41 protein-coding genes (2 of these 41 running past the window's edge) are annotated in these 57,671 nt (G+C 42.3%); 14 read left to right on the top strand and 27 right to left on the bottom strand.

The window, feature by feature from the left end; translation table 11 throughout:
- Window positions 1–222 carry the 3' portion of a KUP/HAK/KT family potassium transporter gene (locus tag LC454_RS00745; protein ID WP_223578101.1) on the top strand. The gene continues 1,731 nt to the left of window position 1, outside the view, so the window shows 222 of its 1,953 coding nt (coding positions 1,732–1,953); its start codon lies off the left edge, out of view; its stop codon occupies window positions 220–222.
- Window positions 223–355: 133 nt separating this feature from the next.
- Here LC454_RS00745 and LC454_RS00740 read toward each other — a convergent pair whose 3' ends face one another.
- From LC454_RS00740 to LC454_RS00725, 4 genes are all read right to left on the bottom strand, one after another.
- A complete protein-coding gene (locus LC454_RS00740; RefSeq protein ID WP_223578099.1) occupies window positions 356–1,279 on the bottom strand; it encodes a pentapeptide repeat-containing protein in 924 nt (307 codons plus the stop codon).
- A gap of 190 nt (window positions 1,280–1,469) precedes the next feature.
- The gene (locus LC454_RS00735; protein WP_223578097.1) at window positions 1,470–2,357 is read right to left on the bottom strand and encodes a CorA family divalent cation transporter; all 888 of its coding nucleotides are present in this window, start codon (window positions 2,355–2,357) and stop codon (window positions 1,470–1,472) included.
- Window positions 2,358–2,675: 318 nt separating this feature from the next.
- Entirely contained in the window at window positions 2,676–3,275 is a 600-nt protein-coding gene (locus tag LC454_RS00730; protein WP_223578095.1) for a GNAT family N-acetyltransferase, read from the bottom strand.
- Between the two features lie 38 nt (window positions 3,276–3,313).
- Complete coding sequence (locus LC454_RS00725; protein ID WP_223578093.1) at window positions 3,314–3,532, bottom strand: hypothetical protein; 219 nt, start codon at window positions 3,530–3,532, stop codon at window positions 3,314–3,316.
- Between the two features lie 420 nt (window positions 3,533–3,952).
- On the opposite strand from LC454_RS00725, the gene LC454_RS00720 reads away from it, so the two are divergent.
- From LC454_RS00720 to LC454_RS00700, 5 genes are all read left to right on the top strand, one after another.
- Entirely contained in the window at window positions 3,953–4,255 is a 303-nt protein-coding gene (locus LC454_RS00720; protein WP_223578091.1) for a hypothetical protein, read from the top strand.
- 115 nt (window positions 4,256–4,370) lie between these two features.
- On the top strand, window positions 4,371–5,144 hold the full coding sequence (locus LC454_RS00715) for a GLPGLI family protein (protein WP_223578089.1): 774 nt from the start codon (window positions 4,371–4,373) through the stop codon (window positions 5,142–5,144).
- On the top strand, window positions 5,128–7,818 hold the full coding sequence (locus tag LC454_RS00710; protein WP_223578087.1) for a carboxypeptidase-like regulatory domain-containing protein: 2,691 nt from the start codon (window positions 5,128–5,130) through the stop codon (window positions 7,816–7,818). The genes LC454_RS00715 and LC454_RS00710 overlap by 17 nt, the downstream gene beginning before the upstream one ends.
- Window positions 7,819–8,242: 424 nt before the next feature.
- Complete coding sequence (locus LC454_RS00705) at window positions 8,243–8,557, top strand: hypothetical protein (RefSeq protein ID WP_223578085.1); 315 nt, start codon at window positions 8,243–8,245, stop codon at window positions 8,555–8,557.
- A 433-nt stretch (window positions 8,558–8,990) separates the two neighbouring features.
- The gene (locus tag LC454_RS00700; RefSeq protein ID WP_223578083.1) at window positions 8,991–9,224 is read left to right on the top strand and encodes a hypothetical protein; all 234 of its coding nucleotides are present in this window, start codon (window positions 8,991–8,993) and stop codon (window positions 9,222–9,224) included.
- 193 nt (window positions 9,225–9,417) lie between these two features.
- Here the strand turns inward: LC454_RS00700 and LC454_RS00695 are convergent, their stop codons facing one another.
- The 5 genes from LC454_RS00695 to LC454_RS00675 form a co-directional block, all read right to left on the bottom strand.
- On the bottom strand, window positions 9,418–10,902 hold the full coding sequence (locus tag LC454_RS00695; protein ID WP_223578081.1) for a tetratricopeptide repeat protein: 1,485 nt from the start codon (window positions 10,900–10,902) through the stop codon (window positions 9,418–9,420).
- 332 nt (window positions 10,903–11,234) lie between these two features.
- Window positions 11,235–11,606: a response regulator gene (locus tag LC454_RS00690; protein ID WP_223578079.1), complete on the bottom strand. Its 372-nt coding sequence runs from the start codon at window positions 11,604–11,606 to the stop codon at window positions 11,235–11,237.
- A gap of 77 nt (window positions 11,607–11,683) precedes the next feature.
- The gene (locus LC454_RS00685; protein WP_223578077.1) at window positions 11,684–12,034 is read right to left on the bottom strand and encodes a helix-turn-helix transcriptional regulator; all 351 of its coding nucleotides are present in this window, start codon (window positions 12,032–12,034) and stop codon (window positions 11,684–11,686) included.
- 646 nt (window positions 12,035–12,680) lie between these two features.
- Window positions 12,681–12,845, bottom strand: a complete 165-nt coding sequence (locus LC454_RS00680; RefSeq protein ID WP_223578075.1) for a hypothetical protein — start codon at window positions 12,843–12,845, stop codon at window positions 12,681–12,683.
- Between the two features lie 50 nt (window positions 12,846–12,895).
- Window positions 12,896–14,458 carry a fimbrillin family protein gene (locus LC454_RS00675; RefSeq protein ID WP_223578073.1) on the bottom strand — a complete coding sequence of 521 codons (1,563 nt, stop codon included), beginning with the start codon at window positions 14,456–14,458 and terminating at the stop codon, window positions 12,896–12,898.
- A gap of 616 nt (window positions 14,459–15,074) precedes the next feature.
- On the opposite strand from LC454_RS00675, the gene LC454_RS00670 reads away from it, so the two are divergent.
- Complete coding sequence (locus LC454_RS00670) at window positions 15,075–15,269, top strand: hypothetical protein (RefSeq protein WP_223578064.1); 195 nt, start codon at window positions 15,075–15,077, stop codon at window positions 15,267–15,269.
- Window positions 15,270–15,297: 28 nt separating this feature from the next.
- Complete coding sequence (locus LC454_RS00665; RefSeq protein ID WP_223578062.1) at window positions 15,298–17,046, top strand: fimbrillin family protein; 1,749 nt, start codon at window positions 15,298–15,300, stop codon at window positions 17,044–17,046.
- Window positions 17,047–17,409: 363 nt separating this feature from the next.
- Here LC454_RS00665 and LC454_RS00660 read toward each other — a convergent pair whose 3' ends face one another.
- The 16 genes from LC454_RS00660 to LC454_RS00585 all read right to left on the bottom strand — a co-directional run bounded on the left by LC454_RS00660 (window position 17,410) and on the right by LC454_RS00585 (window position 44,726).
- Entirely contained in the window at window positions 17,410–18,618 is a 1,209-nt protein-coding gene (locus LC454_RS00660; protein WP_223578060.1) for an AhpC/TSA family protein, read from the bottom strand.
- Window positions 18,619–18,642: 24 nt separating this feature from the next.
- Window positions 18,643–20,130, bottom strand: coding sequence for a RagB/SusD family nutrient uptake outer membrane protein (locus LC454_RS00655; protein ID WP_223578058.1), 1,488 nt, complete (start codon window positions 20,128–20,130; stop codon window positions 18,643–18,645).
- Between the two features lie 10 nt (window positions 20,131–20,140).
- Complete coding sequence (locus tag LC454_RS00650) at window positions 20,141–23,575, bottom strand: SusC/RagA family TonB-linked outer membrane protein (RefSeq protein WP_223578056.1); 3,435 nt, start codon at window positions 23,573–23,575, stop codon at window positions 20,141–20,143.
- 254 nt (window positions 23,576–23,829) lie between these two features.
- Window positions 23,830–25,011 (bottom strand): FecR family protein, encoded by a 1,182-nt coding sequence (locus LC454_RS00645; protein ID WP_223578046.1) that lies wholly within the window; start codon window positions 25,009–25,011, stop codon window positions 23,830–23,832.
- Between the two features lie 128 nt (window positions 25,012–25,139).
- The gene (locus LC454_RS00640; protein WP_223578044.1) at window positions 25,140–25,766 is read right to left on the bottom strand and encodes an RNA polymerase sigma factor; all 627 of its coding nucleotides are present in this window, start codon (window positions 25,764–25,766) and stop codon (window positions 25,140–25,142) included.
- 553 nt (window positions 25,767–26,319) lie between these two features.
- Window positions 26,320–27,267 carry an ornithine cyclodeaminase family protein gene (locus LC454_RS00635; RefSeq protein WP_223578042.1) on the bottom strand — a complete coding sequence of 316 codons (948 nt, stop codon included), beginning with the start codon at window positions 27,265–27,267 and terminating at the stop codon, window positions 26,320–26,322.
- 257 nt (window positions 27,268–27,524) lie between these two features.
- A complete protein-coding gene (locus LC454_RS00630) occupies window positions 27,525–30,926 on the bottom strand; it encodes a family 43 glycosylhydrolase (protein WP_223578040.1) in 3,402 nt (1,133 codons plus the stop codon).
- Between the two features lie 71 nt (window positions 30,927–30,997).
- Window positions 30,998–34,057, bottom strand: a complete 3,060-nt coding sequence (locus LC454_RS00625; protein WP_223578038.1) for a beta-L-arabinofuranosidase domain-containing protein — start codon at window positions 34,055–34,057, stop codon at window positions 30,998–31,000.
- A gap of 40 nt (window positions 34,058–34,097) precedes the next feature.
- Window positions 34,098–36,341 (bottom strand): S9 family peptidase, encoded by a 2,244-nt coding sequence (locus LC454_RS00620; RefSeq protein WP_223578036.1) that lies wholly within the window; start codon window positions 36,339–36,341, stop codon window positions 34,098–34,100.
- Window positions 36,342–36,414: 73 nt separating this feature from the next.
- A complete protein-coding gene (locus LC454_RS00615; protein WP_223578033.1) occupies window positions 36,415–37,836 on the bottom strand; it encodes an APC family permease in 1,422 nt (473 codons plus the stop codon).
- A 20-nt stretch (window positions 37,837–37,856) separates the two neighbouring features.
- Window positions 37,857–39,632, bottom strand: a complete 1,776-nt coding sequence (locus LC454_RS00610) for a DUF885 family protein (protein WP_223578031.1) — start codon at window positions 39,630–39,632, stop codon at window positions 37,857–37,859.
- A gap of 24 nt (window positions 39,633–39,656) precedes the next feature.
- Window positions 39,657–40,916 (bottom strand): NAD(P)/FAD-dependent oxidoreductase, encoded by a 1,260-nt coding sequence (locus LC454_RS00605; protein WP_223578029.1) that lies wholly within the window; start codon window positions 40,914–40,916, stop codon window positions 39,657–39,659.
- A 23-nt stretch (window positions 40,917–40,939) separates the two neighbouring features.
- The gene (locus LC454_RS00600) at window positions 40,940–41,938 is read right to left on the bottom strand and encodes a 4-hydroxyproline epimerase (protein ID WP_223578027.1); all 999 of its coding nucleotides are present in this window, start codon (window positions 41,936–41,938) and stop codon (window positions 40,940–40,942) included.
- A gap of 20 nt (window positions 41,939–41,958) precedes the next feature.
- A complete protein-coding gene (locus LC454_RS00595) occupies window positions 41,959–43,446 on the bottom strand; it encodes an aldehyde dehydrogenase (NADP(+)) (protein ID WP_223578025.1) in 1,488 nt (495 codons plus the stop codon).
- Between the two features lie 95 nt (window positions 43,447–43,541).
- Window positions 43,542–44,444, bottom strand: a complete 903-nt coding sequence (locus tag LC454_RS00590) for a dihydrodipicolinate synthase family protein (RefSeq protein WP_223578023.1) — start codon at window positions 44,442–44,444, stop codon at window positions 43,542–43,544.
- A 132-nt stretch (window positions 44,445–44,576) separates the two neighbouring features.
- Window positions 44,577–44,726, bottom strand: a complete 150-nt coding sequence (locus LC454_RS00585; RefSeq protein WP_223578021.1) for a hypothetical protein — start codon at window positions 44,724–44,726, stop codon at window positions 44,577–44,579.
- Window positions 44,727–44,945: 219 nt separating this feature from the next.
- On the opposite strand from LC454_RS00585, the gene LC454_RS00580 reads away from it, so the two are divergent.
- The 6 genes from LC454_RS00580 (at window position 44,946) to LC454_RS00555 (ending at window position 56,049) form a co-directional block, all read left to right on the top strand.
- Window positions 44,946–47,675 (top strand): DUF5695 domain-containing protein, encoded by a 2,730-nt coding sequence (locus tag LC454_RS00580; protein ID WP_223578019.1) that lies wholly within the window; start codon window positions 44,946–44,948, stop codon window positions 47,673–47,675.
- A 180-nt stretch (window positions 47,676–47,855) separates the two neighbouring features.
- Complete coding sequence (locus tag LC454_RS00575; RefSeq protein WP_223578017.1) at window positions 47,856–48,419, top strand: RNA polymerase sigma factor; 564 nt, start codon at window positions 47,856–47,858, stop codon at window positions 48,417–48,419.
- Window positions 48,420–48,507: 88 nt separating this feature from the next.
- Window positions 48,508–49,614, top strand: coding sequence for a FecR family protein (locus tag LC454_RS00570; protein WP_223578015.1), 1,107 nt, complete (start codon window positions 48,508–48,510; stop codon window positions 49,612–49,614).
- A 31-nt stretch (window positions 49,615–49,645) separates the two neighbouring features.
- A complete protein-coding gene (locus LC454_RS00565; protein ID WP_223578013.1) occupies window positions 49,646–53,146 on the top strand; it encodes a SusC/RagA family TonB-linked outer membrane protein in 3,501 nt (1,166 codons plus the stop codon).
- Between the two features lie 12 nt (window positions 53,147–53,158).
- The gene (locus LC454_RS00560; protein WP_223578003.1) at window positions 53,159–54,562 is read left to right on the top strand and encodes a RagB/SusD family nutrient uptake outer membrane protein; all 1,404 of its coding nucleotides are present in this window, start codon (window positions 53,159–53,161) and stop codon (window positions 54,560–54,562) included.
- Between the two features lie 11 nt (window positions 54,563–54,573).
- Window positions 54,574–56,049 carry a TlpA disulfide reductase family protein gene (locus tag LC454_RS00555; RefSeq protein ID WP_223577993.1) on the top strand — a complete coding sequence of 492 codons (1,476 nt, stop codon included), beginning with the start codon at window positions 54,574–54,576 and terminating at the stop codon, window positions 56,047–56,049.
- A 99-nt stretch (window positions 56,050–56,148) separates the two neighbouring features.
- Here LC454_RS00555 and LC454_RS00550 read toward each other — a convergent pair whose 3' ends face one another.
- Together LC454_RS00550 and LC454_RS00545 are read right to left on the bottom strand one after the other, a co-directional pair.
- Complete coding sequence (locus tag LC454_RS00550; protein ID WP_223577991.1) at window positions 56,149–57,357, bottom strand: TlpA disulfide reductase family protein; 1,209 nt, start codon at window positions 57,355–57,357, stop codon at window positions 56,149–56,151.
- 45 nt (window positions 57,358–57,402) lie between these two features.
- On the bottom strand, window positions 57,403–57,671 hold the end of the coding sequence (locus tag LC454_RS00545; RefSeq protein WP_223577989.1) for a RagB/SusD family nutrient uptake outer membrane protein. It continues 1,219 nt past the right edge of the window; the window shows 269 of its 1,488 coding nt (coding positions 1,220–1,488); its start codon lies off the right edge, out of view; its stop codon occupies window positions 57,403–57,405.

The raw sequence follows: 57,671 nt of genomic DNA, 5'->3' as shown, positions 1-57,671 counted from the left end.
AAAATTGGGGATTTTAAATTTATGATTATGGACAGTTTTCTTTCCTATGATAACCGAATGCCGTTCTGGAAAAATTTTGTTATGAAGGGATATTACAACTTGCGCTATTTCTCCGTAAAAGACTATATCAATTTTGGACTGGACAGGAGCAATATTGAAACAGAGAAATATCCGTTAGTAATCGTACCATTTGCCGAAAATAAATTAGAGCGAAAGGCCTAACCATCAACAGCAGTTTTAGCGGAAACTACGATACCACTGCTGTAAGGATCTCTGTTATTTTTAAATAAACAGGGTTGTCCAAAATGACAATGCCCCCAAAAAGTTAAACACTTTTAGGGGGCATCTTTTCAGATCAGTACGCTGATTCCTCTAGAAGGGTTATCCCCGTTAAGTTTGCTTCATTATTCTTCAGGAAAGCATAAGTCAGTCTGTCAACCTTGCAATCTGAGAACTCTACTTTTTTAAATTTGCTATTATATTTAAAAAAGGTATTCAAGATGGTAGCTCCCTGAAATTTGACTTTATAAAACCCACAGCCCTCAAAATGACAGTCTTCGATCATACCTTCAAAAATAACATCACTGATCCCCGTATTTTTAAATGAAGTGTGTTTCAATACAGCATTGGTCATTTCATTGCTCTCAAAACAGCCAGTATCAAATCTGGCACCGGTAAAATCTGCATCAGAGAAATTACACTTTCCGATATTGCTTCTCGAAAAATCAGCATCAATAAAGGAGCAACGGTTAAACTGATTCTTTAACAGATTAGAAGACTGTATTTTACTGTTTGTCAGGTCTGAAGATGAGAAGTCACATAATTCAATATTGTTCTTGCCAAGTATTAACCCCGATAGATCTGCGTTTATAAACTTGCAATTTTTTATATTGGAAGAGCTGAACTGTTCTTTCAGATTCTTTAAACCCGAGAAATCAGCATTTTCCCAGTTGCCTTTCGACATATCCCAGCTTCGGCCAACCTGATTTTCAGATTTCGATACCGAATCAGTTGGATAGGCCTGTCGGTCGGTGGATTCCTGATCCGTATGGTCAATCTGATTCCTATGAAAACTTTCGGAAAAGTAATTGAGGTCTACAGCAAGTATCTCCGCTAGCCTGTTCAATGTCATGATATCTGGCATCGATTCACCCCGCTCCCATTTACCTACCGCTTGTGGACTGATCGAAACCTGCTGAGCAAGTTCGGCCTGTGAAAGATTTGTTTTCTTTCTTGCTTCGGCTATTTTATTGCCGATTGATTTAGAATTTAGCATCATGTCTTTATATTTTTTTGATACTACAAAGTTATTTTGCAGGCCAGTATCACGGCGAATAAACAGCGCTACCCTTAGTTGTATTTACACTACTTATTGTTGCTTTTAACAATTATTGGTTGTATTTCCTTCTTTTAGTAAAATATAAGCGTTATTTTTCTGATCGTACTACGGGTAGCATAGCATTGGAAATTTAGATAATCCGTCTGCGTTTGAACCATAAATAGATGATTATCGAAATAATTGCCATTACCCCGAGCGTGATAAAATAGCCAAAGCGCCACTTCAATTCGGGCATATTTTCAAAGTTCATCCCATAAATTCCTGCTAAAAACGTCAATGGTAAAAAGAATGCCGAAAAAATAGTCAGCAATTTCATGACATCATTGCTTTTTTGGGCATTGACAGAATGGTAGGTGGTCAATAAATTGTTGGCATTTTCGATGACTTCATCATAACTGAGTATCAGATTCAATAGTTTGTCTTTTATATCCTGCAAAGCAGTCTTGTTATTCTCCGCCACCTCAATTTGGTGGGTTACGTTCTGAAAAATCTGTAAAAGTTTCTTTGTAATCCGGGTCTGTGCTTTCAAGAAATATAGATCTTTTAAAGACACCCTTGCATAATCTTTAAGAAATATTGTTTGTTCTATTTCGATGATCTTTTCGTCCAGTGTATCCAATGGTATTTGGTAAGTTTCGACCATTTTATAAATCAAATAGACCAGTAGTTCTTCCGAGGTTTCATATTTTTGCTTTACGGTGTCTAAGAAAGCAAATTGGCTACGGTGTATCGTGATAAGCTTGTGTCCATTGTAGAAAAAGGCTATTTTATTTGACAATTCATTGATTGTCGTTGCCCCCTTTTCAATGGTGGATGTAAATGCCCTCAATATCAAAAAATTATAATTGGGTTGACTTTCAAACTTGGGCAAATGCCCCGGTTCCAGGCTATCCTTTATTTGAAAATAGTCTAATTGATATTCTTCAGCAATTTTGTTCAGGCTTTCTTTGTCCGGTTGACAGATATCTATCCAAACGAAGTTATCAAATTGAGTTCTATGTTGGTCAATAGTTTTCATCGAATTTTTATTTTCTTCTACTTTAAAAGCTGATTTTACATGCGCATCTATCCTTCCAGCTAAATGGCTGTTTATCCTTACATGCCCCTTCGAAATTAATAATATTTCAATGGATTAGTTTGCTCAGCCCAAGAAAATTTTTGAGACGATGAAACATCCTGTTCATCAACCACGTCTTCCCTTACCTAGGCTTATATGCCGGCTCATTTATATAAGAACCTTCTTCCTTTGGCCTGTAAAAGGAAAGAGGTTCTTATGGTATACGTGAGTTGAAAAATGTGGGATTTTATAAATCCGCTCTATCAGAATCAGGTCTGATCAATGGATGGTCGGACTACTATAAGACCTTCGGGGTTTTTCTATAGCTAAATTTTGTAATGCACTGGGGTCAAAAAGCATGGCTGTGCAGTAACAGTTCTTGAATTCCTTTTTCTCTAGATCCGGGTAGTTGATGCAGTTTTGGCATTTGTTCCAAAAGGAAGGATCGCGGGTAATCTCCGAGAAGCTGACCGGAAATAAACCCAGTTTTGAATTGATCTTCATGGTAGCCAGCGAAGTCGTGATGCCAAAGATCTTTGCTTTAGGATATTTTAATTTCGAAAGTTCGAAGATCTGTCTTTTCATAAGTGTTGCGACACCCCTACGTCGCCAGGATGGCGAAACGATAAGGCCGCAATGCGAAATAAATTCCTCCTCGGCATAGGCTTCCAGATAAATGTAGCCAACCCATTCTCCCGTTTGTGTCAATGCGATGACCGCATTACCATCGAGGATCTTGTTGCAGATCGACTGCGGGGTTCGTGTGCCTATTCCCGTGCCTCGCGCTTTTGCTGATGAAGCCATTTCCGCTGAAATCTCCATCGCATATTTTAAGTCTGCTGCTGTCGCTGTTCGTACGATTATACGATCTGTTTCCATAACATTTTGCTTATTTGTCAAAACTTGTCTCCCATGCATCAGGAAGTCATTCTAATAGTTGTATATACCCGGCCAATCCATTTTTTATCTCCGCTAAATTTAAACTCATTGGCAGTATACGATCTGGCGGAGCCTCCTGGGCCAAGTTTTAGGGAGGGCACAGTTAGCCAACCCCGATCTGAACATGTCCGAGAGACATAACTTTGCCAACCAAGATCCTTGCCTGTAAGAATATGTGGATGCTGTATTAAATTCATACTATTTCTATTTTACGCTGATGCCAAAAGTGTTCCACAATACACAACGCAGACCACATAACATTGAATGCAAGCAACATACAACAACCTACACAATAACTTTAACAAAAAATGTCTTTCATTTTGATAGTAAAAAATTCCATTATGAGAAGGAAATAAATGCTTCAAACCTCCAATCAACATGCATCGGGCTATTTCTGCATAGCAGCGTCTACCTGTCTATCCCTTAGTTCAAGGTTGATCGGGCCATAGCGAATAATAAACTAACAGCCACGGATAATGCATCACCTTACACGGATAACAAATCACCCTATAACGAATTAAAACTGTCTATTATTTTTACCGGAGTACAATAAAGGCATGCCTCAAAAACATGCAATGGTTTAACACAATTAAATAACAAAAACAATGAAAAAATTAATGATGAGTCTGGTAGCCCTAGCAGTACTTTCAACTGCTGCCTCGGCTAAAACAACTGAAAATGCTTCCCACAAAAATGCAACGGCTAAAACATCTACTTATCGCCTTCCAAAAACAAATACCATGGTGAAGGTTACTGAAGAAGTAACAGAAATGCAAAACGGACTTACGCGTTGTGTTTTTGTCTTGACTTTTTTAAGTTCTGATGATCTACATGTGGTAGGTACACACACATCCGAGACCTATACCAATGGTGGCTGTGGAGATTTCTTCAGAGCTTGCAGACAATGGTGGGGAGTATAATCCCAATAAGCCAGTGTTCATACCTACTCTGTGAGTCTTTTTTAAGGTTTAATCAGTGTTATAAAAATACGACTTGAAGCGGGGGTTAGCCCCCGCTTTTACCAAACTAAATAACATGCATAAATATTATATATTCTTTCTGTTTCTGTTCGTTTCGGGATCTTCTTTTGCACAGCGGCTTCATGCGGTCTATGAATATATGCCCTCGCCTATGGCGACTTTTCAGGAACAGGTCTATTATGACGGAACGGTGAAGATAGCCGTTCGTGATTCGGTACCCAAACGCAACCAAGATATCAACAAGGATATCGACGGTGAGGTCGCGCCGACATTTTCGATGACCATCGGCTCAGGCAAGCTCTACAACAAGATCGTGATACAGCAAAACAATGCTTCACAACAATTGGAGACCCGTTCTATCGAGGGCGTTAATTACCTGGTGACCGACCAATTCCCGTCTCTGGTCTGGAATACCAACTATACTGATGTTGATACCTTGGGTAAATACGTGTGTCACAAAGCAACAGCACCTTATCGTGGCACTACGCTGGTTGCTTATTATACCCATGATATTCCCGTACCCGTAGGACCATCAAAATTTGGTGGACTACCAGGGCTTATCGTGATGCTTTACAACGAAAGTGCAAATCCCAACTACTGGTATTTGAAGGAGGTAAATTATCCTTATGCAGGCAATACCCCCATCAATGATACATACATTCAGTCTTTGCCAAAACTAACGCTTGAAGAATTTGTCAAGAAAAATGACCGTATTACTGAAGAGCAAATGCGCATTTTGTATAGTAAAATACCTGTAGTTGAAGGTGTGAACGTAGAAGGAAAAAAAGTCCGTGGTAGTGTGGAGCAAGTATATGAATGGGAACATTAATAAGCTAGTGCTGACCCTGATCGGGTTTTGTCTAGTAGGTATAGCTGCTCAGGCGCAAGTTACAATCCAGGGAAGAGTCAACTCCAATGGAAAGGCATTGGGCGGTGTGCGGATTGAATTACAACGTGAGGTTGATGCCAAAATGCTGGCCTATACGTTTAGCGATGGCGAAGGGAAATACCATTTGCAGACAGTGCAAAGCGGAAAGTTCACCTTGTTGTATAAAGCACTCAGCTTCGCGCCAGTTTCCGTGCCCCTAACAGCAACACAGACTGATACCCTGATTGATGTGCAGTTGGTTGCTGGGGGTGTGGAGCGATTACAGGAAGTGATTGTCCATTCCAAGCAGCCCTACCGTCGTGGTAGAGACACCATCGAATTGACGGTGAAATCCTTTTTGCAGGGTGATGAACGCACAGTGGAAGATCTGCTCCGAAAGATTCCCGGTATCAATGTAGGTACGGATGGCAGCATCAAAATAGGCGATAAGGAAGTGGAGAAAGTGATGGTAGAAGGAGACGATTTTTTTGAAAAGGGCTACCGTCTGCTGACGCAGAATATGTCGGTACAGCCCCTGGAAAAAATTCAGGTGCTGCAGCGCTTTTCCAACAACAAACAATTGAAAGGCATCGAAAACTCAAACAAGGTTGCCCTAAACTTACAATTGAAGGAAGATAGCAAGGCACAGTGGCTAGGTTCGGTGGATGCACAGGGCGTTCCTATAGGTCCAAAATATTATCAGGCAAATGCCAACCTCATGAATTTTGGAAAGAAAAACAAATACTATTTATTGGGCAGCGCCAATAACAACGGGGTCGATGCCGTTAGCAGCATCAACCACCTGATCCAGTCTGGTTCGGCCGATGAGCCCGGACAAATAGGTGTAGGAATATCCACCCCGAACTTGATCGACAATACCCCGAGCTTACCCGGTTTTGACTATAAAAGAACAAACTTCAACAACGACAAATTACTGTCTCTCAACACTATTCTAAACCCAGCTCCAAAGTTTAAAATCAAATGGCTGGGATTCGCAAATCCGACCAAAAAATCATTCTACCGTAATACAGTACAGAACTACCATTTAGAGGATATTCAATTTACCAATACCGAAGATTATCAGTTCACTCGCAAGATTGATAATTATTTCACCAAATTAGAATTGCAGTTCGAACCCAATGCACACACGACACTGAGCTATAGTGGTACACTCGGCTCTCTAGGGAAAAATGATGTGGGTGCTCTCCTCTTTAATGGCGACCAAAGCCAAGAGCTGACCAAAAGCAAAGGCTACCTGACCAACCACAACCTCAGCTATAGCCACAAGTTTTCAGACCGGGAAGCCTTGGTCAGTTCCATCCGTTGGATAAAGCAGCAATCGCCTATAAACTACAGTATCGATCGATACTATTACAAAGATCTTTTTGGGAAAGGGGATATAACTGGGGTAAAACAACATATCGAAAATAACCTGGACTATCTTGGCGCCACCACGCACTATTTAAACCGAAAGAAAAACGGTGATTTTTTTGAGCTCGCCCTGACAACTGCCTATCAACAGCAACAACTGAATAGCCAATTCATACTGCAGGATGATCAAAGAAAGGCTGGGGAAAGCGACATCTATCCTGAGGGATTTTCCAATCAGATGGATTTTGCAGTGTTCCAGACCAATCTTATTTCCAAATATACCTTTAAACGAAGCAAATGGGAATGGACTCCCCGTCTGCAAGTTGGTATTGTTCAAAATAGACTAACAGATTTTGGAAAACGTAGCCACAAAAATAGCCTACAGCTTGCTCCCAGTCTGTTGGGTAAATGGGCCGTGCATTACAAAGGGAGGCTGGAAACTGAGCTCTATTTTCAGCAGCAGAATGCCTCACTCACTGAACTCGTCCCTAACTATTACAGCACAGGAGTTCGAAATTTTATAAAGGGAATGGCTGATATGGCTACTTTAAGCAGTTCGGGGGCTACCCTAACATACACCTATGGTAGTATGACGGATCGTTTTTTTGCCAACCTCAATATTGGGCATCAGATTTTATTTGATTATGTTGGTATGGAGAGTAGTTTGGATCCCAATTTCAATCTCGCGCAACAGCTATTGCTCAAAAACAAAAAAAGCACCTTTTATAAAACAGACCTGAATTACTATCTGAAAGTCCTCAGCGGAAATTTTCGGCTGGATCTAGGCGCAAATAGCGCAGATTACGAAACGGTCGTGACCGGATTGGGCAACCGACAAATCCATACAGACACTTACGATTATGGATTATCGTTCAGAAGTGCATGGAAATCTCGATTAAATATCCATACCGGATATACAATACAGTCTATCACCTATCGCTCAGAAAGTAAGAATACCTTAAAAAATAGCCGTGGATTCCTGAATATATTTTTGAATATGGGTAAAAATATACAGTGCAATCTAAAGAATGAGTCCTATCGCTTTGGCAGTTTCCTTGCTCAAGATTCCAAGACCTATTATTTTTCGGATTTCTCCCTATCTTATGAGCTTCGACAACACCGGACAAGATTTAGCATGACTGCAAAAAATATCTTCAATACCCGCTTTTTCAGAAATACTGAACTGACCGACCTTTACAACAGCAGTACTGAATATAAACTGTTGCCCGGTTATATTAGCTTTGGGATAGATTATAGCTTCTAAAATTTTATTAAGAAGCTATGATCATTTGCATCTTATTTTCGCACTAAATTATATTGTTCTCCTGAAGCTGTTTCTACCATTTCACCACGAATCTGATACTTGTTTTTAAAATAAGTTTTTAAGCCTTTCATCGGAGTTTCTCAGGTTCTATTTTGTACATTTTTCTTTCGGCTATCACTTCCAATTCGTTTACAAAGCTGGCTTTTGTTGGAAAAATTTAGACAGTTTATTCTCCATTTGAATACATTTTTACACTGGCACATGTAGCGTACTACAACGAATAATAGGCTAATAACTACGAATACTGAATAACCAGCTACAAATAATAAATAATGATATAGCTAAATAAAGTTACCCCTATTTTTACTTCCATAAAGAGCATGCCTCAGATGCATGTAATCGTATAACAAAAAAAATAAAAACAATGAAAAAATTAATGATGAGTCTGGTAGCGCTAGCTGTGCTATCATCTGCGGCCTCCGCTAAAACGATGGAAAATGCATCCAACAAAAATGCAACTGTTAAAACATCTACTTACCGTCTTCCCAAAACCAACACTACAGTGAAGGTTACCGAAGAGGTAACGGAAATGCAGAACGGACTTACGCGCTGTGTTTTTGTCTTGAGCTTTTATGATTATGATACTGCACAGTTGGTAGGTACGCACACTTCGGAGACCTATACAAATGGCGGTTGCGGGTCGTTCTTCAGAGCCTGTAGGGCCTTTTGGGGTGTTTAATACCGATAAATCTATACTATCCCTACCTATTGAATAGGTTTTTAAGATTTAATCAGTGTTATAAAAGCATGAATTGAAGCGGAGTTTTAGCCTCCGCTTTTTTTAAAAACTGCGTACATATAAATAGATACTGTATCTCAGGCAAGAAAATCGTTATCCTCCAATTCAAACAGTTCTTCTATTGATTATTCGAATACACCGACCAAATGCACCACCTTCCCATAGCTTAATTATTTAACCAAGATTCGCAAAGAAAATTAAAAAAAATCATAACTTTAACTAAAACGGTTATACCAAAATCCTATTAAATAGTGAAATTATAATAGTAAAGAGTAAGATAATTAGATTATATGTTTTCAACAATAAAATACTAATGAAAAAGTAATTACGCAAAAGATATCTAACAATTTATAAATCAATTATTAACAACAACATGAAGAAAAATTATTATTTAGGTGCTATATTGGCTCTAATTGTTTTAGGACATTCTTGTAAGAAAGACGACTCTCTCGATTCGGAATCAAAAATAAATAAAACTACTACAGTCAAAGCTGGAACGCCTGTGGAACCAGGGGATGTAAAATTCCAGAAAGGTCTCATGAAAAGTGCAACGAAAGAAGCTAAAGTGCAACCGGGCGACTGTAAATTTCAGTTGTCGTTACAATAATAGAAGTCAAAGTCACGGTCTAGATTCTATTTTAGAAATTGTTAATTGTTAAACTTTCATAATCTGAAGAGGCAACTACTAATAAATTCTTGATGAACAAGAAGAAGGTATTTTCTTCTTCTTGTTTGTTATATTCAACATAGATATACGGTTGATCTGATTCATATCCTTAGTAACTTAAAAATCTACGTATTTAAAAACCTCTGGACAAAAGATCATCCCCAAGTCCACGCATCCAATTATTGAAATCCGCATCCGAAGGAATCTCTAATTTCTTACGCAATCTATTTTTACGTACCTGCACGGCCCTAATGGTCACATAGGTGTACTCTGAAATATTTTTTGTTGAAAAGTTAAGAAAAGCCATGGCACAAAACTCCAATTCTGTACTTCTCATCTTCGGATCAAAAGTTTTCAACGTCTGAATAAACTGCGGATACAATTCAGTAAATAAAGTCAGGAACTCCGGATTATTACTTTTAGCCAGCTCGATCAGATTATTGAATTTGTTTTCCCCGATCTGTTCGGTTAGTTCCTTATTGATGCTTTCGGTTTCCTGCAGCGCGTCTTCTTTTTGCACCAAAATCTTACGGTTACGTCTAGATCGCCATATAAAAAACGTGCTAGCGACAACAAGCAATACCAAGGCAATAAGTGCAGCAGTAATTGATTTTGAAATTTTCTTTGCAGATTCCTTTTCTTTCGATTTCACGAGCTGACTCATTACAGCATCCATGACTTCTTTATTTTTATTATCAAGTGAATCTTTGCCCCAGGTATAAGCCATATCATATTCGTCCGCTGTCCACTTTCCCCTCAACTTGTAATATCGACAATAATAGGCTAAAAATTTACATTTTCTGGCAACCGCATCCCAGAGCCCGACTTTTTCCATATTTGCCAGGCCCACTTCAAAAAGGGTTAACGCTTTTTTATAATTCCCTTTCTCCTGCTCTAAATTACCTAAGAAGGTATAGGTATTATAAAATACCGGTGCTTTATATTTTTCAATTAATGCCAGCGACTTTTTGAGATTTAACTCTGCTTTCGTAAAATCCCCTTTTTTTGTATAAAAATCCCCTAGATCATCGTATACCCCTATATAAAGTAATACATTTTCCTTTTCATCAAGCCCCGCCAAGCCAGCTAATCGAAGTTGAATATATTTAAACACGGAATCAGGTTTGTTTAGTCGATCAAAAACCGTAGTTAAATTTCCAAAAGCCTTGAGATAGGATTTTTTTTGGGAATCACCCTTTAGCGCCCTAGCATCTGATAACTGTAAATGAAACTCCTGGATTGCTTGCCGAAATAACTTAAGTTTTAGATATCCCTTACCTTTCAGCCGATGAGTTTCAGCTTGCATTTCAATCTCGTCCATAAAATAGTCGGTTGTCTGTACACCCTCAAGATGCTTAAATGCCTCTTTGTATAGGCCAATATTCAACATTGCATCAGCAACCCAAAAATGTGCTTTCGCTATCCCTTCATCATATTTATCCTCATTTGCCAGATTCAGGGCTTTAATGGCAGATTCAAACTGCAATGATGTTTTAGCCGCGGCATTAAGTTCTTTGGCTTTATCCAAGAGTAAATCAACCTCATGCTTACTGCCATCGCCAGCAATTCCTCTTAGGGTAAATAATAATAAAATTGAAAGTAAAAGGTACTTTTTCATATTTGGTAGATTATCGCCACAATTTAAGGCTACTTTCAGCGCTTAACATGCGGTGCAAATCTAGGAATTTTAAATCATTAAACAGATATAAAATTATTCCAGAATACGTTTTTCATCCCGATTCGATTATTTTGACATTGGCATACCACGGCCATGCTTAGAGGTGAAAATTACAACCAGTTTTTACACTACTGTAAAACATCAGGGACGTCAACATCGAGTATTGTTAGCTTAGTAGATACACAGCTATTTGTTGCTGAGGCAGGCAAAGTGCCCAAAGAAGAAAGCACTGCGAGGATCCTTTTAGAGTTCAAGTATATACCCTATCGGCATCAGCTAGCTCCAACAGCCAACACACGATTCACAATAGCTAATAGTTCATTTATCTCAAAAGGTTTGGGAAGGAAGTCGTCGGCTCCTGCATTGATGGCGATATCCCTACCATTATAGGAAGCTGACATACACAGTATAAATAGGTCATCGCATTCTTTATGGGTCCGGATCTGCTTAATAAGATCTTCTCCACTTAGCTCTGGCATCTGTAAATCACAGATAAAAATATCAGGTTTGTCCTTTAGAATGTAATCTAAGGCTTGGGAGCTTATGCGTTCACTTACAACGATAGCATCGATGATACTTAATACCAGTACCACAGCCTCCAAAATTATTGGGTTGTCATCACATATAAAGATCTTTTTATTCATTAGCTAAAATCTATTTCAACAATCTATCAGACATTTTTATTTCTTTCCGAGTCTAGCCTAGTCGATAAACCTTTATCCTAGGTAGTCTCGCCAACGCTTTCCTCCTGTTCAATCAGTGGACTGCGTTGAATCTGCTCACGCATCCAATTATTAAAGTCTATGTCAGAAGCAATATTCAGCTTTTTGCGCAATCTATTTTTGCGCACCTGTACCGCACGTACTGTTACAAAAGTATATTGAGCAATATTTTTAGTCGAAAAATTCAGAAAGGTCATGGCACAGAATTCCAATTCGCTACTACGGATTTTGGGGTTTATCTTTTTCAATGAGGCAACAAAGTCGGGATAGATTTCACTGAACAAAGCCAAAAATTCGGCATTATTGTTCTTCGCTAAAGCAATTAAATTATTAAAGTTATTCCTTTCCATTTTACATCGTTTTTCAGTAAGTCTTTATTCTAATATTTCATTTCTTGAGATAAATCCCTCTGCACAAAATCTGACGGTTATTTTCATTTTCCAGAAGAAATAGGCATATGCGAGTAATTAAACTCGACAGGGCTCCATCTGCCCTATCGAGTAAATCCAAATATATTATCACGGACCTTCACGCAAATTAGGTCCGAGGGATAATTCGTTACGACCAGCATCCAAATGTTCTTAACACTATCTTTTTGCTGAGCTTTTATCCAGCAGCTTCTCAACTGGAATGTCCTGCCTTATTCTGCTTGACAAATATTTGCATTAAAAGAAAGAAACAAAAAAAACCGCCTTTCACATAGATATCACACTTTGTAAAAAACTGAAAAACAAGACATTATCATTACAAAAAAGAACATGTAATCTAAATCCAAAAATCCGGCGAGTGTAATTCTACTCCAAAATTAAAGGCCTCCTCATCAAAGTAGGCCTTTAATTTTTCCATTTTCTATCGCTACCCAACCGCTATTTGAACTGAATCTGTTTTGGTCCCTAACACCATAAGATCGTTATCTCCATAAAAAAGCTCGACAGGTATTCATTTAAAACCTGTCGAGCAAATTGGGATGAATTAAACAATGTTGATCCGGAAGGATTACCAGTTGATCAAGCGGTTGTCATCATCCGCTTGATCCCAAGATTCTTGGGGATTGTTAGTAGTTGTTGCTGCAGAACCCGCTGCAATTCCTTGTTCCAATTCGATATTTATCGCCTCGATTTTTGGGCTTATATATATATTTTTTGACTGATTTGTTTTCATATCTTATTCTTATTATACACTATTTTTATGCATTTGAAATTTGATGCTGATTATTGCGTACAAGCTATTTTCTTTCTACCACTTCCTGAGCCAACCATTTTAGTCGCTCCCTGAACGATTTGGGTAATTTTAACATTATTAGCAGTAGAGTTCCATGGCACGTTATTGAAAGAGCCTTGGGTCAACAGTAAAGGGAATAATTCGCCACCATTGCTTTTGCTACCATACATAGATACCTCACCAGAACGGCTAATGACCACACGAATAACTGGATTTGTCGAAGTACCAGTCAAGTTGTATACCTGAGGGACAGTACCACCTTCTGAATTTGTTCCACCGTAGAGACTTCCATCTGCAAATTGAACGTTTCGCGGAGCGATAGCGATTCCACTTTCAAATTGAATTTCCTGTGTTGCCAATTTTGTTCCATTTACCTCCATATTAAAGGAGTTGTCCAATTGAAGGATATCAAATACAAATCCATAGTCTGCTCCCGGAGCAGTAAGATCTTTAGTTACGACATATCCTGCTGGTTGAGCTGTTCCATCAACCACAGCACCTGATCCTGAAGCCGGATAATTCCAGTTGAGGTCAGCTCCACCTGTCACAGGTTGTGTACAAGTTTTGAAATTCAAGTTTAGGTTATAGCGCTGTCCTGGCAAAATGTTCAAGCCTGAAACAGAAACATTCGATTTGGTTTCCCCATCAATGGTAATTGATCCAAAGCTGAACTGGCCGTTGGTCTCGCCTGGATGAATCAATAGTGTTGGAGTACTTGATACTGCACGTAAACCTGCTCCCAAAGCTGGGAATTGTACAGCGGTAGTTGAAGTAGTACCATTATAGGTTATTGTGCCATCTGCTAATTTTAAACTTGCGCTTGGATGCGTAGGATTTATCGTCGGCGAAACCAAATTTGTTATCGCTCCAGTCATTTCTGTCGCCATGCTTAAGTTGGTGGTTACTTCACTATACTGATGTTTCAATACCACGTCCAGATTATTATCGCCGGAATGAACCGTTAGATCTTTCTTAAAATACATCAGATCTGCACTGATGTTATCCAGGCTGGCATTTGCGATATCAGTTTGTGCCGTCACTGCCGGAACTGTTGCAGTGCTATTAACTGAATAAGCGACAAAAGTGTAGGTCTTTTCAGCTTCTAAAGAGATTTCAGCACTGTTGTCGACTGAATTGGTATAGGTTTTTTCAGTCACATAATCACCGTCAGCGTTATACACCACGACTTTATACTTGACATTATTTGCCAAAGGCGTTCTTTCCTCGGTTACCGCCGCACGCTTACCGGACGAGGCCCGTAACTGGTTGCCATTTGTTACGGACGACTCGCTGGTTAATGTTGCCTCAAAAGAACTTGAGTTTGTCAATGGGATCACTACCGTTTGGCCTGCCCCTGCAGTGTTACCTGCCTTACTTGCTTTCTTAGTTGTTACAACTGGGTTTTCAACGCCAAGTAACTGGATATTGACGCTGGCTTTGCCGCTTGCCGCTACACTGTCTTTGCTTTCCTTACAGGAATACAACGATCCACACACCAAAGCTGATAGAACTAGTGCTCTCCAACTTATCTTTGTCTGTGTTTGTAAAATCATTTTTTTTAATTGTTTTTGATGATTAATAAACATTTTAATTAATTCGTTGCAAATATTGAAAAATTTTCTCGTAAAGAAACTATACATACGTATCACAGATATATCACATATTAAATCTCATCTCAAGAGGCGACACATAAAAAGAAAGAAATATATTATCATTTAAAAAAAATAATGTCATAACATATAATATTATATAAATATAAAGACAGCTTACTTTACTTGTAAATCTGATTGTAAAGCAAAAAAGTCCAAATAAAATACTGTACATCAAATAATTCCATAAAATGTAATACATGTGTGATATTATAGTGATATCTATGTAGTATTCATATCGTCTCTTTCTCGATTATCTTTGAAGTAATAATTACGACTTGTGTTTAAAGGGTCAAGCTATATAACCTAGTAATGAGAAATCATTGTGTGGCTAATTATTTAAATGAAGAGAAATTAATAGAAAACACTAATATATTAAATCGACAAAAACAGTACTAGCAATTGAAAACCCGAACTAATAATAGGCATTTATCTGCTGTATGCAGCTGTTTTAATCCATGATTAAACACTGTACCATGTATAATTAGATGTTAAGCATAAACCAAATAATAATATACACATGAAAAAGAGAACTGAAAAAAAGACTTACGTGAAACCCGTAATCGAGCAGTTACAGGTGGTAATGGAAGAAGGGGTAGCTGCGGGATCTGTTGGATCAGGCCAACCTGGAGGTGGGTCAGGTGTTAACGAAACTGACTGGAACAATGGCGGAACGGAAACCCAAGATCCGAGTAGCGGTGAATGGTGGAACTAATACCAATTAAAAATTATTTATAACAATTATGAAAACAATGTATCAGATCATAAAGATAAAACTAGCCTTTATTATTCTTCTGACGGTTGCCGTATCCTGTAGTAAGGAGAAAGGTGAAAATGCTGTTGAAGCGAATCAAGGTGGTATAAAACTGGCTTTAACAGAAGCCCAATTCGGTGGAGATAATATATCTGTGGCGAAAGCTTCAGCAAAGGCTAACACAAGCGAACCCTTAACGATCACTCAGGAAGTGCAGTCAGGACCGTTTACCATTACCGCAGAACTTACAGAAAATACTCCAAGTAACACCGGGCTTAAAGCATCCACTGGCAAAAAGGCCGCAACATCGTTACTATCTTTAAGAGGTGCTGTAACGTATAGGGTAGTAGCCTATGAAACGGATGGTACTTATATTGACCAAGCGATTGGCGATGCCTCAAATGCAAGCCAGGTATTTTTCGGAAATACTTTGATCGCAGGCAATAAATATACGTTTGTAATCTATTCATTGGGTTCTACGACCACTCCTCCCCCTGCTGCTCCAACAACAAACCTATATACTGCAGGTACGGTTAATTTCGATTTTACCGGATTTCAAGAGAATGGAAGTGACCTAATGTACGCCATCGAAAAAGATGTCACCATTCTTGGTAACAATACCCCTACACCATTGACGGCGCCATTACAGCATATGTTTACCCGTGTTACCGTTCTTGTCGACAATAGCGATGCTACGGGTACTTTTGGTACCGCAAACTATCTAAAAGGAGGTTATCTTTCAGAAGTTCCGGTTCAAGCTGAATGGCTTTCACCTTTCGCTGACGCCACTGTCGACCTGAGTACTGGCGATGTTGTATCGACAGTTAATGAGACTAATGTACCTCCAATTGCAAATCTTAATGCAACAGCCCGCACTTTTATCGTCAACCAGAATCGGTCAAACACCTTTTCAATTGGATTGTCGATACCAAGCGGCCAAGTCAAAATAGGTTATGATGTCAACGCACAGGCGGTAAACTTTAACTTTTCAAATGCGGGCCTAGGTTTAAAACCTGGTTATTCATACACCATGAAATTGCGTTTTAACAGCGACCGTTATGTCAATGCGCTTAATGTAACTAGAAGCGCCACTGCTGCTGATGCGCGTTATGCCGTGATCGGTGGCCACCGCTGGGATCGTTATAACCTTGGTGTAGCCGATGTCAACCCAGCAACAAATAATCCAGATGTCAACCCTTCGGTACAGGCCTTATATGGCAACTACTACCAATGGGGTCGCCAATTACCAGTAGCAAACGCTTACAGTGGCGATGGCGCGATTGCAGGATGGAATACTACACCTGCTCCTGATGGTTCCTGGAATAATGGTACCCCAGCAGTTCCGGTGAAAGCTGCATTGGATCCATGCGCTACAGGCGATCGAGTACCTAGTCTTGCTGAATATACCCGCTTAGGAACTTATACCCGCCATACCTCTATTGGAAACTGGACGACTTTTAGTGGTAATACGACAGTTGGACTGTCCGACTTTACAGCAGCACATATTATGACCAGTAGAAAGAGCAGCGATATTAAATTAAGTTTTCCTGCTGCTGGTCATAGAGATCAGGTCGCTGGAGCACAACGTGTCCGCCAAGGCGCCGCTATTTATTGGTTAAATACTTCGGTGGGCGGCAATAATAGTGCGTTACAGGGGCGTGGATTCCAATCTTCATGGGATACATCAAATTATGTTAAAAATGCTGGCTATCCTGTCCGTTGTATCCAAGATAAATAATAGATAAATCATAATTTTCATTGAGTAGTCATTATATAATCCCTATTTGACTAGAAATCTCCCATTGAAAATGGGAATTTAAAAGCCCGGCATAGTTGATCTATGTCCGGGCTTTTTCTTCTACTTGCTATTTCCTGCAGTCTCGCTAGATCAGGAACAATAACCATTATTTAGCTAAAGGCTAAAGAAAGCAATTTTAAAGAAACCATACAACGTTTCCAACTTGTCAAAGTTCTTAAAAAATAGACCGGGGAGACTCCTGGAAGTTTTAGGGCGAAAATAAAAAAGACTAATCTCACGACTAGTCTTTTTTATTTTTTAGAGAGTCCCTTCGAACCCGTTTATAGAAAACGTTAATACTTACTATTGCGCTCCAAATACCTCAGCCAGCTTTTTGTCCAGTTCAGTATCCGTTTCGGCTCCGCTAGCATAGCGGCCAACAATCATGCCGTCCGGATCGATCAAAATCTTGGTCGGTAATGTGCTGATCCCAAAGTGGTCAGAAATGGATTTCGAACGGTCAAATTCACCGTTTTCAAATTTAAGCCCGCTAAGGACATGTCTCCAGATACCGATTTTATCTTGATCGACAGCTTTATGCCAGGCAGCCTGGCTCCGATCGTCGCTTGCAACACCGATAATTTCAAAGCCTTTGCTTTTATATTTTGTATACAGGGCTATTAAATGCGGATTACCTTTCCGGCAGGGAACACACCAGCTCGCCCAAAAATCCAGCAGCACATATTTACCCTTGAATGCGGCAAGCTTCAGTTCCTTTTCGTTGATATCGGTCGCCTCAAATTCAAATGCTTTGCTCCCCGGCGAACCGTTTTTGATGCCCTGGATCTTTTCTGCGATTTCCCGACCGTTACTGCTGTTCTTGATCTGATCGGACAAACCATTATATAACCCTTCAATTTTAGCAACATCGGCACCTGTTGTCATAAATTGCATGAGGTAAGAACTCACATAAGAATCTGGGTTTTTCTTAATAAACTCCACATCCAATTTGGCCATCCGCTCATTAAAGGGCGTAAAATTTTCCCGGTAGTCATAGGCCTCCTCCTTCAGTTTCTTTACTTTAGCTTCCAGTAGCTTCAGCTCGGCATCCGCATCCATGTATCGTTTATTCAACCGGCCATATTCCTCCAGCACAGGTTCCATTTCCTTGCGGACGACCTGTTTTTCTACATTCAACTTTGCCCATTCGTCCTGCGACTTTGAACCTTTGATCAGACCTTCTTTGAATTTATCTTTTTCAAGTCGGATGCTCATCTTTTTTGGCTCCAAATAAAAACTCACCGCATTCGGATCATCCCCACTCCTGCCGCTACGGTCCAGGTAGAGATAAGCCATAACTGGTTCCTCGATTTTACCCTTAAAAACAAAGGCATTATTTTCAATTTTTACACTGTCCAAGGTACGCTTGCTTCCGTCTCCGCTACGATAGCCCAGGTAGACATAGGGTGACGAAACGTTAACGGTTTCGCCCTTCAATACAAAAGGCTGCTGCCCGAGGGCAACCAACGATAAATTGGTCAACAACACGAGGCTTACGATGTATTTTTTCATTTGTTTCTAAATTTATTTATTAACTCAATTCTGAACCAGGTTAGGATTGGCGATGATCTCTTCCTCCGGTATCTGCATGATTATTTTTTTGTCGGTCGGGCTGATATTCAGTTCAGCAGAACCGCCCGATTTATAATTCCGGACCATGGGTAGGCCATTCCTGAATTCATCGTAGCTGGCATGTCCTTCAAAGGCCAGTTCAAGCTTGCGCTGCTTCAGGATCTCATTGAGCAATGCTTTACCTTCCAGCCCCGATAAAGCAGCCAGTCCTGCCCGCCGCCTGATTGTATTGACATCGCTCAATGCACCAGCCCCATTGTTTAGCTTTGCATAAGCCTCCGCCCGATTGAGGTACATTTCGGCCAGACGTAGGTAACGAAAAGGTGAAAAAGTATAAAGTGATTCATACCGGATCATATATTTTGACACCGCTCGTGTATCCTCGGGATATCCCGGTGTTACATTGTTGATGTAAAAGCTATTTCGCTTGTCGTCGGCCTCCAGCAAGGACAACAAATACGGAGAAGGGCGATATAAGCCGCCGGTATAACCTATCCGAGAGGGCATTGCAAAATAATTGCTGATCAACCCCTGTGAATAGTCTATATTCACCGCAAAGATGTCCTCTTTGTTGTTTATGTTATTGGTTTTATAATAGTCAAGATAAGCTTGGTCCTGCAAAAGCTGATAACCGCCTTCTTTGATCACTTTGTCGGCATATTCTGCAGCTTTCTGGTTGGCACCTGCGACCGGATTATCGACAGTTCCACCCATATACAGGTATACTCTGGACAGCAGCGCATAGGCAGCATATTTGCTACCATAGCTATTTGATTTCTTTTGTGCGAATAGCGGAGCTGCTGTTTCCAGATCACTCACAATCTGTGCATACACCTGCTGTACGGAGGCTCTTTTCGGAGCAAATTCAGGGCCGATTTTGTCATCTAGAATAAGCATCACTCCGAGAGATTCGCCAGGCGATTGATGGTAAGGTTTACCATAGAGACGTATCAGGTTAAAGTAGACATAAGCCCGTAAAAATAAAGCATCGGCCTTTGCCTGTAAGATTTCAGCGTTTGTTTCACCCGCCTTCACATGGCCCAATATTTTGTTGAGGTGCAGCAGTAGTGTGTAACTTCCGCGCCAAAACTCGTAGGTATGCGAGCGGTCTTTTGTACTGGAGTTGGCATAGTCAAACACATCCGTATTCTTGTTCACCTCCGCATCCAGCGCCCTGATCGTGTTGCCTTTTGCTTCTGAGAGAAAGATAAGCATATCATTATAGTTAAAGGAAGATGCTACCGCACCACCGGCCACCAGGTTGTAAGCTCCCACCACAGCCTTGCTATAGCCTTCGGGACGCTCAAACTGGATATCCTCAAAAATAACGTTATGCGGACGAAGCTCATCCAGCTGCTTATTACAGCCGCTTGTCAATCCAGCGACAAGCATGCTGACTAGAAAATAAAGACTTCTATTTCTATGATATCGGTATATAGATCTGATTTTCATCTGTAAATAATTAAAACGTAACTTGAACCCCCAATAAAAAACGTCGTGGATTTGCAAATCCAGCGCCTACGCCGCCAAAAGAAGTTCCACCGAGTGCAGCCCCTTCGGGATCCGCACCCACAAAATCTTTGTCCTTAATGACCAGCAGATTGTCACCGCTGACATAGACGGTTGCATTTGTCATTTTTATACTTTTTAGGATATGCTGTGGCAAGCTATAAGCCAACCGCACATTACGCAAACGGGCATGACTGCCATTTCCCCATATTCTGGACGAGCGGTAAGTCAACGCCGTCCAGGCATTGGGATCCGTGCTGAATATATCCGGATAGTTGGCCTCGGTATCGCCCGACCCTTTCCATATATGCTGGTTTTCGCCGAATGCGATATTATTGCGGCCCTGTCTTGGCAATGTCGGACTCTGGAAATTATTGACAATATTCATCATCAAATAATTGCCATACTGAAACCACCATTCGGCGCTCAGGGTAAATGCTTTATATTGAAAAGTATTGGTAAAACCGCCAAAAAACTTTGGTGTAGCCGAACCTATCGGCTGCCAGTTGCGCAGATCACTTGTGGCTCCGAGTCCCTCCACGATTGTTTTTTCACCATTGACATAGTTGTAATGCTGCATATTGCCATTATCCGGATTGATACCGGCATACTCTACAGCCTTGATCACGTTAATATCCTCACCGATCTTCCGGTAGTAAGCGAGCGAATAGCCATCCAGTAGCGAGTCTTGATAGAGTTTTGTAGTTTTATTTTTGTTGAGGCTAAAATTAAGGCTACTATGCCAGTTAAAATCGGTTGATTTGATCAGGTGTGCGTTGAGCATCAATTCCAGACCTTTATTGACAATTTGCCCAACATTTTGATATTGAGCCAATGAACCTTGGGCTGAAGGCAATAATACATTCTGAAGCAGTCCATCGCTTCGCTTATGATACATATCGAAAGTGATGCCCAAACGGCCAAATAATAGGGCATCCACTCCTACATTGGTATTGTATAGCGTTTCCCAAGAGATGAGGGGGTTTGCCAGCTGCGAAATGCGGACACCGGTATTAGCCTCCTGCTCATAACGAAAGAGGGTGCTGCCATTTCCAGTCGCATAGAAGGTCGTATTCAGATAGCCGTCCCCCAGATCGCGCCCCGAAGTCCCGTACGAAGCACGCAATTTGAGTGAATTTATCGCTTTGACATCTTTTAGAAAATCTTCCGAAGAAAGCATCCATCCTGCACTCAGGGAATAGAAAGTACCATACCTTTTGTCCCGTCCGAAATTGGTTGTTGCATCTGTCCGCACCGACGCTGAGGCCAGATATTTTTGTCTATAGCTATAATCGGCCTGTCCGAATACCGAAAATGTCGCTCTTTCGCGATAAGCTCCGACCGGTGAATAAGGCCGCGAATAGGCTAGGTCTACTGCACTACCAAACCTTTTTGCCGCCCCCATATTTCTTTCACCAGCAAGCAGATCGTTCATATTGACCGTAGATAACTCCGTCGTGCGTTTGCCCCACTCCTGCCCGATCAGCACAGATAGGTTGTGTTGTCCAAAATTCTTCCGGTAATTCAATGTATTGGATGTCAGATAGTCGACCATCTTTGTATCGTCCAGATCCAAGCTTCCATTTGGCACGGTCATGCCCGGCCGGAATAAATAGGGAAAGCCACCATACCGCCCCGAAAATGATCTTGGATCAAAATAAGAGTTGATATTTGTGCCCATATAATTGATTGAATTGGTACTCTGGATGCTCAGTTCCGGCAAGATATCATAGCGCAAGCGTAAACTGCCGAGGTGATTTTGCACATTCGTTAAGCGCGTGTTGTCATAGTCCGTTTCGGCAAGGAAATTTTGCATCCAGCTTGTCGTGACCGGCCCATAGTTGCTCGACTGCCTAAGCTGTAGACTATCCAGCAAATTGCCTTGTTCATCGTAGGGCGACATAAAAGGCTGGATCATATACAGTTCAGGGACGCCATTGCGTCTTGAGGTGCGGTCCACGATGGTACTGAGGTTAAGGCTTGTGTGAAATTTGCGCGATACAGCATGATCAATATTGACCCGCAGGCTTTTACGGTCAAAAGAATTGTCATATAAAGCCCCATTCTCTTTAAACCAGCCAATACCGGCATAGAATTTTGTCTTTTCTGTCCCGCTCCGGACGCTCACTTCGGTATTGCGCAGATTGCCGTTGCTATAAATAGCGTCTTCCCAGTTAAAATTGCGGGAACGATCTGCATCGGTATATACACGGCGTTCGCGGATAAAATCATTTACGTCAGGAAAAGTCTTGCGGATAGATTCTGTCTGCTCCCAATAGCGGCGCATCTGCTGATCCATAAAACCGATGAGCTCCGTTGTGTTCATAAAGCGGAGGTCGCGTTTTGGCTGGATAATACCATATTGAATATGCGCGTCGACTGTACTCTTGCCCGACAAGCCCCGTTTGGTCGTGATGACAATCACGCCCTGGGCAGCCCGCGAACCATATATGGCTGTCGAAGAAGCATCTTTCAGTATCGAAATATTTTCTACATCCGCAGGGTTAACAGCATCCTGCACAGCCTGGTAATTGGTGATTATCCCATCGACCACAATCAGTGGCCCCAGATAGCTGTTGGTAGGCGTCGTCATGGAGGACTGCCCCCGCTCGACCACCTGGCCTTTTGCACCGGACTCGCCCGATGTCTCCGTGATATACAAGCCCGTGGTTTTGCCCTTTAACATGGATAGCACATTGGATGAGGTGACACTGCTGCGCAGGACATCCCCGCTGACCTGCTGCACTGCGCCTGTCACTTCAGAGGCTTTCTTATTCATATATCCCACCACGACCAGTTCTTCCAGGTACTGGCTCTGCTGCCGCAAGCGTACCGTTCCAAAATTTTCATTTGCTTTTATCCGCTGCGGCAGGTAGCCCAGCAATGAAAACTCCAGATAACTTTGTTTGGGCACATGTTCGATATAAATATCTCCGTTGCCGTTGCTACTGGCGTATTTCACTATTTTCAGATCCGCCGAAAGTACTTTAACAGTCACCCCCAAAAGACCGTTATTGAGTGAATCGGTCACCCGTCCCCGAACGCTCATATCATCCTGCACCACGGTTGGCTTTCTTTCGGCCGTAGCTTGCTGTTCCTTGATAATGATCAGCTTGCCCTCAAGCTCATAGGTTAGCGGCAAGCCCTGTAAAATGGACTGGATAGCCTCCTGGAGTGGTTGATTTTTAATATCGACGGTTATGTTTTTGTTGCTCTCTACTTTCTGTGCGGACCAGATATAGTGGTAGCCAGTCTGTTTGTTGACCTCCCGAAAGGCCTCCTTGAGCGTAATTTTTGTGTGCCTGAGCGTCACCATCTGCGCGGCCGTCTTGGCGCTGATATGGACCAAAAACAAGCTGCAAATTATAGCGGTAATTGCTGTTTTCATAATACACGTTTTGGTTCGGTTAGGTAACCAATGTACATCTTTCCTGTTTATTTTATACATTTGTGTTGGTTAGTTAGGTATTAAAATGTGTTGTTCAAGATAGTTTTGATCACGACTGACAGTATCGATCGGGGGCGCCGCAAACGCCCCTGATTATTGCCCGGTTCGCCATCTTATCATTTTCTTCCATCGTTTTATTTCATAGGCAATCTGGTTTTTAGGTTTCTTATTATTGTTTGTCTTTTTATGATAGTTTATTTTTTCTTGACATGCAGTCGCCTACTTTTGAGTTCAAATCTGACATCTCCGGTCTTTTCCAGAATTTTCAGCAATGTTTCCATATTTTTATACCGCGGTACGATGCCCTCAAATTTCAATTTCTTTAAGCTGGCATCCTCGTAGTCAACATCAATATCATACCAGCGCGCCACCTGGTTTAGGATGATCTCCAGCGATTCATCCGAAAAATTGAATGTACCCTCTTTCCAGGAGACATAACCCAAACTTTCGACATCTGCAATTGTGATTGTCCCTCCGCGGATAGTGGCTTGCTGATTTGGTTTAAGGTATTGTTTGTTGGATCCATCCGGCAGCGATAGCTCCACCTTGCCCTCAACCAAGGTCGTCCGATCTGGCTCACCGCTATAAGCCGTGACGTTAAATGAGGTACCCAACACCTTGATGGTCTGACCCGGGGTATGCACGACAAAAGGTTGTAGTATTTTTTCCTTACCTTTTGTCAGATAGCGGTGTGCAACTTCAAAATAAGCTTCCCCTTCCAGTTCCAGCGTCCGGGTTTCGGCAGTCGGATCAGCGATATACCGCAGACGTGAATCCGCATTGAGCCAGACTTTTGATCCATCGGGAAGCGCAATTTTGTACATCCCCCCTTTCGGGACATCAATGACCATATTTTGTCCGCTCACATTCTCGGCTGCTAGCCCCTGGACCAATGATCCATCTGCATAAGCCAGTTTCTGGCCCAGTACAATTTCAGACTGACTTTCGCTCAGGTTCACTTGCGTACCATCGTCCAGTCTGATGGTTGCTTTATTTCCGCCCGGTAAAACAGTGGCCTGTTTCGGTGCGCTCGCATCGTTATTGATCAGATAGTGTATAGTAAGCCCCAGTCCCGCCAACAGGACAATTGCTCCTACAAGCCGGATCCACTTGCTATGAAAGCTTATTATTTTCGTTGGCTTCGGCTTTTGAATCGTCTGCAAGACCTTTTGTTCCAGCCCCTGCAACCAATTATCTTCGCCATTAAGTTGCTCTCCGGCGGTAGGCACAGTTTTAAATTCCTGTCCAATCAGCTGGCGCAGCTGCGCATCGTTTTGTTCGTCCACGATCAATTGCTCCAGCTCCAACATTTCCTTTGGAGTCAATGTATTCGCTAGATAGCCTTCAAACAATTCGGAAAAACGGGAAGTTTGCATAGCTCTTTTTATTTAGTAATACGAACGAAATGAACAAACCAATGAAACGATATGAAAAAAAGTAAAAAAAATTATGGCACAGCCCTGAGGTATGTCGCGCTGTCCGAACGAGTCGTTTAAAACGAAATTTAAAATAGGGGTGTTTTGATCGTATCCGGGGCGATATTCGCAAATAAAAATACCAGCAATACCATCGACGCTAATTCTGGATGCTGTTTGAAATAAGCCTTAATCGAGGCATTCGCATTGGTGATATGGGAATTTACTGTGGCGACCGAAATGGATAAAAGCTGGCTTACCTCTTCATAGCTCTTGCCCTCTATTTTGCAGAGTTCAAAAACCCTTCGGCGCTGTTCGGGCAATTGCTGGATACCGCGTTGCAGCACCGCTAGCAGCTCTTTGTCAAAGATCCCCTCTTCAATATGGGAATACGCTTCTATAATATGAGCGAAATAATCAACAGACAGCCGTTTTTCACGTGCAGCTTTGCGCAATCGGTCGTAGACCAAATTTTGGGCTATCTTGTACAGATAACCCAGGTAACGCTCAGGGTCCAGATTTTCCCTATTTTTCCAGACTCGCAAAAATAGTTCCTGCAAGAGCTCTTCGATATCCTCCCGGGACTTGATCAAACGCGACATGGACAAAGCCAGCGGACCTTTGTATCGGCTCATCAGCTCCTCCAATGCCAGCTGATCACCTGCTTTCAGGCGAAGCAGCATCTCCGATTCCGTTGTATAAGCTATGTTTTTCAAGTAAAACGATCAAGTTGAGGTTACCTGCCCTAAAGTTAGTAATAACAAGTTAAAGCGCAAAGCCGTCGTCGATATCTAAATCTTTGGTGATATGCTGCGAGCTGAAACCATAAAAAAGTTCTTTTAAAAAGTAAGTGGTATCTGAAATGCTCCATGATGCTTTAAGATGACTGTAGTTTTGTCATGCGGTTCAATTTGGCACAAAATGTGTATTACTTTAGACTCATAATTTAGGTTTATAATTGGTTAGTTTAAAACGCTTGCATCTCCCCGGTTCAAGCGTTTTTTATGCTTTAATACCTTTAAAACAAAAAAGGCCGGATCAATTGCTGTTCCGACCTTATAAAACTATCCTTTAATCCTACGTATACCTTATTATTCTTTATACATATCCGTTTAGTGAACACAATCAGGATGAAAATAGTTTGATCTTTTTAAAATAAATATTCTGTCATAATATATATTATGATTTGATCCTTTAGATTACACTCGCCGACGTAGGTAACGTAATGAAATATAGTGATGAGCTGGACATATTGGTGAGCCAGCTGGTCTAGCCTATACGATCGGCGGAGTGATAGACAAGCAAAGCCGCCGCCAAATCTTCTATCGCTAATCCCGCCGACTTAAATAAAGTGATTTCGTTCAAAGATGATCGTCCCGTAATCTCGCCACAACAAAGCTCTTTGATATCGCCTTTAATACTGTTGGGATCAAGAATTCCTGATGCAATCGGAATCGCCAGCTCACCCGTCTCCTGTAACGCACCAGCTCTTGAATCTACATATATGCTACTCTTTAATATAGCCATGTCATCTACTTCGCGTGTTTTAGGCGTATGGGATCCTATCAGATCCAGATGTGTACCTGCCTTTATCCACTCTCCTTTTACCAAAGGTTCATGACTTAGGGTTGCACAAGAGATCACATCTGCCCTACGCACAGCTTCTTCCAAATTATCGGCATATAGCACCTTACTAAACCCGATCTGCTGTAAGCTGGATACCACATCTGCACCTTTCGATGCATTTCTTGTCCAGATCAAAATTTGGTCATACTGACGGACAACCGAATGTGCTTGCGCAAGATGTTGTGCAACTTTCCCACCCCCAACAATTAACAAGGTTTTTGAGTCTTCCCGTGCTAAGTAAGAAGCCGCTAAAGCAGAAGTACAGGCTGTCCTCCGCGAGGTCAGCCCTGCAGCGTCCATCTGCGCTAAAAACTCTCCGGTAACTGCATCCAACAAGGTATACAGGGCATGTATTGCCGGTAGGTTTTTGTTATGATTCCCGGGAGCGACAACAACCTGTTTGATTCCGATATAAGTATCTGTCCAGGAGGGCATCAAAATAAGCGTATTTTCAATTCCCTCAGTATTTTGATAAAAATGATGATGCCGGACAGGCATCGTAAACGTCGATTGAAAAACCTGGCGCAGCGCTTCAATCAAATTATCATATTTAAGGACAGTATCAATCGTTTCTTTATCAATGATTTTCATATTTTCAACAGTATAAGGTAAAATCATAAACATAGTAAATAATTAGCCCTTCGCATCCTTATAAACTAACCATTGATCACCGTTTTTTAGCCAAAGTGTCGCAAATGCTTCATAGACAATGCGACGCTGCTATACCTTTTTTGGTCGTGATCAGGATCGCACCACCGGAAGCTCTTGCCCCATAGATTGCAGAAGCATCTCAACAAGTTGATGAAGTTGTTATTATTGATTAAGGCAATCAAGGAAAAGCCATAAAACTAGTATTGCCATATTCTGATATCTTCAAATAAACCATATCCATCCTGATTATTGGTCGCTATCTGGTACAAGCCCACACGCAGTTTCTGTCCCGCCCAATCTGTACGCAGAAACGGTGTATTGGGCAGATCAATCCAGGAAATACCATCCTGTGAACTTCGCATGAAGAAATAATCACCTATCTTTTGTACTTGGAGATAAGGAAAAAACTGTAATCCCGTTCCATTATTTCCTTCTTGATGTGTTTGATGGCCTATGCTACGCGCTAGATTACCCAAATTCCAGCCCGTTAATACTGTATTATTGATATAAGAATTGGATTGTTCACCCGCCTGTATCATGATACCAGCTTCACTGGACATACGGTTTTTTGCGGCAAGTCCAGCGACATCTTTTACATAAACTTGAATGGTGAAGTCACCTTCCAATTCTTTATACACAAATGGAGGTAACAACGCCTTATCGCCCCATTTTGTGTTTTTGGACCCCAGTGTCCATTGTCCACCAACCCCGTTTATGCGAACCTGTGTACTATCTGGATATGCCCCAGCTTGATAAGCATCCCAATAGGAGATTTCTTTTTGCCCCAAACTAAATATCTGGTTAACAGATGGAGCGATCAACGGCGGTTTTGACTTCGGAATATCGACTACCAATGCTTTACTCACATTTCCGAACTCATCTTTTGCAAAAACTGAGATAGTCTTGCCCAGATGTGCTTGATCGAATAAATGATAAGGCTCTTGAATCCAACCTGAATGGTAATGATCTGTAGAAAATAAATATACTAAGCCTGATCGATCGCCAACGATCTGTACAAATAGATTGCTATCATTTATCCAAGACGGCTTGCCCGCTGTAACCGGGACATAATCTTTCAGATCCGTTGCACTTTTAGCTTTCCAGATCTGATAATTTTCGTGAACCTGATCTAAAGAAAACTTTTCAGGGTAAGCGCTAAAAAAATGAACAGCATGTTTCAGTTCAACTTGATTATTTTTTATCTGCAACAGTTTATTCATCTGCTTCACCGGTGTATGTTTACCATTGTTATAAAATGCAGTCTTCCCCTGATCATGTACTGCCAAACCATGATTCCAAGCCTGGCCATCAAACCAATCAAAAACTAAGGTATGGGACGGTTGAGCAATAATACACGACAATACCGAATCTTTCAATTCATCCATTTTTATGGCGGTCCGATTGCCCTGTAGTAGCACTTCTCCCTGTTTAATCATGATATCATGGTGACTACTGAACCCCTGATTTCGAATCTTGTTGATTTTACCGATAGCAAGATCATCCGTCTGTATGACGAAAGACCTATTTTCAGGCGGATAAAAAGCATTCTTTTCCTTTAATAGAGTAGCGGATAAATCCACATTGGCAACCTTAAAATCTGCCAGATAACCCGAAAAATGTTGATCCAGCAAATCCGAAGCTCCAACCACAAAATAATCGGCTGGATTAACAAACAACATTCTATTTTCTTCTTGTTGCAACTGCCCGTCGACGTAAATACGTTCCATGTAACCGTCAAATGAGATGATAATATGGTGCCATTGATCCGCTACCGGTAACCTCTTAAACCCCATATCTGGCCAGGCACCATGAGTGACAGCACCCCGCTGAGCATCTGCTCCGTATCCGAACATCGCTTTGCTGATATCTTGATTCCCTTTAGACCAAGCCACCACGTTTTCAAATCGATCTATTAAGGGATTGTTGATCCGCATCGATACCGTGTAGGGACTATTACCGGCTAACGATTGCGGGACTGCAAATGTCGAACGAAGTGATGTGGAACCATTCAAGAAGAAAGCTTTCTTCCCTTGGTAGTTCTTGACATAAACCGGTTTTTCACTCTTAAAACTTCCTTTTAATATCCCCTTGTTGTGGATTGTTGTCATACGCTCGCCTTCCCTATAGTCCAGCGCATCCAAATGGACTAAAGAACCAAAAGTCGTATCAATCGGAGCCATATTTTGCGGCGCAGACCATATTGTTTCTTGCTTCAGGGCTTTATCATAAACCTTAATATTCCATACTCCTCGAGGTAGACCTGCTAATTGTGTATTCAATACCTGTACACGTACATATCTCGCCTCGGCCTTGCCATGCGACAATACGGGACTAGCCCAACGGTTATTCTGCGACTGATCCTCATAAGTCACCCAATTTTTAGCATCCGTAGAAGTTTCGATCCGATATTGGTAAGCATAGGTCGGATATTCAAATTGAATGGCCACAGTCTGTATTGCCGTTATTTTTTCCAGGTCAATCATGAGCCAAGCGGGTTGATGATTGTCTTTTGCTCTCCATAAAGTTCCGTTATTGTCATCAACCAAAAAAGAGGGCCTAAAATCATCATTGTAAAAAGAAGAAGTCGTTACAGGCTTTCCAAAAGCCCGATCCTCGGGATCAGCTTTTGATTTGATAAGATCAGTAATTCCCTGATGTGTAGGAGCAATTTTTTGGATATCGCCCTCCGGCGTAAAGAATAGTTCATCTACCGCAATCTGCCTGTGAAAACCACCACCTGAATGCGGATTGTTATGCCGATGATACACGATGTAGTAGTGCCCCCCTTCTTCCAGCACACTATGGTGCCCCGGACCATGTATTGTACCGTCATCATTTGTCACCAATATCGGATTAGCAGTAGGATATTCAAAGGGTCCCATCGGTCCGACCTTACTTTTTACATATTGTACGCGGTAGGTATGGTCTTCGCAATGCCCAGATGAATACATCATATAATATATACCCCTGCGTTCAAACATATATGGTGCTTCAAAAAATTCCTTTGCCACCGTATTGGGAATCAACTCTATTTTTTCAAAACTCTTCATGTCCTGACGCATTAAACCCACAGCGCATCCGTGGTCCGGATAAATACCCCAGGTACCCCAATACATATAAATTCGTCCATCGCGATCAGTAAACGTCTGGCCATCCAAGGTAATCACTCCCGGAATCATATAATTGGGTATAATAGATTTATTATGATCCGCCAGAGATTGCCAAGGACCGGTCGGTGTATCCGATACCGCACCGAATATTTCAACGGGCTGACTATAATATAAATAGTACCTACCATCATAGCCTTTTGTCATATCTGGAGCCCAGTACCAATGGGTATTCGGCCAGTTCATCGGCTGTATCGTCCAATTTTTAAAATCTGTGGAGGTCCATACCTGCGATGGACCAGCTCCCCAGCCATTCCCATCCGTCGTCGCATAGATATAATACGTATCGCCTATTTTTTTGATTGTAGGATCAGCGAAATACCCCGGTAACAAAGGGTTTAAAGCATGAGCTACTTGATGCTTTTTCAACGACTGAGCAGATCCAGTTCCCATTACAAGGGCGAAAAAGGCAAAAAAGAATATTTTTTTCATCTTCTATATTTATGATAAAGGGGTACTTCGTCAAGCAAAGTACCCCTCGAAATTTTTAGCATATATTGCATTTATTTTAAGGTAACATCCAGATAAACCGAGTGTCGTCCATAGGTATCATAAAATGGTTTAAAATCCACTCCATCAATCTTGAACGCTAACTGTTGCGGATCCCCTGTAATAGACTTGCTGATATCCTTCGCATCCAAAGTCACCTTACGCCAGTCTTTTCTCGCTTCGGGTTCTTGAGCCGCCAACAAGATCGGTCCATAAAATAAACTGGCGATATTCTGTTGATCCATGACCGGATCTAAATGAAACTGGAAAGGCATTTTCAGCGTGACGCGATCACCATTCTTCCAATTGCGGCTCAATTTCAAATAAGTTCCCGGCTGTGCCTGTACTTTTTCCTCTTTACCGTTGATAGTCACATAAAATCCTTTGGTTGCCCAGCCGGGTACACGGACATGAAGATCAAATTGGCCATTTCCTTTTATGGTCAGCTCTGTCTCGTCTTGTTTTGGAAAGCTCGTCTTCTGCGTTACAGTTATCTGACGTTCAGTCCATTCCAACGTAGAAGAAATAAATAGATTGACATATAAAGCCTGATCATCCTTGCTTTTAAAATAAATACTATGCTGCAGTTTGGTACCGCTCTCGATGGCAGTACCGTTGCAACAGGTAAAGCCTGTCATATTGGGATTCCCAAATTGCTTTATTGATCCGGGTCTTAGTGGTACATGGTACGTATTGGCCGGCGTATTTTCAGCTACAGAAGCTAAAATATGGTTATACAGTCCACGTTCGTAGTAATCCATATATTCAGCACGTTGATCAAAAAGAAACAGGTTGCCCGTTAATTTAAGCATATTGTAAGTTGCACATGTTTCATTCTGCCCACCTTCAGAAAAACCATTTTCATATAAGGTGGCGGGCTCTGCTGTAAAAACTTCCGCATTAGCCGGATTGCGCGCACCGGCAACCCCACCTATGCTGTACATATAATCATTGACAGCCTTGTACCAAAAATTGTCCGCCACGCGGTAGTATTCAGGGAGATCCGAAACCTGATAGAGCTCGATACTGCCCACAATCTGCGGAATATGCTGATTGGCATGCAGTCCGCGAAACGTATCGACATTCTTGGCCAGTCCATGTGCATGCTGCGCATTGCCAAAGAACATATCGATATTGTCAAACATTTGTGCGGTTTTCAAATAGTGTTCCTTATGGGTGATTCGGTACAGATGCGCCATTGTCTCATTCATTCCTCCAAATTCGCCGGCAATGTACGTATTCCATACCTGTATCAGCGTTTCCTTGGGCAGCTTGCTAAGGCGGGCATGCACCCAATCTGCCATCCCCGTGGCCACCTGAAGTGCTTTTTCATTACCGCTCACTTCATAGATATCAATTAATCCGGCCAAAATTTTATGCAAGGTATAATAGGGTGCCCAAACTTGTGTTTTCTGTCCCCCGTATTTCGCTCCCTTTTCCAACATAATAAATTGATCTGGCGGATACGCGCTGATATAACCTACCCCCCAATTCCAATAATCCGTCCGGATACCTTCCCGGCTCAGATCCGAGTCATAAGCTGATTTACCAGGACCATAAGGTACGGCAGTGGGGTTAGCTGTAGCCACAGCGCCTGCTTGCTGCGGTTTGCCCGACAATTGAGCCAGTTCGTATAGGGTATTGACCATATAGGTCATTTTTTCGGCAAAATTGGCTTGCAATGTTTTATCATATCCCGTACTCGCATAAGCCTGTGCGATCGCAGTCAAATAATGCCCCGTCGCATGGCCTCTGAGCTTGGTATCCTGACTATCCCATACACCCAAAGGTTTGGTCCCTTCAGGCTGCGGTTTCCCAAATGCATCACGAAACATATAGAGAAAAGAATTGGGATCGGTGGTCGCCAAGGTCTTTATAAATTTATCTCGATTTTCAATAAATTTTGTTTGTTGATTTTGTGCATCCGCTTGTAAGGAGACCTGATTCAGTCCAAAAGTTGCCAACTTCAACCGTGGTGCAGCAGCGGTCTTACTTGATTTAACGGTCACGATTGCTTTAGGCTGTAAATCCGTACCCGGAACCCGTCCTGTAATGGTATAACGCCCAGCTTCCAAGACGGTACTGTTATCATTTGGTGAAGGCCACAATACCCGCACTTTAGGACCAACGATATCCTCCTTATAAATTCCTTGGACATAACTTGGTAAACGTGGTAAATCGCCTAATGCCGTTTCCACCTGCACATCTGGCACTGCAAGCAAGTAAGCATTATAGAGTTGCGCCCGGGTCAATGGAAACTCAGGCAGGTTGTCTTCCACTTTGGTCACATTTACGGCGCGATTACTTACCCCACGTTGTGAATTGGAATAAATCGCAGTAAGCTGATTTTTACTCAACGGAACACGGTAGATGCGAAAATCATGCAACATGCCATCGAAGGCTGGAGATCCTGCCAGCAGTGATTTCCCGATATACAGCTTGTTCTTATCTCCAGAAGATCCAAAAACTTCGGTCAACTCACGCGGTATCTGCTTAGATTCACCAACAGGCACCGCATCCACATAAGTCACCATCGTTTTAGCCGGAATATCCACCACGATCGTCAGGTAAACCCACTTATTCAATGCTAATGCTGGAGAAACAGCCCCCTTTTGATTATTTTTTCCTGCAGTAATCAAGCTCTGGAAACCTTCCTGTAGATTTGTCCCGGAAGGAGCGGCGAAGAAATGTTTATGCATATCTTTTCCAAAGTCAAAAACAACCTGGTCTTTTTTCTCCGAACGCAGATAAACCCACCCCGAGATGCTCAGCGACTCCATATCAGTCAATGCGTCGGCAGGGATCTGAACAAAATCATTTTTTTCACCCGACAATGACAGTACTTTTCCAAAGCGCTTATCGTTGATAAATGTAGCATTTTGGCCAGCAGTAGCATGCAAATTGTTGCGGGACCAATCTTTCAGATCGCCATTAAAGACATATCGCGCGATCATTCCCGTTTCGCCGATTCCATCCAATATCTGATCACCACTTTGTGCCTGTACCGGGCTGATCCCTTTCGTTAGGATTGTGGCAATGAAGATAAAACGTAAAAAAACTCTATAACTTTTCATCTTTATCACTTTATGAGCTCGAAAGCTCGATTTTTGTTCGTTAATAAGCCGTCCAAGCCGGAGGTTCCACACCGAGTAAGTGTTTGACAAAATAATCGCGGCGTTTCTTTTCTCCAAAATCACCACCAGAAGCATGTCCCATCCCCGGGACCATAATGAAGTCGTGATCCTTACCATGCTTGATCAACTGATTGACAAACTGATAAGTCGATGCCGGATCCACATTATCATCCAGCTCCCCTACGATCAATAGCAACTTTCCTTCTAATTTATATGCATTTTCGATGTTAGAACAAGCTGCATATTCAGGTCCGATCGGCCAGCCCATCCATTGTTCATTCCACCATATTTTGTCCATACGATTATCATGGCAGCCACAGGATGAAACCCCAACCTTGTAAAACTCAGGATGAAACAAAAGCGCTCCGGCAGAAGACTGTCCGCCGGCAGAAGTACCATAGATACCCACTTTTTCAATATCCATATATGGATATTGAAGCGCGGCAGCCTTCATCCAAGCAATACGATCGGGAAAACCTGCATCCTTAAGATTTTTCCAGGCAACATCCTGAAATGCCTTTGAGCGATTGGATGTTCCCATTCCATCGATCTGCACAACGATAAAACCCAGCTCTGCAAGCTCAGCGAGCCCTGCCGGATTAGCAGAAAATGATTTGGGGACAAAAGCACTATGTGGACCAGCATAGATATACTCGATCACAGGATATTTTTTGTTTGGATCAAAATTTCGTGGCCGGACTATAATGCCCCAGATATCTGTTTTGCCATCGCGGGCCAGCGATTTAAACACTTCAGGTTTGCGCCATCCCGTAGCTTCCAGATCCGAAATATCCGCTTGTTCCAAATCCATCACGATCTGTCCGTCTGCCACCCTACGTAATACCGCCCGCGGGGCCTGATCAACCCGAGAGTAAAGATCGACAAATAAAGAATGATCAGGATTGAATGTTGCCTGATGATTGGCGGCTTCTGTCGTAAGTTCTCTCAGGCCCTTGCCATCAAAACCAATCGTATAATAGTGGATAAGATACGGGTCCTCATCCTTATGCATACCACTCGCCTCAAAAATAATCTTTTTGTTATCCTCATCCACGTTGACAACTTTACGCACCACCCAATTACCTTTTGTAATCTGTTGTTTCAATGCCCCCGTTTTAGCATCAAACAAATACAGATGATTCCATCCATCACGTTCCGAAGCCCAGATGATGGCGGCTGTTTTTTTGAGATCATTCCTGTATTTCTTTCCGCTATAATCAATAAATGTTGCGCTACGTTCTGAAATAATTGCTCTGGTTTTTCCGTCCACAGCACTCAATTCCATCACATCGTATCGTTGATGACCACGTTGGTTATATTCGAATGTGATTCCACTATGATCTGCCTTCCATACCAGTGCAGACAATGAAAATTGATTAGCTACCTGAGCAGGATCTACCGTGATTAGTCGACCATTTATCACATCAATAATCGTTGGATAATATTGTGACAACGCGTCACCGGGTTTATTATAGTCTCGGGTTTGTAATTTAGGTTGTAATTGATCAGTTGGCGAAGATTCCAGTAAAGTCAACTGTCTGATTTCAGACTTTCTCACTTTTGAAGCCGCCAATTTTTTTGAATCATCGGACCATTGGATACGGGCACTGTAATACTCACCGGGGCTGCCATCAAAGGTCAGCTGGCGCTCACTTTTTGAATCCCCCTTTTTACTGATATATACATTACTATTTTTAATATAAGCAGTATAGTGCTTATCGGGCGAGTCTACCGGCTCACCTTTAGCATCGTCCCAACGTGCCCCCCAATATCCATCCGATCTACGGTCATTACCTGTTGCAGGAATATCACGCACTCTGCTCAACTTATTCTCCTGCCCATTCCACTTCCACAGTACTTTCTCTTCTGTAAACTCAAACTCGTTTGCCGACAATACTTTCAGATCCCTTCCCCACAAAACGCCTAATTTCACTTCTTTACCCAACTGAGCGGAGAGCTGCTTTTCAATCGCAGCAACATCGGTATCTATTTTCTTTTTCGTTAGCGCATCCACCAGATATAAGCTTCTCTTACCGTCTTTCCGATTCACCCGATAAGAAAAACTATCTCCTTTTTCAGACCAGACAATCTGCTGTGGTACCTGATACACCTTGCCAAATGAATTTCTGATCTCTTTCGCACGTTTATAATCCTCCAATGTCCCTTGCGCCATTGTGGTAAGCTGAAATATTATCAATAAAACAGCTGTGAATGTTAACTTCATATGTATTATTTTTTAAATCCTATGTGTTGATCTGCCTTCCTTTGCGTCCAGGCAGGATTAAAAATAAGTAAGCCTATATCTTTAGTTTTTTCTGATTCACAACATAGTATAATGGAATCCCCAAAAGCGTGATAATGATACCGGGCCAGGTAAATTGCGGTTTATAGATCACCAACAAAATAATAAACGAAATCCCCATCACAATATAAACAGCCGGTATAAAAGGATAGCCAAACGCCCGATAAGGACGCGGCACATCCGGACGCTTATGTCTTAACCAAAAGATGCCGATGATACACAGCACATAAAACATCACCACTACACAGGTGATCATATCCAGCAGGTCGCCATACTTGCCAGTCAGACACCATATCGATGCAATGAGCGCCTGTAACCACAGCGCGTAAGCCGGTACTGCATTCTTATTTAGCGTACCTGTCCTCTTAAAAAACAAACCATCCTGTGCCATGGAATAATAGATCCTTGCACCAGCCAAGATCAGTCCGTTATTACAGCCAAAAGTGCTGACCATAATCATAATTGCCAAGATGGCTATGCCCACAGGACCGAAAATTTCTTGCGCTACCAGCATAGCCACGCGATCTTTAGGCGCGCTGGCCATCTGCTCGACCGTCAATACACCCGTATACATCAAATTGGTCAAAATATAGATCACTGTTACAATCAGCGTTCCCAGCGCCAGACTCAAACCAATGTTGCGTTGCGGATTCTTGATCTCGCCTGCTACCGCAGAAGATGAATGCCAAGAATCACTACTGAACAAAGCCCCTACCAATGCAGCAGATATGGCGCCAAACGCACCAAAGGTGGCATAATCTGCTGTCGATCCATCCACATTTAATTGTTGTAGATCCCACCTATTGGCTGAAGACCAATTTTGATTCCACACCTCCAGATCGAAAGCCGCAAAACCGAAAATAACCAATAAAACCAGGCTTAATATTTTGATCAAAGTCAATACCGTCTGTACTGTTTTACCATTCTTTACACCACCTGTATTAATAAAGGTGAGCAGCAAAATAACAGCGATAGCCAACAGCTGAGCGGATGAAATATGATAGTCACCTATTACCAGCAGATAGACATCTTCATCCAGTAGCGGAAACAAATAAGCTGTAAACTTAGCAAAAGCTACCCCCACAGCTGCAATCGTAGCCGTCTGGATAACCGCAAAAAAAGTCCAGCCAAATGTAAAACTGACCACTGGCCCATAGGCTTCCTTGAGATAGACATACTGGCCACCAGCTTTCGGAAACATGGCACTGAGCTCGCCATAGCTCAAAGCTGCGGCCAGCGTCATAAAACCGCAGATCAACCACACCACCATCAGCCAACCGGCAGAACCCGTATTTCGGGCGATATCGGACGATACGATAAAGATCCCCGAACCGATCATACTTCCGGCAACGAGCATGGTTGCATCCAATAAACCCAATGATTTTTTGAAATCTTGACTATTTTCCTGATTATTCATAATATAGGGTTGGATTGCACTTATTTAAATTTATAAAATTTCCATTTTGCCCGATGGTCAGGTTCAAGCTGCTGGTTTGTCAATACCGCCCTGAGCATCTCCATGGGCAAGTAATTTTCCTTGATGACCCGGTCATGAAATTCGCTGTAGGACATTTTCCCCGATCCTACCAATTCATCACTGATACTCAGCAGCTGCAAGCCACCGATCAAATAAGCCAATTGATACAAAGGATCGTAAGAACCTTCAAATGATCGTTTCACCTCACCATGTGCGTTTGCAGGTTCATGACCGACCTGATTAACCAAATAATCAACACATTGCTGTGGCGTCCATTCACCCAAATGAAATTTAATACTGAATGTAATCCGTGCACAACGATGCATTCGCCAGAATAACATCCCGATACGTTCTTCCGCTGTCTTTGCAAATCCCATTCTATAGAGCAATAATTCCCAATATAAAGTCCAGCCTTCCGTCCAAAATGGTGTATTAAAATTTTGCTCCCGATAGGGTTTATACCGTTTATTCATGAAATACTGCAGATGATGCCCCGGATTGAGTTCATGCTGTACCGTACCCAATGAAAAATGCGGATTATTACCCCGCATACTCATCATCTTCTGCTCATAGGTCATCGTATTGGTCGGATAGGAAATACTGATCTCGCGTCCGCCCGTAAAAAAAGGATTGACCAATTGCCGTTCAGGTGTCATCATAATCATTCCCCAGGTTTCATCCGCCAATTCAGGGATGGCGATCAGGTCGTGCTGTTTGATAAATGCCTGGGCTCGATCATATAACTGATTGATCAGACCGGGCTGCTGACCTTCGGGCACATAGGTATTTTTAACCTTTTCTTGTGCTGCTTTCCAATCATCACCAAATCCCATCTCACGGGAAGCTTTTAATAACTCGGCCACGCACCATTCCCATTCCTTATCAGCGATACGCAATAACTCATCCGCATCATAAGCGATCATTTCCTCCCGCAATTTTTTGTTGAGCGCAACTTTTCCGATCGGCTGCCCGCCAATATTACTTCCATCATTAAACACTTTCCAATTGCTCTTTGCCTGCAATGCACCTTTATAACGGATCAGTTTTTCGTTTAAACTTTCATAAGATTTGGGCACCCACCAGGTAAACATAGGATCATAACCATTATAGAAATCGAAGGCACTCTCCAAACGGATTCGCAATGACTCCACCATATTGATTAGGAAGTTGACGTCTGCGGATTCGATCGCTGTGATATTTTCTAACTTCTGGATTTCTGCTTCAACCTGATCTCCCGTTTTTTCCAGCAAGATGGCAATATCCTTTCCCACAACAGTAGCACCTCGACGACGTTGCTTTTCAAATTGAAGAATGTTTTCGGCAAATGGTAAGTAAGGTTTCAGCCGATTGTAGGAAGATAATTCTTCTTTGAGTTCTTCTTGATGTCGTTGCACTTTCTGGTTCAGTAGGATATAATCGACCTGACCATTGGTGTTCAATTTCTTATAATCAAATGCTCTTAACTTTACTAAATAGTCATCGTCGATCTTGAGCAGTCTATTGATCTGCTCGGGTGAGGCTGCGGATTGCTGAAATCCCCAATTTTTGGGCATAGGGCCATAAAAATAATTGACAGCCTGCAGATCATGTCGATACTGGATGATATAAGGCTCAATGGGTGTGGTGTGTTGATACAAATCCATATCTTGGGCATCTGTTAGCGAAGAAGCCATACAAAGCACTCCAATGACTATAAATTTCTTTACGTTAGGGTTATTGTTGTTTTTCTTCATCATTTCGGTTTATCGGTTTATATGTGTCTATTGAAACCGATCCGGACTAAAGCCTGAGATATCCGTTTCCGTGGCTTTGCCGGACAATAAGGCCGTGATAGCTTTTCCGTAAGCAGGTCCAAGGCTCAGCCCCATCATACCGCCCGCCCCCGCAATGCTGACATTGCTGTATTTGGAAGTTCTGCCCAAATAAGGAAGCCCATCCGGTGAACATGGTCTGTAACCAAACCAGATATCCTTCGGATAATCGACCTTTAGATCCGGGAAATATTTAGGGATAGATTCGACGATACCTTTGACACGATTAGGGTATATCTTATCATTGGCAGGGCCTAATTCCATGGTTCCACTAAAACGAATCTGATTATTCATGGGCGTCACCGCTACACGAGCCTCCAATAGCAGGGCTGCATGTATCATCCGGTTATTGTCTGTTGTATCATACATGAAAGAATACCCCTTGCCGGGCATCAAAGGCAATTTCAAGTGTAGTTTCGAAGCCAATGCAGGTAGCGCTGCTCCCCCGGTTACGACAATTTCATCGGCATGAAATGCTCCTTTTGACGTAACGATTTCGGAGACCTTTTTGCCTGAAAATCTGAAACCTGTTACCTCCGTCTGATAGTTGATCTGCACGCCATGAGCAAGCAGGTAGTCTGTCAACATTTTCATCAATTGGGGCGGATATAAGATACCGTCACATTTGTATAAAATACCGCCGATCGTATCCATTCGGAGATTAGGCTCTAAGGCCTGAATACCCGCTTGATCAAAAACTTCCACATCCAGGCCCAAGTTTTGGGCCTTTTCTGCCAGCTCAATTTCTTCGTGTGCGACATGGTTAGATTTGTAGAGCATCATAATCCCATTTTGCCTAAGCTCAAAATCAAAGCCTTCCTGTTGGGCCAATTCATCATATGACCGGCTACTGGCAAGATTCAGATCACGTATCGCGGCTGCATTTCGGTGGACATGTTTTTCATTGGCATGTTTCAGGAATTTCAATCCCCAATCGATCAGTGAAAAATTCAATGCGGGTCTGACGTAAAATGGACTTTTGCTGTTCAACATCCATTTTACACCTTGTGCCACGATGCCCGGCGCTGCCAATGGAGTGAAATGACTGGGAACGATCATTCCTGCGTTACCGTAGGAACAATTGTCCTGTCCGTCACCTTTCTCTAAAATCTGAACTTCCCAGCCATCCCGCAAGAGGTAATACGCGCTAGACAATCCTGCGATACCTGCACCTATGACAGCAACTTTTCCTTTATTCTTTGTTGACACGTTTTTTGATATTTTAATAGTAATTACATAACCTGAAATCCTTCTTTATAGGGATCTTCATCATCAATAATGATCTGACTATATCCCGTCATTCGTGCCCAGCCTTCCACCGAAGGAATGATGGCCGCCCGCTCGGATATCGTCGTTTCCTGTTCAATACGACCGACGAATTGCGAACCTATGTAACTCTCATGAACAAACTCATCGCCTTTTTTTAACTTCCCTTTGGCATACCACTGTGCCATGCGCGCAGAAGTGCCCGTACCGCAGGGAGACCTATCCAATGCATTTTCGCCTACCAACACCGCATTTCTTCCTGTAGAATTTTCTTTCGTTGGTTTTCCGGTCCATTGAATATGGCTAAGACCATATATATTTTCATCTTCGGGATGAATAAAATCTGTTTTCTCATTGAGTAGGCGACGGATAATTTTTCCATAATGAATGAGCTGGCTCGCCGAAAAATCACTGATATCCCCAAAATTTTTCTGAGGATCAATGATGGCATAGAAATTTCCACCATAGGCAACGTCAGCTACAATCTCCCCCAGATCAGGGCACTGCACCGTCAGTGCTTCTTTATAGAGGAAAGACTTCACATTCGTCAGCTTAACCGTTTTGACTTTTGGACCTTCTTGTACATAATCAATAAGGATTAATCCCGCGGGTGTTTCCAGACGCAGCTTACCCGGTACTTTTGGAATGACCAAACCCTCTTCGATTGCTAGCGTCACGGTACCGATTGTACCATGCCCACACATCGGAAGACATCCGCTTGTTTCGATATAAAGCACGCCCGTATCATTATTAGGGTCTGTTGGAGGATAAAGAATACTACCGCTCATCATATCATGACCGCGCGGTTCAAACATCAATCCTTTCCGAATCCAGTCATATTCTTCCATAAAGTGCAGCCGGCGTTCCATCATTGAGCTTCCGTTCAAGACCGGAGCTCCTCCTGCCACCAACCGCACAGGGCAACCACAGGTATGGGAATCAATACAAAAAAATGTTTTCTTCATCAGTTGCGATACAAATTATCCTAAATACTTTTTGTTGTCACCACAGCACCATCCACGATGCGAGCGATACCCAATGGGTTTTCATTTTTTAACTCTTCTGGCAAAAATTCATCTGGCCAATTCTGAAAAGCTAAAGGACGCACAAAGCGCTTCACCGAATCCGGCCCTACCGAGGTAAACCTCGGATCGGTACAAGAAGGAAAAGGGCCACCATGCTGCATCGCATAGACCACTTCTACACCAGTAGGCATGCCATTAAATAAGATACGCCCGGCTTTATCTTTCACCACATGAATAATATCCTGATGTTCTTTCACATCCTCCTTGGTCGCTGCAATTGTAATCGTCAATTGTCCTTTAAGTTGCCGCGCGATAGCCAATACTTCAGCATCATTTTCGGCTTCTACCACTACCGCAAAAGGGCCAAAAACTTCCTCGCTCAATACTCGGTTTTTCAAGAAATTGCCGGCTGAGGTACTGACCACAGCAGGACTTCCCTGCCCTTGGGCAGCAGCTATACCCGATTCGGCGATGATAGCCACATCCGCCTGGCTACTTAAGGTTGTTTTATTTTTCTCATAATGCGCATAGATGCCTGTATTGAGCATTGTAGCCGGTGCCGTAGCAACGATGGCTGATGCAAGCGCTTTTTTGAAACGCTCCAGACCATCCCCTTTTACCGCTACGAATACCCCGGGATTGGTACAGAACTGCCCCACACCCAAAGTCAGCGAAGCCGCGTATTCCTGCGCGAGAACTTCTGCGCGATCTGCTAAGAGATGTGTAAAGGCAAATACCGGATTGATACTTCCCATCTCGGCAAATACCGGTATCGGTTCTTCCCGCTGATTGGCAATATCAAACAGGGCCTTCCCGCCCCAATATGAGCCCGTAAATCCCACAGCTTTGACAAGCGGGTGGGCAGTCAGGTAGGCCCCTATTTTTGTATCAGTGCCTTCGATATTATTTCCAAGAATATGGCTAAACACGCCCTCCGGCCATCCAATTTCTTTGATCACAGCGGTTATTGCTTCAGCCATGATCGTCGATGTCTGGGTATGTCCCGAATGGCCCTTGACGATCACCGGACAGCCCGCCCCGATAGCACTCGCCGTATCGCCGCCAGCCGTAGAAAAAGCAAAAGGAAAGTTGCTTGCTCCAAAGACGACAACGGGCCCTATCCCCACATTAGACTTCCGGATATCACTTTTACCTGTTTCACTATTTGCTAAGTCGATGCGGGCTTCGGCATAAATTCCCGAAGCGACCGCATTGGCATAAGTGCGCCACTGGCCAACCGTACGAGCCTTTTCCCCTGTAAGCCGGGGCAAAGGCAATGCCGTTTCCGCATGGGCAGTCTCCAGCAACTCGGCGCCTAATCCTTCAATTTTATCTGCAACGGCATGCATAAAAGCGGCACGTTGGGCAACCGTAGTAGATTTCAAAAATTGAAATGCTTCTGCGGCCATGCGAACACGCTCATCCAAAAATGCTTCTGATTGATTCATTATTTATTCCGTTTTTTCTTTATAAAAATAACCTTTAGGCGAATAGTATCCACTGATCGCCCGCAGGCTTTTACATGCTTATTAATCCGTAGATTTTAATTTAAGCGCGGGCGACTGGCAATACCATCAGCAATCACTTTGTGGATCCTTTCCGCTTCTTCGCCAATTAACGGAAGCCGAGGTGCACGAAGATGCGGAGTACCTATTCCTTCGGCTGTTGCTGCGAGCTTAATATATTGAATAAGTTTGGGGTGAATATCCAGTTCCAGCAAAGGCATAAACCAACGATAGATTTCCAATGCCTTATCGTAATCACCATTAACGGCATAATTATACATTGCAACAGTTTCATTAGGAAAAGCATCCACCAAACCAAAAACCCATCCGTCAGCACCCACAACTATTGATTCCAAAGAGATTGTATCCACACCACCCAATATTTTAAAGCGGTCACCAAATTGATTTTTCATCCGGGTTATATTTGTCAGATCCCGGGTAGATTCTTTTACCGCAGCAATCGTCGGGCAATCTTTCAATTCATCAAACATGGCGGGTGATACAAATACTGCATAATCAACCGGATTATTATAAATTAGTATGGGCAGATCTGTCGCATTCGCTACTGCCTTAAAATAAGTGACAACTTCACGGTCATCAGCCCGATAGCGCATAGGTGGCAATAACATTAACCCATCTGCACCTAGTTCTTTTGCTTTAATAGCAAAATTAACCGCATTTTTTGTTGTATTTTCTGTAATATTCAGTATAACGGGTACCCGACCAGCAACAACCTGTCTTGCGAAAGTCAATAATTCAAACTTTTCATCCGTATCCAGTACGGCGGCATCGCCCAATGATCCCGCAATGATAATACCATGTACCCCGGCTTTGATCTGTGCTTCTGTATTCTTCGCAAACATATCAAAGTCAATCTCACCGTTCTCTTTAAAGGGAGTCAATACTGCCGGGTATACACCCTTCCAATTTAATTCAGCCATAGTTGGTCTTTAATTATGTAATTTAAATTTTTCTTGTTCAAAGAAAGCAACTATAAAAACACCAAACTAACCGGCTTTTAATCATTACTTACAGGATATTGACATTTAATAATCTATTCGTAAAAAAGGTTTCTATAATAGCTGTCCTGTTCCCTCCTTGATCCAGATTAACTGATACTCCTCATGACGGTGCAAATAAAGATAAAACTTATCCAACACATCCTTCTGAATAAAAACAGTCCTATCTTTGGGAATAGGAACTTGGTCTTGAATTGGTTTCATAAATTAGAATCGTTTAAGGTTAAAATGTTTTTTTAATAAACGTCATTTATACACTAAATTTAGTATTTAGTAGTTTACAAAACAACTCGTCCGGTAGAAATATCAAAAACGTAATGTATTAGGTTAAAATCTGGCAATTAAAAAAGATCCTAATCGATCAACTTTGTATTAGTTCACGCTCTGATCCGTAAAGAATAATAAATTTATAAACCTAACAAAATGAATTTAAAGAATAATTACTATATCCTCATTACCTTACTCTATATCCTACCGACCAATTCCGCATTTAGCCAACAGGAGGAGCATCCCGTATGGAAAGCTACTAAAAGCCAACCTGCGACTTTGGGTATCGATCAAGGATCTAAAAGCTTTGCTTTAGCGCAGCTCAAAATAAAGGTGCTCAATCACTCACAGACTTTATCAGCTTTTCAACAGGTACATGGTGATGCTGCATTCGATTATACGCCTGTGGAAATGTTAGCGAAGCGGGACCGCAACGGTTTTTTCCATATTGGTGACATAAACATCAGTCTTAAGCGTCAGGGAGAAACACATTGGTCTAATTATTCTTCAGCCAAAGAACGCAAGAAGGTCATCGCATTGGCTCCATCCAAAACGATCTTAGCTGCTGCTGACATCAGTTCAACATTAGGTGACATTCCCTTACAAGTTAAGCGCAGCTGGGAGAATGTGGGGGGCGATCTTATCCTGAAATTTCAACTAACAAATCCCACCCATCAAGCTATTGAAATCGGGGCTTTAGGTATACCTCTTCCTTTCAATAATAATATGGATTACAAAAATCTAAACCAGGCGCATGCACAAAATGTATTCTTCGATCCCTATATCGGCAAAGATGCCGGTTATCTCCAAGTGAACCATCTGCATGGAAATGGCCCGAGCTTATTGGTGCTCCCTTACGGCAATGCCGGATTTGAAGCTTACAGCCCCTTACTTGATGACCCTACGCCCAGAAGTATTACGTTCGAAGGTTTCCATGAGTGGATGATCCACAGTAAAGCACTTGCCGAAACAGCATGGAAAGGAGTAGAACAATGGAACACACCAACTTCAACCCTATTAAAACCCAATGAATCAAAAACATTTGCCCTCAAGTTTGTACTAGCTCCAAGTATCAAAGAAATTGAAAATACACTTCTAAAAAATAATAGACCTGTGGCCATCGGAGCTCCCGGCTATGTCGTTCCATTAGATAATCCTGTCAAATTGTTTATCAAGCATAACAGAGCCATTAAAAACATTGCTGTCTATCCGGAGGGCGCTCTAAGTCTTCGCAAGCTAAAAGACACACCACAGCAATGGCATCACTATGAGGTCAAAGGTCAACAATGGGGACGTGCACGCCTGACCATTACCTATCAGGATGGCACCGAACAAACTATTCAATATAAAGTTATTAAGTCCGAAAAAGATGTCGTCAATGATCTTGGCAATTTCTTAACGACCACCCAGTGGTACGAAAATGACAAAGACCTTTTTGGACGGTCGCCCGCTGTGATCAGTTATGATTATGAAGACAAAAAATTGGTCACCCAAGAGCAACGCGCTTGGTATGCCGGTTTAAGCGATGAAGCTGGAGCGGCCAGTTGGCTGGCTGCTATTATGAAGCAGATCTTGCAGCCAAATCGCACAGAGATCGCAAAATTGAAACGTTTCGTCAATGAAACGATGTATGGCCGTATTCAGCACAAGGAAGGCGATCAAAAATACGGGGTGGTCAAAAGTTTATTTTATTATGAACCTGATGCTATGCCAGCAGGCACCTACCAGACAACCATCAACTGGAAGACCTGGTCTGCATGGCCGAAAAAAGAAGCAGACAACATCGGACGCTCCTACAACTATCCCCATGTTGCAGCAGCACATTGGGTCATGTACAGGCTAGCCCGCAATTATCACCATTTGGTACAGGAAGAAAGCTGGGATGTCTATTTAGACCGTGCGTTTCAAACCAGTATGGCGATGATCGAAAAAGCCCCTTACTATGCCCAATTCGGACAGATGGAAGGCAGTATATTTTTGCTTATCCTCCAGGATCTGCGACGTGAGGGCCTGACCGAGGCGGTCAATAAACTGGAAACTGTGATGCGCCAACGTACCGAACACTGGAAAAGCCTTGATTACCCATTCGGCAGCGAAATGCCTTGGGATTCAACAGGTCAGGAAGAAGTCTATTTATGGTCACGTTACTTTGGTTTTGACGACAAAACCCGGGTTACTTTAAATGCTATTCTAGCGTATATGCCTACCCTGCCGCATTGGGGGTACAACGGTAGTGCCCGTCGCTACTGGGATTTTGTCTATGGCGGAAAATTATCACGTATCGAACGCCAACTTCATCATTATGGATCGGCACTCAATGCCATTCCAGTATTAACAGCATACCGTGACCATCCCCAGGATTTCTACCTCCTTCGTGTAGGTCATGCTGGTATGATGGGCGCATTGGCCAATGTCACTGCAGATGGCTTTGGTCCCGCAGCATTCCATTCTTACCCAGCTACATTAGCTAACGATGGTATATCGGGCGATTACGGTACCGGCTTCTATGGCTATGCGGTCAATTCAGGCACTTATATCGTAGAACATCCAGAATTTGGCTGGCTGGCATTTAGCGGTAATCTTAAAAAAGATAAAGATAACATCGAAGTAGTCATAAAAACAGCTTCCAAAGGCCGCATTTTCTTGGCAAAAGAAAATCTATGGTTGACCACTGATGCCGGAGAAATCGAAACACTAAAATACAATCAAAAGGATAAAAGTGTGGTGTTAAATTTTAATACAAATCAATCGGCTATGGTTCCAAATATTTTACTTACAGTCAATCCGGAAAGTGGCTATGAAATTGAAGGAATCAAAAAAGATAAACTCAATCGTTACGAAATTCCTTCTTCTACCAGCATGCTAATACTTAGAAAAACAAAATGATACTCGCTTACGGTCTCATCCCTCTATAGGCGGATGAGGCCATCAACGAATTGGGTCAATGAACAAAGAAAAAATGAAGTAAACGCGAAATCGAAGGATAGGCTTTAAAACTTTCGTTTTTTATTTTTGAAAACAATGTCCTAAATTAGCTCTACAAACTAGTATCAACTCAACAACCCGGTGCAGTACGATTACCACAATTTAAACGAAGAGACACTCTTCCAACTTGTAAAGGCCAACGATGCGTTAGCCTACAAGGAATTGTTCGATCGTTATAAAGAACTCCTGTTTCGCCATGCTTATCGAATGACCCAGGACAGCGAACTTAGCAAGGATATCGTTCAGGACATTTTCCTTGTGCTCTGGAATAAAAGAGCATCCATTGAAATCAGCCAGTCGCTCGAACCGTATCTGATCAAATCCATCCGCAATAAAATACTAGACTATTTTAGCCATCAGGAGGTAGTCGAAAAATATCGGGAAGATACCTTATCCTTTGTAGAGCAGGGCATCTGCTACACGGATGACTTCCTCTTAGAAAAAGAACTTGCCGCTATGATCGAACGGGAAAAGAGTAAACTGTCGCCCCGCACCAGGGAGGTTTTTGAACTCAACCGCGAGCAGGGCCATAGTTATAAAGAAATCAGTGCGCTCTTATCTACTTCCGAGAAAACAATTAAAAAGCAGGTACATAATGCCTTACGGATACTGCGCACGAAATTTGGTTCTTTCTTTTTTTTCTGATCATTTTTTTTATTTTTTTTATACTCCCTTTTCCCTGTTTGGCCGTCATTACAATTAGATAGCCTACTTATGGCTATCGGCCTAATGCATGGAGAAAGAAACACTAAAAGAAATATTCCGGAAATATAAATCGGGGACAGCGTCCCCCGAAGAACTGCGGATCATTCATAGCTTCTATCTGCACAAAGCAAATCGTTCACTCGAGATATTGGACGATCAATTTGTTCAGGAGCAACTTGATGCGATGGATCGGAATTTATTTCCACAAAAAGAAAAACGTATTTCGGTATGGAAATATGCTGCAGCAGCGCTCATCATTCTCAGCTCAGCATTTGGCATGTATAAGTATACACAGCAACAGCTTTCCGAAAAAGAAACGCAACATGCTGCCGAACTATTTGCCGCAATAAAACCGGGGCATGACCAAGCTACCCTCCACCTTCCCAATGGCGAGGTAATTGCATTGGGTCAACAAGACAAACTGATCAATAGGGATGGCATGGTACAGCTGAATACGGGCAATCTCGACCTCAGCACTGCTGCGGGCAATCAGATGATCACACTGCAGACACCACGTGGTGGACAATTTCAAGTTCAACTGGAAGATGGCACCAAAATATGGCTCAATGCCGGATCAACCATCAGTTACCCAGCCAAATTTGGCACCAATGAACGATCCGTCATTTTAAAAGGGGAAGCTTATTTTGAAGTTGCGCACAACGCGAAAAAACCATTTAAAGTTAACGTTGGGAACGATGAAATCCAAGTGCTGGGTACGGGATTTAATATCCAAAGTTACGCGGACAATGCCACGCCCATCACCACGCTGGTCCATGGAAAGGTAAAAGTCACGCGCAAAAATAAAGAGCAGCAATCACTGATCTTACAACCTGGACAGCAAACCTTAGCACAGACAAATCTACAAAAGGAAAACACGGATATCAGCGGTATTACCGCCTGGAAAAATGGACTTTTCAGCTTCAGACGGAGCTCGGTAAAAAATATTGTCCGCGAATTGGAACGCTGGTATAATATTGACTTTGTCGTTGACCAGACAGCTGCCGAAAACCGCCTGATAACAGGAGAAATCCCTCGAAACGTCAATCTTGACGATGTCATGCAGATCCTTTCTTATTTTGACATCCAAGGCCACATGAAAAACAATAAAGTGTATTTAACCCTTAAAAAACAATAGCATAAACAGATAACTTAACCCCACACCTACTATGAAACAAACCTATTCGTCCAGGCTTAACAAAAAAGCCAGGGCCGTGCTACTCTATGGCTTTTCCGTACTGTGCAGTTCCTACAGTTTCGGCCAGATTAACATCCAGGCCAATAACGAATCAGCTCTTTCTGTCATGAAACAGATTGAAAAACAATCGGCCTATCATTTTGTCTATGATGAGGCACAGCTAACTATTCCAAAGGTTAAACTTCGTCTCAACGATGTCTCGCTCAAGGAAGCCCTGGACGCGACATTTACAGCCAACAACATCCAGTACAAGATTGTCAAAAAAACCATTTTATTAAAAAATGCACCTGCCAGAAAATCAATTTCTACAGCACCGTCAGCGCCAAGCCAGCAGTACAAATTGCAGGGACAAATTTCAAATGCTGCCGGAATCCCGCTCAGTGGTGCTACGGTGAAAATTAAAAACACGAATATCTCGACAAAGTCTAATCAAAACGGACGGTTTGAGCTGACTTCACCGCAGCGTAGCGCCACGCTAGCTGTATCATTCTTGGGTTACGAGACCCTTGAAATCAATGCGAATGAAGAATTGGCTACGATCGTACTCAAGCCAAGCAATACCAGTCTTTCGGAAGTTGATGTGACCATCAATACGGGCTATCAGACCATTGCCAAAGAACGTGCTACAGGGGCATTCTCCAGCCTACCGAAAAATAGCCTGCAGCAGCAGCGGCTCAACAACCTAGGAAGCTTGCTAGAAGGCCGTATTGCAGGTTACCATAATGGCCTACTTCGCGGAACAACCTCTATGAAGGGAGTTACCTTACCTCTGTATGTTATCGATGGTTTTCCAGTAGACAATACAAGCATGAATTTCAATGGCAATGTAGTAGAAAATCTCCCCGACCTCAATTTGGAAGATATAGCGTCCATTACCGTCTTAAAAGATGCAGCTGCAGCATCTATTTATGGCGCACGCGCGGCCAATGGAGTTGTTATTATCGTCACAAAAAAGGGAAAAAATAAAGGGACTGAAATCAATGTTTCAGCAACGCTGACACATAGCCCCTATTATTTTAATACGGATCGTCTGGCATCATCCGCGGATATGATCGGAATCGAACGGGAATGGGCAGCGAAAAACCCAAATTTAAAAACAATGACGCCAGCGCAGGCGCAAAGTACGTTAGACGATATGTCTTACAGAAGCCTTGGTATTCGCACCATCCTCAAAAAATACGCCGGTCAGATCAATGAATCTGAAATGAATGCCGAGCTAGACCGTCTCTCCCAACAGGGTTATCGTTATTATGACGATGTAGCCAAGTATGCCAAGCGGAGTCCTTTTTCCCAGCAGTACAACCTGAACCTTTCCAATGGTACGGAAAAGAGCAAATTCTACTTTTCGACGACCTACAAAAAGGACCTCCTGGAAGACCGTTTCAGTAAAAACCAAAATCTGGGTATCAATCTCCGGAATATCACCCAGATCAACAAATGGTTGGAAGTAGAAATGAGCTCATTTCTCAACTATGCGGATGATGACAGACAGACTTATGATGCGCTAGCGCCCGGATTTTCTTTTCTGCCTTACAATCCATTAAAAAATAGCGACGGCAGCAATTATACCGCTTACATGGCCGATTACATGAGTCTGGCAAATATCAACAGTATCAAACAGTATGGCCTGAATACACTGGACATCACGCCATTGGACGAGATAAAAAACAATATCGAACAGTCGAATGGTTTCTCCAACCGAAGTTTCATCAAATTGAATGCAAAGATTGCAGACTGGCTCAGCTATTCGGCCTCTTTTCAGTATGAGATCAGCAATAAGAAATTCGAGCTTCTTTATGGTAAAAACTCCTATTATACACGATCGAGAGTCAATCAATTCGCGTTAATTGCGGATGGAAAAGCGACACTGATGATGCCCAATGGCAATATCAATAAGACAACGGATCTCAAGAATAATGCATTTAATTTTAGGCAACAGATCAATATTGACAAGGACTTTGGCGAAAGACACAGCCTGAATGCCATATTGGGTAGCGAGATTAAGAACAACCGCATGCGTTCTCAGCTTCAAAATCTCTACAATTTTGATCCCGATGCGCTCACCTATACCATGCTCGATCCGAAAATAGGTACAGTGGGTTCTTTCAATCAAAATTATGACTATGCCAGTCAATACGAATCTATCAATCGCTTTATTTCCTTTTATGGGAATGTTGGCTATGCCTATTCGAAAAAATACCTCCTCACGGGAAGCTTGCGCTGGGACAGATCAAACTTATGGGGAACAAGCTCAAAATATCAGAACAAACCGATATGGTCCGTGGGTGCCGGATGGAATCTGAATGAGGAAAATTTCATGCAACTGGACTGGTTAAATCAGCTTAAGCTAAGAACTTCGTATGGTATCGGCGGTAATATATTGCAAAATGTTGCTCCTTTTATGACAGCGTATTACAATACCAATTCTCACGTCGGGGGAACACAAGGGACAATCTCGGGCCGTCCCAATCCGTCACTTTCGTGGGAAAAAACAACCACTACGAATGTTGGGATGGATTTCGGTTTGTTCAGAAATCGTATTTCTGGAAGCCTGGATTACTATCGAAAACAAGGGAAAGACCTCTTCGCCTCCACCATGGGTGTACCCACGGAAGGTTTTGGCTATTCAACCTATGCCATCAATAATGGCCAGATGACCAATCATGGCTTGGAACTGACATTAAACGCCAATATCCTGCAGAACAAAGATTTTAGCTGGAACAGCAGTGTACTTTATGCCTATAACAAGAACAAAGTGACCTATGTCAATGTCAAAGCGCCATTTTATATCCTACAATTGGATTACCCCGATGCCTATCCCCGTATAGGAAATCCATACCAGGCGATTTATGCCTACAAATGGGCCGGACTCGATCAGCAGGGAATACCGCAAGTGTATGATGAAAATGGAAACAAAACCACACAAACTCCGACGACGTTGGAATCGATTGTATATGCCGGTTCGAAGGTACCTACACATACACTTTCCTGGACAAATAGCCTTTCGTACAAAAACTTTGATTTTTCAATGATGCTCACCTACGAAGGCGGTCATAAGATCAGAAATGCAGATCTACCTTATATGGGTATCGGCAATTATCTGACATTCACAACCCTTGCACCGATGAACAAAGATATTCGCAATCGTTGGCAACAGGAAGGCGATGAATTGAAGACCGATATTCCTCGGTTGGTGTTTCCAGAAGAGATAAATCTTTACAACTCAGCAAGTGGTACCATCTACCAATATGCAGACATCAATGTACTTGATGCCCGTAATATACAAATCCGCAACATTAGTCTAGCTTATCGCCTACCGGCTGACTGGGTCAAAAAGATGCGCCTGGCGCAGGCGAGGTTACAGTTCAACGCTGAAAATGTAGCCATGTTTACCAAATCCAGCAACGCAAAATATATGCTAGGCGGCTATCGTACACCGAATTATGTTTTTGGCGCTTACCTAACCTTCTAATTTAAAATTCTTATGAAAAAGATAATATACCTACTTGCGATCATACCAGTTCTGTTTTTCGCTTCCTGCAATAAATATCTAGATATACTACCCAAAGGCAAAAAAATCCCGCAAACCTATGCGGATTTTGAGGCGCTACTGCGCGATGAAGCAACTGTTCATCAGGTTCCTATCCTCCAGGCTATTATTTTGCCCAATGATCGTTTTGTCTCCCCGGCGAACCTTAACTATTATAAATTATGGGATATCAACTATAACTGGCAGGAACAAGAGGACCGGAAGGTCTATAACAATGCCGATGAAGGCACCTACTATTATGCCTATTCGAGCATATCTGTCTGCAATCTGATCCTAGAGCATGGGCAGACGATGACGGAGGCCACAGCCCAACAACGTGATGAACTGATGGCTACCGCCAAGGTACTCCGGGCCATCAGTTATTATACCTTAGCAAATTATTATGCTGCGGATTATGACAGTAAAACGGCGGGGCAATTGCTATCGGTTCCGTTGATTGAAAGTGCAGATATAGCCGCTCCATCAAAGCAGGTCACTATCGCTGAAATATACGATTACATGATCAATGATATCAAAAGTGCCCTACCTAACCTACCTAATACGGGACTGACGATCCTGCATCCGGGCAAAGGAGCGGCCTATGCATTATTGGCACGTATCTACTTACAAATGGACAACTATCAGGATGCGTTGGAAAATAGCGAAAAAGCACTGGAATACAATGACAAACTTTATGACTGGACAGCTTACTATAATACCAATAAATCGCAGATCGAAGAGCCTGCGAACTATGCCTTGAAAAAGACGCCCATGGATTTTGCCTATGTCGAGAATTACTATTTCAGACATGGCCAATCACCAAACTATACTGCTGCGGAATTATCCCTGCAGGTAGAACGCGCAGCTGGATTTGAAAAGGGAGACAGTAAATTCGCTGCACGCTGGAAGTTGCGTACGGTCGTGCCCAACACCTATTATACCAGCACAATGACCGGATTCTATAACACACAGGGCTTGACGACTGTCGAAGTTTATCTGATTGCCGCAGAATGTCAGGCACGTCAGGGAAATATCCTAAAGGCAATGGATCTTGTCAACAAAGTCCGCAAGACAAGGATCCTTGCGGCAAATTATACCGCCCTGACCGCACAAAATACCACTGATGCTATAAAAAAAATACAGCGGCTTAAACAGAATGAGCTGATTCATTCCATTATCCCGTTTGCAGATTACAAACGCCTCAACAAAGAAAGTACGCTTGCGACCACACTGACCAAAACGATCGACGGCAAGACGGTCCAACTGAGCCCAACATCACACCTCTGGATTATGCCCTTTCCATTAGGAGCAACAGAGAATCCGGGCAACGGGTCTATTAAACAGAATGTTGAAAAATAAAACAAAAAACCATGAAAGTAAAAGCTTTAACACTAGCATTCTTGCTCGCAACGACAGTAGGTTATGCGCAACAACAAACAGCGAATAGATACGAACAATACCTTCCCATTATTGAGAAGGGCACATTAGTACAAAAAGATTCTTTAGCGAAAGCATTACTCGCAGAAGTAAAAGGTTACAAAACAGAAACGGACTATCATTCCACCATCAATATTCTCCGTTCGCTGGACAAAGAAAACGAAATGACGATCGTTGAAAATATCGCCAAGAAAAAATACCCAAAGGGCGCTATCACGCGTGATGCTTTTATCACAGATGTCTTCTACAATGCAGGCACGTCAACGGCGAAAGAAAAGGCGTATACTGAACTGATCAAAAAATGGCCGGTTAAAAATTTCAGTCAAGAGCCACTGACTTATGACTATGTTTTGGCAAATCTATCACAAAGTTTTGCCAATGATGGAAATGCACAAAAGGCTATTCATTACCTGGGCGAGATGAAAGAACGGTTCTGGCGTGGAAATGGTTATATTCCAGTTGGTCAGATTCTCCTGAAGTCAGGCGATACGACTACCGCTGCGCCACTTTTGAAGACAGCAATGGATGATAGCTATTATTACCTCACGCTACCGGAAGAACAAAAGGACAACAAAGCCCGCTTTGCAGCGATGGGTTATGCCAGCTCGATGTCGGCTTATGTGAATATCCTTGTTGCACAAAAAAAATTCCCTGAGGCTGTCGAATATATCGAAAATGCGCTGAAAGCAGCGCCCGAGCAAGCGGATGGTTTAGCCATGGTATACTATAAATCGCTGATGGGAACCGGCAGAAAGCTTGAGGCATATAATATTTTAACAAAGTTATATGCCAAAGGGCAGTTTGCCGTTGAAGATGATCTTAAAAGATTATATACCGAATTGAACGGATCAGCCCAAGGCTATGAGCAGTTCAATGCTTCCCTGAAAACGGAATTAACACAAAACATCCGCAACCATATCAAAGAGATGGCCACCTTCAAACCGGCCCCCAATTTTGAACTGCTCAATCTAAAGGGTGAAAAGGTATCCTTGGCCAGTTTAAAAGGAAAAGTTGTGATTTTGGATTTCTGGGCAACCTGGTGTCAGCCCTGTGTACGCTCATTCCCGGGAATGAAGGCTGCGCAAGAATCTTACGCGAACGATAAAGAAGTACAATTCCTATTTATGAACACTTGGGAGCGGGATAAGAACTACAAAGAAAATGTCGTCTCCTTTATCACAAAAAACAACTATCCGTTTGAGGTGCTGTACGATGATCAAAAAGATCCACAGACAGGAAAAGTCATGGCAGCTCAATACGGTGTCAATGGTATCCCGGCCAAATTTATTATTGATAAGGAAGGAAATATCCGATATTTTCTTACTGGATCCACGCCCAACGTGGACTATATCAAATTGGAAATGAAAGAATTGATAGAAGCCGCTAAAAAACCTTATAAAGGCTTATAGTCTGTCTGCCTCTGAATAGAGGCAGACAGACTATTTAATGCGTACATCAATAAAAAAGGCAGCACTTCCCATGTTTTGCAGGCTCTTTAATGGCAATTTTTATTGTGCTCCAAATACCTCAGCCAGCTTTTTGTCCAGTTCAGTATCCGTTTCGGATCCACTTGCATAGCGGCCAACAATAAGACCATCTGGATCGATCAAAATCTTGGTCGGTAATGTGCTGATGCCAAAGTGAACAGAAATGGATTTGGATCTATCGAATTCTCCGTTTTCAAACTTTAGCCCATTAAGTACATGTCTCCAAATACCGATTTTATCTTGATCTACTGCTTTGTGCCAAGCAGCCTGGCTCCGATCATCGTCCGCAACACCAATAATTTCAAAGCCTTTGCTTTTATATTTTGTGTACAGATCTATTAAATGCGGATTCCCTTTACGACAAGGTACACACCAGCTCGCCCAAAAATCCAGCAGCACATATTTACCCTTGAATGCAGCAAGTTTAAGTATCTTTTCATTGATATCGGTAGACTCAAATTCAAATGCTTTGCTTCCCGGCGAACCATTTTTGATGCCATGAATCTTTCCTGCAATCTCCCTGCCGTAACCGCTATTCTTGATCTGATCAGACAAACTGTTATATAGCCCCTCAATTTTGTCCAGATCGGCACCTGTTGTCATAAATTGCATAAGGAAAGAACTCACGTATGAATCTGGATTTTTCTGTATAAATTCTACATCCAATTTGGCCATCCGTTCATTAAATGGCGCAAAATTTTCCCTATAATCATAGGCTTCTTCTTTCAAATTTTTCACTTTCGCTTCCAAAAGCTTCAGTTCGGCATCCGCGTCCATGTATCGCTTATTCAAACGACTGTATTCGTCAAGCACAGGTTCCATTTCCTGCCGGATGGCTTTTTTTTGAACATCAAGTTTCGCCCATTCGTCCTGTGATTTTGAACCTTTGATCAGGGCATTTTTGAATTTGTCTTTTTCAAGTCGGATGCTCATCTTTTTGGGTTCCAAATAAAAACTTACCGCATTTGGATCGTCCATGCCCCTGTTGTTACGGTTAATATACAGATAAGCCATCACTGGTTCTTCGATGGTGCCTTTAAAAACAAAGGTATTATGTTCAATTTTTACACTGTCCAGGGTATGCTTGCTTCCATCTCCACTACGATAGCCCAGGTAGACATAGGGCGATGAAACATGAATGGTCTCGCCCTTCAATACAAAAGGCTGCTGCCCTAGGGCAACCAACGATAAATTGGTCAACAACACTATGCTTAAGATGTATTTTTTCATTTACTGCTAAATTTAAAATGGTTATGAAAATTCATATTTATTAACTCAATTCTGAACCAGGTTAGGATTCGCGATGATCTCTTCTTCCGGTATCTGCATCATTATTTTTTTGTTGGTCGGACTGATATTCAGTTCAGCAGAACTGCCAGATTTATAATTTCGCACCATGGGCAGGCCATTTCGGAATTCATCGTAGCTGGCATGCCCTTCAAATGCCAATTCCAGCTTGCGCTGCTTCAGGATTTCATTAAGCAGCGATTTCCCTTCCAGCCCCGATAAAACAGCCAGTCCTGCCCGTTGTCTGATTATATTGA

This window comes from Sphingobacterium sp. GVS05A (assembly GCF_019969845.1).
GTDB lineage: Bacteria > Bacteroidota > Bacteroidia > Sphingobacteriales > Sphingobacteriaceae > Sphingobacterium.
This window is presented reverse-complemented; position numbering and strand designations above follow the sequence as displayed.

Coding starts and splice junctions, on each gene's coding strand:
- LC454_RS00560 (WP_223578003.1), top strand. CDS start 53,159: ATGAAAAAGATAATATACCTACTTGCGATCATACCAGTTCTGTTTTTC.
- LC454_RS00585 (WP_223578021.1), bottom strand. CDS start 44,726: ATGAAACCAATTCAAGACCAAGTTCCTATTCCCAAAGATAGGACTGTT.
- LC454_RS00680 (WP_223578075.1), bottom strand. CDS start 12,845: ATGAAAACAAATCAGTCAAAAAATATATATATAAGCCCAAAAATCGAG.
- LC454_RS00725 (WP_223578093.1), bottom strand. CDS start 3,532: ATGAATTTAATACAGCATCCACATATTCTTACAGGCAAGGATCTTGGT.
- LC454_RS00730 (WP_223578095.1), bottom strand. CDS start 3,275: ATGGAAACAGATCGTATAATCGTACGAACAGCGACAGCAGCAGACTTA.
- LC454_RS00550 (WP_223577991.1), bottom strand. CDS start 57,357: ATGAAAAAATACATCTTAAGCATAGTGTTGTTGACCAATTTATCGTTG.
- LC454_RS00595 (WP_223578025.1), bottom strand. CDS start 43,446: ATGAATCAATCAGAAGCATTTTTGGATGAGCGTGTTCGCATGGCCGCA.
- LC454_RS00630 (WP_223578040.1), bottom strand. CDS start 30,926: ATGAAAAAAATATTCTTTTTTGCCTTTTTCGCCCTTGTAATGGGAACT.
- LC454_RS00565 (WP_223578013.1), top strand. CDS start 49,646: ATGAAACAAACCTATTCGTCCAGGCTTAACAAAAAAGCCAGGGCCGTG.
- LC454_RS00650 (WP_223578056.1), bottom strand. CDS start 23,575: ATGAAAACAGCAATTACCGCTATAATTTGCAGCTTGTTTTTGGTCCAT.
- LC454_RS00610 (WP_223578031.1), bottom strand. CDS start 39,632: ATGATGAAGAAAAACAACAATAACCCTAACGTAAAGAAATTTATAGTC.
- LC454_RS00570 (WP_223578015.1), top strand. CDS start 48,508: ATGGAGAAAGAAACACTAAAAGAAATATTCCGGAAATATAAATCGGGG.
- LC454_RS00735 (WP_223578097.1), bottom strand. CDS start 2,357: ATGAAAACTATTGACCAACATAGAACTCAATTTGATAACTTCGTTTGG.
- LC454_RS00660 (WP_223578060.1), bottom strand. CDS start 18,618: ATGAAAAAATACATCGTAAGCCTCGTGTTGTTGACCAATTTATCGTTG.
- LC454_RS00720 (WP_223578091.1), top strand. CDS start 3,953: ATGATGAGTCTGGTAGCCCTAGCAGTACTTTCAACTGCTGCCTCGGCT.
- LC454_RS00675 (WP_223578073.1), bottom strand. CDS start 14,458: ATGATTTTACAAACACAGACAAAGATAAGTTGGAGAGCACTAGTTCTA.
- LC454_RS00625 (WP_223578038.1), bottom strand. CDS start 34,057: ATGAAAAGTTATAGAGTTTTTTTACGTTTTATCTTCATTGCCACAATC.
- LC454_RS00615 (WP_223578033.1), bottom strand. CDS start 37,836: ATGAATAATCAGGAAAATAGTCAAGATTTCAAAAAATCATTGGGTTTA.
- LC454_RS00710 (WP_223578087.1), top strand. CDS start 5,128: ATGAATGGGAACATTAATAAGCTAGTGCTGACCCTGATCGGGTTTTGT.
- LC454_RS00705 (WP_223578085.1), top strand. CDS start 8,243: ATGAAAAAATTAATGATGAGTCTGGTAGCGCTAGCTGTGCTATCATCT.
- LC454_RS00645 (WP_223578046.1), bottom strand. CDS start 25,011: ATGCAAACTTCCCGTTTTTCCGAATTGTTTGAAGGCTATCTAGCGAAT.
- LC454_RS00685 (WP_223578077.1), bottom strand. CDS start 12,034: ATGGAAAGGAATAACTTTAATAATTTAATTGCTTTAGCGAAGAACAAT.
- LC454_RS00635 (WP_223578042.1), bottom strand. CDS start 27,267: ATGAAAATCATTGATAAAGAAACGATTGATACTGTCCTTAAATATGAT.
- LC454_RS00665 (WP_223578062.1), top strand. CDS start 15,298: ATGAAAACAATGTATCAGATCATAAAGATAAAACTAGCCTTTATTATT.
- LC454_RS00690 (WP_223578079.1), bottom strand. CDS start 11,606: ATGAATAAAAAGATCTTTATATGTGATGACAACCCAATAATTTTGGAG.
- LC454_RS00580 (WP_223578019.1), top strand. CDS start 44,946: ATGAATTTAAAGAATAATTACTATATCCTCATTACCTTACTCTATATC.
- LC454_RS00740 (WP_223578099.1), bottom strand. CDS start 1,279: ATGATGCTAAATTCTAAATCAATCGGCAATAAAATAGCCGAAGCAAGA.
- LC454_RS00700 (WP_223578083.1), top strand. CDS start 8,991: ATGAAGAAAAATTATTATTTAGGTGCTATATTGGCTCTAATTGTTTTA.
- LC454_RS00695 (WP_223578081.1), bottom strand. CDS start 10,902: ATGAAAAAGTACCTTTTACTTTCAATTTTATTATTATTTACCCTAAGA.
- LC454_RS00590 (WP_223578023.1), bottom strand. CDS start 44,444: ATGGCTGAATTAAATTGGAAGGGTGTATACCCGGCAGTATTGACTCCC.
- LC454_RS00670 (WP_223578064.1), top strand. CDS start 15,075: ATGAAAAAGAGAACTGAAAAAAAGACTTACGTGAAACCCGTAATCGAG.
- LC454_RS00715 (WP_223578089.1), top strand. CDS start 4,371: ATGCATAAATATTATATATTCTTTCTGTTTCTGTTCGTTTCGGGATCT.
- LC454_RS00600 (WP_223578027.1), bottom strand. CDS start 41,938: ATGAAGAAAACATTTTTTTGTATTGATTCCCATACCTGTGGTTGCCCT.
- LC454_RS00620 (WP_223578036.1), bottom strand. CDS start 36,341: ATGAAGTTAACATTCACAGCTGTTTTATTGATAATATTTCAGCTTACC.
- LC454_RS00555 (WP_223577993.1), top strand. CDS start 54,574: ATGAAAGTAAAAGCTTTAACACTAGCATTCTTGCTCGCAACGACAGTA.
- LC454_RS00655 (WP_223578058.1), bottom strand. CDS start 20,130: ATGAAAATCAGATCTATATACCGATATCATAGAAATAGAAGTCTTTAT.